57 protein-coding genes, 1 pseudogene and 1 riboswitch (1 of these 59 running past the window's edge) are annotated in these 57,671 nt (G+C 39.2%); of the genes and pseudogenes, 30 read left to right on the forward strand and 28 right to left on the reverse strand.

Annotation, left to right across the window (positions count from 1 at the left end; translation table 11 throughout):
* The 8 genes and pseudogenes from ACTJJQ_RS09035 to ACTJJQ_RS09070 all read left to right on the forward strand — a co-directional run.
* The coding region (locus ACTJJQ_RS09035) for a pre-toxin TG domain-containing protein (RefSeq protein ID WP_440600127.1) at positions 1–898 on the forward strand (898 nt) is incomplete at its 5' end.
* A gap of 4 nt (positions 899–902) precedes the next feature.
* A complete protein-coding gene (locus ACTJJQ_RS09040) occupies positions 903–1,286 on the forward strand; it encodes an immunity 22 family protein (protein WP_135010081.1) in 384 nt (127 codons plus the stop codon).
* 73 nt (positions 1,287–1,359) lie between these two features.
* Entirely contained in the window at positions 1,360–1,764 is a 405-nt protein-coding gene (locus ACTJJQ_RS09045) for a hypothetical protein (protein ID WP_135010079.1), read from the forward strand.
* A 124-nt stretch (positions 1,765–1,888) separates the two neighbouring features.
* A pseudogene (locus ACTJJQ_RS09050) lies at positions 1,889–2,878 on the forward strand (pre-toxin TG domain-containing protein); the annotation flags it as partial.
* A 30-nt stretch (positions 2,879–2,908) separates the two neighbouring features.
* Positions 2,909–3,271 (forward strand): hypothetical protein, encoded by a 363-nt coding sequence (locus tag ACTJJQ_RS09055; protein ID WP_375805778.1) that lies wholly within the window; start codon positions 2,909–2,911, stop codon positions 3,269–3,271.
* Between the two features lie 157 nt (positions 3,272–3,428).
* Positions 3,429–3,848, forward strand: coding sequence for a hypothetical protein (locus ACTJJQ_RS09060; RefSeq protein WP_317328349.1), 420 nt, complete (start codon positions 3,429–3,431; stop codon positions 3,846–3,848).
* A gap of 334 nt (positions 3,849–4,182) precedes the next feature.
* Positions 4,183–4,659, forward strand: a complete 477-nt coding sequence (locus ACTJJQ_RS09065) for a YxiF family protein (RefSeq protein WP_065461421.1) — start codon at positions 4,183–4,185, stop codon at positions 4,657–4,659.
* A gap of 289 nt (positions 4,660–4,948) precedes the next feature.
* Complete coding sequence (locus ACTJJQ_RS09070; RefSeq protein ID WP_317328347.1) at positions 4,949–6,142, forward strand: MFS transporter; 1,194 nt, start codon at positions 4,949–4,951, stop codon at positions 6,140–6,142.
* 47 nt (positions 6,143–6,189) lie between these two features.
* Here the strand turns inward: ACTJJQ_RS09070 and ACTJJQ_RS09075 are convergent, their stop codons facing one another.
* From ACTJJQ_RS09075 to ACTJJQ_RS09085, 3 genes are all read right to left on the reverse strand, one after another.
* Positions 6,190–7,092, reverse strand: coding sequence for a quinate/shikimate dehydrogenase (locus ACTJJQ_RS09075; protein WP_317328346.1), 903 nt, complete (start codon positions 7,090–7,092; stop codon positions 6,190–6,192).
* An 18-nt stretch (positions 7,093–7,110) separates the two neighbouring features.
* Positions 7,111–8,292, reverse strand: coding sequence for an MFS transporter (locus tag ACTJJQ_RS09080; protein ID WP_024720467.1), 1,182 nt, complete (start codon positions 8,290–8,292; stop codon positions 7,111–7,113).
* 649 nt (positions 8,293–8,941) lie between these two features.
* Entirely contained in the window at positions 8,942–9,958 is a 1,017-nt protein-coding gene (locus tag ACTJJQ_RS09085; protein WP_281201135.1) for a LacI family DNA-binding transcriptional regulator, read from the reverse strand.
* A gap of 276 nt (positions 9,959–10,234) precedes the next feature.
* Positions 10,235–10,314, forward strand: a riboswitch (glycine riboswitch).
* Between the two features lie 162 nt (positions 10,315–10,476).
* Between ACTJJQ_RS09085 and ACTJJQ_RS09090 the strand changes: the two genes are divergently transcribed.
* Both ACTJJQ_RS09090 and ACTJJQ_RS09095 read left to right on the forward strand, forming a co-directional pair.
* A complete protein-coding gene (locus ACTJJQ_RS09090) occupies positions 10,477–11,823 on the forward strand; it encodes an amino acid permease (protein WP_326114769.1) in 1,347 nt (448 codons plus the stop codon).
* Positions 11,824–11,913: 90 nt separating this feature from the next.
* Positions 11,914–12,777: a hypothetical protein gene (locus ACTJJQ_RS09095; protein ID WP_440600128.1), complete on the forward strand. Its 864-nt coding sequence runs from the start codon at positions 11,914–11,916 to the stop codon at positions 12,775–12,777.
* A 79-nt stretch (positions 12,778–12,856) separates the two neighbouring features.
* Here the strand turns inward: ACTJJQ_RS09095 and ACTJJQ_RS09100 are convergent, their stop codons facing one another.
* On the reverse strand, positions 12,857–13,537 hold the full coding sequence (locus ACTJJQ_RS09100; protein WP_440600129.1) for a DUF3169 family protein: 681 nt from the start codon (positions 13,535–13,537) through the stop codon (positions 12,857–12,859).
* Entirely contained in the window at positions 13,534–13,740 is a 207-nt protein-coding gene (locus ACTJJQ_RS09105; RefSeq protein WP_025208285.1) for a helix-turn-helix transcriptional regulator, read from the reverse strand. The genes ACTJJQ_RS09100 and ACTJJQ_RS09105 overlap by 4 nt, the downstream gene beginning before the upstream one ends.
* Before the next feature lie 170 nt (positions 13,741–13,910).
* Between ACTJJQ_RS09105 and ACTJJQ_RS09110 the strand changes: the two genes are divergently transcribed.
* Entirely contained in the window at positions 13,911–14,534 is a 624-nt protein-coding gene (locus ACTJJQ_RS09110) for an NUDIX hydrolase (protein ID WP_341018057.1), read from the forward strand.
* A gap of 10 nt (positions 14,535–14,544) precedes the next feature.
* Here ACTJJQ_RS09110 and ACTJJQ_RS09115 read toward each other — a convergent pair whose 3' ends face one another.
* On the reverse strand, positions 14,545–15,033 hold the full coding sequence (locus ACTJJQ_RS09115; protein WP_440600130.1) for a DUF4188 domain-containing protein: 489 nt from the start codon (positions 15,031–15,033) through the stop codon (positions 14,545–14,547).
* Positions 15,034–15,037: 4 nt separating this feature from the next.
* Entirely contained in the window at positions 15,038–15,589 is a 552-nt protein-coding gene (locus ACTJJQ_RS09120; RefSeq protein ID WP_440600131.1) for a PadR family transcriptional regulator, read from the reverse strand.
* Between the two features lie 182 nt (positions 15,590–15,771).
* Between ACTJJQ_RS09120 and ACTJJQ_RS09125 the strand changes: the two genes are divergently transcribed.
* The 5 genes from ACTJJQ_RS09125 to ACTJJQ_RS09145 all read left to right on the forward strand — a co-directional run bounded on the left by ACTJJQ_RS09125 (position 15,772) and on the right by ACTJJQ_RS09145 (position 22,260).
* Complete coding sequence (locus tag ACTJJQ_RS09125) at positions 15,772–16,665, forward strand: hypothetical protein (RefSeq protein WP_440600132.1); 894 nt, start codon at positions 15,772–15,774, stop codon at positions 16,663–16,665.
* A 100-nt stretch (positions 16,666–16,765) separates the two neighbouring features.
* Positions 16,766–17,719 carry a hypothetical protein gene (locus ACTJJQ_RS09130; RefSeq protein WP_440600133.1) on the forward strand — a complete coding sequence of 318 codons (954 nt, stop codon included), beginning with the start codon at positions 16,766–16,768 and terminating at the stop codon, positions 17,717–17,719.
* A 330-nt stretch (positions 17,720–18,049) separates the two neighbouring features.
* Positions 18,050–19,909: a beta-glucoside-specific PTS transporter subunit IIABC gene (locus ACTJJQ_RS09135; protein WP_060832785.1), complete on the forward strand. Its 1,860-nt coding sequence runs from the start codon at positions 18,050–18,052 to the stop codon at positions 19,907–19,909.
* 4 nt (positions 19,910–19,913) lie between these two features.
* On the forward strand, positions 19,914–21,380 hold the full coding sequence (locus ACTJJQ_RS09140) for a glycoside hydrolase family 1 protein (protein WP_008347383.1): 1,467 nt from the start codon (positions 19,914–19,916) through the stop codon (positions 21,378–21,380).
* A gap of 31 nt (positions 21,381–21,411) precedes the next feature.
* Complete coding sequence (locus ACTJJQ_RS09145) at positions 21,412–22,260, forward strand: PRD domain-containing protein (RefSeq protein WP_008347382.1); 849 nt, start codon at positions 21,412–21,414, stop codon at positions 22,258–22,260.
* Between the two features lie 87 nt (positions 22,261–22,347).
* Here ACTJJQ_RS09145 and ACTJJQ_RS09150 read toward each other — a convergent pair whose 3' ends face one another.
* Positions 22,348–23,526, reverse strand: coding sequence for an aspartate phosphatase (locus tag ACTJJQ_RS09150; RefSeq protein ID WP_024720457.1), 1,179 nt, complete (start codon positions 23,524–23,526; stop codon positions 22,348–22,350).
* A gap of 414 nt (positions 23,527–23,940) precedes the next feature.
* On the opposite strand from ACTJJQ_RS09150, the gene ACTJJQ_RS09155 reads away from it, so the two are divergent.
* A complete protein-coding gene (locus tag ACTJJQ_RS09155) occupies positions 23,941–24,153 on the forward strand; it encodes a hypothetical protein (protein ID WP_017359929.1) in 213 nt (70 codons plus the stop codon).
* Between the two features lie 31 nt (positions 24,154–24,184).
* On the opposite strand, the gene ACTJJQ_RS09160 is transcribed toward ACTJJQ_RS09155, so the two are convergent.
* The 4 genes from ACTJJQ_RS09160 to ACTJJQ_RS09175 form a co-directional block, all read right to left on the reverse strand.
* On the reverse strand, positions 24,185–24,946 hold the full coding sequence (locus ACTJJQ_RS09160; protein ID WP_440600134.1) for an ABC transporter ATP-binding protein: 762 nt from the start codon (positions 24,944–24,946) through the stop codon (positions 24,185–24,187).
* Positions 24,947–24,959: 13 nt separating this feature from the next.
* Positions 24,960–27,287, reverse strand: a complete 2,328-nt coding sequence (locus tag ACTJJQ_RS09165; RefSeq protein ID WP_440600135.1) for an FtsX-like permease family protein — start codon at positions 27,285–27,287, stop codon at positions 24,960–24,962.
* A complete protein-coding gene (locus ACTJJQ_RS09170; protein ID WP_217967666.1) occupies positions 27,284–28,537 on the reverse strand; it encodes an MFS transporter in 1,254 nt (417 codons plus the stop codon). The genes ACTJJQ_RS09165 and ACTJJQ_RS09170 overlap by 4 nt, the downstream gene beginning before the upstream one ends.
* 69 nt (positions 28,538–28,606) lie before the next feature.
* The gene (locus ACTJJQ_RS09175) at positions 28,607–29,257 is read right to left on the reverse strand and encodes a TetR/AcrR family transcriptional regulator (RefSeq protein ID WP_008347371.1); all 651 of its coding nucleotides are present in this window, start codon (positions 29,255–29,257) and stop codon (positions 28,607–28,609) included.
* A gap of 160 nt (positions 29,258–29,417) precedes the next feature.
* Between ACTJJQ_RS09175 and ACTJJQ_RS09180 the strand changes: the two genes are divergently transcribed.
* From ACTJJQ_RS09180 to ACTJJQ_RS09210, 7 genes are all read left to right on the forward strand, one after another.
* A complete protein-coding gene (locus tag ACTJJQ_RS09180; RefSeq protein WP_440600136.1) occupies positions 29,418–30,530 on the forward strand; it encodes a CdaR family transcriptional regulator in 1,113 nt (370 codons plus the stop codon).
* A gap of 117 nt (positions 30,531–30,647) precedes the next feature.
* Positions 30,648–31,919, forward strand: coding sequence for a GntP family permease (locus tag ACTJJQ_RS09185; RefSeq protein WP_039962847.1), 1,272 nt, complete (start codon positions 30,648–30,650; stop codon positions 31,917–31,919).
* Positions 31,920–31,948: 29 nt separating this feature from the next.
* Positions 31,949–33,088, forward strand: coding sequence for a glycerate kinase (locus tag ACTJJQ_RS09190; protein WP_440600137.1), 1,140 nt, complete (start codon positions 31,949–31,951; stop codon positions 33,086–33,088).
* Between the two features lie 93 nt (positions 33,089–33,181).
* Complete coding sequence (locus tag ACTJJQ_RS09195; RefSeq protein WP_017359922.1) at positions 33,182–33,520, forward strand: zinc ribbon domain-containing protein YjdM; 339 nt, start codon at positions 33,182–33,184, stop codon at positions 33,518–33,520.
* Between the two features lie 328 nt (positions 33,521–33,848).
* Positions 33,849–34,778 carry an ABC transporter ATP-binding protein gene (locus ACTJJQ_RS09200; protein WP_025208271.1) on the forward strand — a complete coding sequence of 310 codons (930 nt, stop codon included), beginning with the start codon at positions 33,849–33,851 and terminating at the stop codon, positions 34,776–34,778.
* Complete coding sequence (locus ACTJJQ_RS09205) at positions 34,775–35,725, forward strand: ABC transporter permease subunit (RefSeq protein ID WP_061420727.1); 951 nt, start codon at positions 34,775–34,777, stop codon at positions 35,723–35,725. The genes ACTJJQ_RS09200 and ACTJJQ_RS09205 overlap by 4 nt, the downstream gene beginning before the upstream one ends.
* A 26-nt stretch (positions 35,726–35,751) precedes the next feature.
* A complete protein-coding gene (locus ACTJJQ_RS09210) occupies positions 35,752–36,180 on the forward strand; it encodes a DUF4064 domain-containing protein (RefSeq protein WP_440600138.1) in 429 nt (142 codons plus the stop codon).
* A 43-nt stretch (positions 36,181–36,223) separates the two neighbouring features.
* Here ACTJJQ_RS09210 and ACTJJQ_RS09215 read toward each other — a convergent pair whose 3' ends face one another.
* The 13 genes from ACTJJQ_RS09215 to ACTJJQ_RS09275 all read right to left on the reverse strand — a co-directional run bounded on the left by ACTJJQ_RS09215 (position 36,224) and on the right by ACTJJQ_RS09275 (position 50,276).
* Positions 36,224–37,552, reverse strand: coding sequence for a CitMHS family transporter (locus ACTJJQ_RS09215; RefSeq protein WP_058337133.1), 1,329 nt, complete (start codon positions 37,550–37,552; stop codon positions 36,224–36,226).
* Positions 37,553–37,809: 257 nt separating this feature from the next.
* On the reverse strand, positions 37,810–38,106 hold the full coding sequence (locus tag ACTJJQ_RS09220) for a hypothetical protein (RefSeq protein WP_025208270.1): 297 nt from the start codon (positions 38,104–38,106) through the stop codon (positions 37,810–37,812).
* Between the two features lie 9 nt (positions 38,107–38,115).
* Entirely contained in the window at positions 38,116–38,649 is a 534-nt protein-coding gene (locus ACTJJQ_RS09225; protein ID WP_025208269.1) for a stage II sporulation protein M, read from the reverse strand.
* Positions 38,646–39,353, reverse strand: a complete 708-nt coding sequence (locus tag ACTJJQ_RS09230) for an ABC transporter ATP-binding protein (protein ID WP_025208268.1) — start codon at positions 39,351–39,353, stop codon at positions 38,646–38,648. Before ACTJJQ_RS09230 ends, ACTJJQ_RS09225 begins: the two co-directional genes overlap by 4 nt.
* A complete protein-coding gene (locus ACTJJQ_RS09235; RefSeq protein WP_272511273.1) occupies positions 39,350–41,047 on the reverse strand; it encodes a hypothetical protein in 1,698 nt (565 codons plus the stop codon). Before ACTJJQ_RS09235 ends, ACTJJQ_RS09230 begins: the two co-directional genes overlap by 4 nt.
* Before the next feature lie 66 nt (positions 41,048–41,113).
* Positions 41,114–41,458, reverse strand: coding sequence for an uberolysin/carnocyclin family circular bacteriocin (locus ACTJJQ_RS09240; RefSeq protein WP_025208266.1), 345 nt, complete (start codon positions 41,456–41,458; stop codon positions 41,114–41,116).
* Positions 41,459–41,481: 23 nt separating this feature from the next.
* Positions 41,482–42,135 (reverse strand): YIP1 family protein, encoded by a 654-nt coding sequence (locus ACTJJQ_RS09245; RefSeq protein ID WP_025208265.1) that lies wholly within the window; start codon positions 42,133–42,135, stop codon positions 41,482–41,484.
* Between the two features lie 154 nt (positions 42,136–42,289).
* Positions 42,290–44,371, reverse strand: coding sequence for a beta-galactosidase (locus ACTJJQ_RS09250; protein WP_061420720.1), 2,082 nt, complete (start codon positions 44,369–44,371; stop codon positions 42,290–42,292).
* A 23-nt stretch (positions 44,372–44,394) separates the two neighbouring features.
* Positions 44,395–45,603 carry a glycoside hydrolase family 53 protein gene (locus tag ACTJJQ_RS09255; protein WP_217967671.1) on the reverse strand — a complete coding sequence of 403 codons (1,209 nt, stop codon included), beginning with the start codon at positions 45,601–45,603 and terminating at the stop codon, positions 44,395–44,397.
* 11 nt (positions 45,604–45,614) lie between these two features.
* Positions 45,615–46,457, reverse strand: a complete 843-nt coding sequence (locus ACTJJQ_RS09260; protein WP_007497274.1) for a sugar ABC transporter permease — start codon at positions 46,455–46,457, stop codon at positions 45,615–45,617.
* Position 46,458: 1 nt separating this feature from the next.
* Positions 46,459–47,697 carry a carbohydrate ABC transporter permease gene (locus ACTJJQ_RS09265; RefSeq protein ID WP_007497272.1) on the reverse strand — a complete coding sequence of 413 codons (1,239 nt, stop codon included), beginning with the start codon at positions 47,695–47,697 and terminating at the stop codon, positions 46,459–46,461.
* 145 nt (positions 47,698–47,842) lie between these two features.
* The gene (locus tag ACTJJQ_RS09270; RefSeq protein ID WP_251210611.1) at positions 47,843–49,108 is read right to left on the reverse strand and encodes an extracellular solute-binding protein; all 1,266 of its coding nucleotides are present in this window, start codon (positions 49,106–49,108) and stop codon (positions 47,843–47,845) included.
* A gap of 172 nt (positions 49,109–49,280) precedes the next feature.
* Entirely contained in the window at positions 49,281–50,276 is a 996-nt protein-coding gene (locus ACTJJQ_RS09275; protein WP_440600139.1) for a LacI family DNA-binding transcriptional regulator, read from the reverse strand.
* 171 nt (positions 50,277–50,447) lie between these two features.
* Here ACTJJQ_RS09275 and ACTJJQ_RS09280 point away from each other — a divergent pair, with 171 nt between their 5' ends.
* Positions 50,448–51,347, forward strand: a complete 900-nt coding sequence (locus tag ACTJJQ_RS09280) for a LysR family transcriptional regulator (RefSeq protein WP_025208260.1) — start codon at positions 50,448–50,450, stop codon at positions 51,345–51,347.
* Positions 51,348–51,363: 16 nt separating this feature from the next.
* Here the strand turns inward: ACTJJQ_RS09280 and ACTJJQ_RS09285 are convergent, their stop codons facing one another.
* The 3 genes from ACTJJQ_RS09285 to ACTJJQ_RS09295 all read right to left on the reverse strand — a co-directional run bounded on the left by ACTJJQ_RS09285 (position 51,364) and on the right by ACTJJQ_RS09295 (position 55,030).
* Positions 51,364–53,040 (reverse strand): hypothetical protein, encoded by a 1,677-nt coding sequence (locus ACTJJQ_RS09285; RefSeq protein WP_440600140.1) that lies wholly within the window; start codon positions 53,038–53,040, stop codon positions 51,364–51,366.
* An 82-nt stretch (positions 53,041–53,122) separates the two neighbouring features.
* The gene (locus tag ACTJJQ_RS09290; RefSeq protein WP_024720438.1) at positions 53,123–53,533 is read right to left on the reverse strand and encodes a hypothetical protein; all 411 of its coding nucleotides are present in this window, start codon (positions 53,531–53,533) and stop codon (positions 53,123–53,125) included.
* Positions 53,534–53,545: 12 nt separating this feature from the next.
* Entirely contained in the window at positions 53,546–55,030 is a 1,485-nt protein-coding gene (locus tag ACTJJQ_RS09295) for a lipase family protein (RefSeq protein WP_146271819.1), read from the reverse strand.
* 115 nt (positions 55,031–55,145) lie between these two features.
* Here ACTJJQ_RS09295 and ACTJJQ_RS09300 point away from each other — a divergent pair, with 115 nt between their 5' ends.
* The 5 genes from ACTJJQ_RS09300 to ACTJJQ_RS09320 form a co-directional block, all read left to right on the forward strand.
* Positions 55,146–55,646 (forward strand): DUF1433 domain-containing protein, encoded by a 501-nt coding sequence (locus ACTJJQ_RS09300; protein WP_058213427.1) that lies wholly within the window; start codon positions 55,146–55,148, stop codon positions 55,644–55,646.
* Between the two features lie 86 nt (positions 55,647–55,732).
* Positions 55,733–56,215, forward strand: a complete 483-nt coding sequence (locus ACTJJQ_RS09305; protein ID WP_146271821.1) for a DUF1433 domain-containing protein — start codon at positions 55,733–55,735, stop codon at positions 56,213–56,215.
* Between the two features lie 81 nt (positions 56,216–56,296).
* Entirely contained in the window at positions 56,297–56,776 is a 480-nt protein-coding gene (locus tag ACTJJQ_RS09310) for a DUF1433 domain-containing protein (RefSeq protein ID WP_146271823.1), read from the forward strand.
* Positions 56,777–56,820: 44 nt separating this feature from the next.
* Positions 56,821–57,303, forward strand: coding sequence for a DUF1433 domain-containing protein (locus tag ACTJJQ_RS09315; protein ID WP_440600141.1), 483 nt, complete (start codon positions 56,821–56,823; stop codon positions 57,301–57,303).
* Positions 57,304–57,396: 93 nt separating this feature from the next.
* A protein-coding gene (locus ACTJJQ_RS09320; protein WP_440600142.1) for a nucleoside hydrolase crosses the window boundary here: on the forward strand, positions 57,397–57,671 show its beginning. 661 nt of this gene lie beyond the right edge of the window; 275 of the gene's 936 nt are visible here — the first part of the coding sequence; its start codon is at positions 57,397–57,399; its stop codon lies beyond the right edge, outside the window.

The following is a 57,671-nucleotide window of genomic DNA, read 5'->3' on the forward strand; positions in this document are numbered from 1 at the left end:
TGAAAAAGCCCTTGATTACGGTGGGAATATCGTTAATGAGCTGACAGGCGTGAACGATGCAAAACGTGCCGCAACAGGCGTCGATCCGATCACAGGTGAAGAACTCACCGCAGGACAGCGAGTCGCCGCAGGCGGCATGGCAGCAGCAGGATACATCCCGATTGTCGGCTGGGCAGGACGTATTTTCAAAGGCGGAAAAGCCGTCTATAAAACGACTCAAGCCACGTCCGCCGCAGTCAGAGCAGTCGACATCTATAAGACGTCACAAAAGTCCTTTGATGCTTTAAAAACATCGCAAAAAGGCTTATACGGTCTTACTGCGACCAACGGCTTCAGCGAAGCGATTACGGGTCGAGATATGTTTGGAAATAAGATCTCGAAAGAACAGCAGGAAGCGAGTATGAATGCGGCGCTTGCAATGCTTTTACCGTTTGGATCGAAAGGTTTTCAGGGGAAAATGGGGGTAAAGGGTGCTGGCAAGAGCACTGATATCCCTTCTGTTAGAAATAAAGAATTTAATAAGTGGTTTGATAAATTATCTGTCGATGAATTTGAGAAAGCGTGGAATGTTCCTGCTTTGAGAAGTAAAATTGAGGATAGAATCAGACAACCAGGAGGCTACCACGAGTGGCATCTTGTAGCAAGAACACCTCAATTTAAAAAGTGGGATGTGAGTATGGATCGCATAAAAGAATTGAGGACGCTAACTAAAGATGTTGAATTTGTCAATCCTCCTGGACGGCATGGAGGACGGGGCTCTACTAAAGCACATAATGAAATATTAAAAATTATTGATAATGCTCCTGATTATGAAAGTTTTGTTAGAGAGTTAAATGAATGGGCGAGTAAACGAATGAAAAATGGAGTTCAGGATTTACCGGAAGGGCTAAGGAGGTAATACAATGAAAAATGATGTTTCTTTGTGGTTGGGAAACTTTAGTGATTTTGATGAGGTGGAAAATTACACAAAAGTTATGTATAACGATGATGGTGATAGCATTCCATCTGTTTTTGAGAAAGAATTTAAACTGGGTTACTATGATAGGAGTTTAATTGAAAAGGATTGGATTCCAGAAGCTGAAGATGATTTAAAAGAACTTCTGGTTGATTTCTCATATGATGATCAATTGATAAAACAATTTAATGATATCCAATTAAACTCTAAGTATAATACCATTATTTTAATTTATAATTATAATTATGAGAAAGACGGTTTGGCTGTTAATTCAGTAAATAAAGGTGAGTACACACTACAGTTTATTGGTACAGCAGAATACGTAGATTGATTAATATAAAGCACTTACTTGCTCAGATGGCAATGGATGCTTTTTGACGTTCTTTCTCTAGGGGGAAAAGCTCATGATTGTATACATTGGACCAGTTGAAGAATCAGTTGAAAACCCAGAAGAAGAATTTATTAAAAATATTTTCTTTGAAAAAGAAGCGGATTATTGGAAACAAGGAAGTGGAGATTCTTGTTTTGAGATAGAAGGAGAAGATGAATGGCTTATTTTCTTTTATGATGAGCCATATGGATTCTTTATCATGAGACATCCTAATTATTTAGTCCCTTTGAAAAAGGATGTTGAAATAGAAACAATAGAGCATTTGGTTGGTGGAGAACCAATGAAGGTACCATCATGCAGTTATGTAACTCGAGAAGAAGCATATAGAATTGTTCACCACTTTTTAAGTACAAAAACTATGCCTGATTTTGTTGAATGGGTTGATTTATATGACATCGATTTTGAATATGATTTTTAAAACTAGAGTGTCCATCTTTATGGGCACTTTTTTATTTGCATTGCAGAGGCCGAGAAAAAGCCGACAAAAGGGGGATTTTTTTTCCTGAGTGGATCATCGTATGATAGAGACAAGCAAAACGAACGCATTGAGCACTATTGAGAAGCAAACTTCTGAATATCTAAGAATCAAAAAAGATCAAGAAGAAGCTCGCAAAATTGCAAAGGAACAAGAAGCACTCGCCAACCGTCCGTGGTATGAAAAAGCTCTTGATTACGGAGGAAATATTATCAATGAATTGACAGGTGTGAACGATGCAAAAACGTGCGCAACAGGTTTCGGTCCGATCACAGGTGAAGAACTCACCGCAGGCGGCATGGCAGCAGCAGGATATATCCCAATCGTCGGTTGGGCAGGACGCATTTTCAAAGGCGGAAAAGCCGTCTATAAAACGACTCAAGCCACGTCCGCCGCAGTCAGAGCGGTCGACATTTACAAGACATCACAGAAATCTTTTGACGCCCTGAAAACATCTCAAAAAGGATTATATGGACTCACCGCCACAAACGGATTCAGCGAAGCGATTACGGGTCGAGACATGTTTGGAAAAAAAGTCTCGAAAGAACAGCAGGAAGCAAGTATGAATGCGGCGCTGGGGATGCTTTTGCCGTTTGGGGCGAAAGGATTTCATGGGAAGATGGGTGTAAAGAGTTCAGGTATACCTAATATTTCAAAAAGGCATGATGAAATTGCTCATAAAAGTTATTATGGTAGAAAAGATTTTAGAATAAAGATAAATAGTGCAGTATACTCTCATCATGATAATAAGCATTTAAAGGCTAGAACTGCTGAAGAAGCGAAACGTTTTAGCGAAACCGGAAGACGAAATGCTCAATACCTACCTGAAATAAATAATAAAGTGATAGAAAAAGAAGCTCTTCAAAGAGGGCATATCATTGATAATGGCAATAATAATTTTTACTTCATTTATGATACTGGTAAAGTTGTTGGTTATGATAATGGAAAATCTACTAGTTGGATTAGAGGAGAACTAACGAGTGGTAATGTGTATCACGGTCATCCAATAGTTGGTGATAGATTAAATAAGTATTTAAACAAATTAGGAATAAAATAACTATAAAATTAACAAAGAGGTCGGATAAAGATGAGAAAGCATGTGAAACTTAATATTCCGGAAGTAAACATCCATCCCTTGAGGATAACTGAAGGTTGGAATGTCCGTTATAATCATTTTTGGGAAATTGACCCTAGAAAGTTAGAAACAGAAGATGAAAGATGGTTTATGTTCACTGAAAGTTTGTTACAGCTTTATCATGAGAAATCATCAATAACATTGGACTTAGGTTGGTATCCCGATTTATCTTCAGATGGCAACTATCTTGTTCTAATAGTTAAAAATACAGATTGGGACAATCCTATTCAGGAGTTTAGCTCTGATGACTATAGCAAAGTGATAGATTTTATAGAATTTCATTTAAAAGAAATTACATCTAACTGGTGGAAATAAAACTGTATGTATTTCTACGAGTTTAATAAAGCTAGTACTCCTCTGTTTTGCCGTTTCTAAGAGCAGTACATGCTTGATGGTGGTGGTCTGATAATGAATAAAAACCAAACAATGCTTAAAAAGAAAAATATGTGGAACCATAATTGGAGCATTAAAAATGTATATAGAACTGGATAAGCTTTTATCCGCTGATACAACGGTAGACTCTTGGTACGATGAAGGGTATATACTAGTAAGTGAGATACTCTCGTTTTTTAGCCTAAACGATTGGGAAGAACTATCAAAACAGGTACTCCATAAACCAATAGAGTGGCAGCGGAAAATTGCGTACTGTCTCGATAATGAGTGCAATGAATATGAGCTTCATATTTTATTGGATTTGCTGAATACTAATGATGTTGAATTATTTGAGATTTGTATTGATACATTACGAAGTTATCCTATTGAAGAGGGTACAAAAATAGTACTGAAACATCCTCAGATTACAGAACGTATAAATCAAATGTTGACTACTACTGCAAACCTACCAGCAAAGACAATTCTTCAAGACTTCATTTCAAAAATACATTCAAATTAGTCTGTTATTGCTGAAATTTAATGATGAAATAAGATCTTGAATGGTTTTAAACTGATCAAGATTATTTAATTTACACTGATGAAAAATGGCACATTGTAAAAAGAGTAAGTAGGAATGTATTTATTCGGGATTTTAAACAACATAAGATTCATTATTACGTACATTTAATTATACAAAGTCCCCATTTATATTGATTTCCTAGATTTATATCCGGAAATTTTGAAAAAAAGCATAGTTATCTAGAAATCAGTTCATTACACCATGTAGCCTGGTGGAATTTTCAAGGGGGAGATGTCTAGAGAGCAATGTTTATACGCCTTGTGGAGGTGCTCCTATGAATAATAAAGGAAAAACAAAAATCGAAACCTTAAAAAGAAAAAGCAGAAGAAAGCACTTAATAAACGAATTAAGCTATATGACACTTCCAGAACCCCCTTTTTTGGAGGTCGAAGAGAATCAATTTTTTTGTCAGAAGGTATTTACTTTCCTGCAATCAAGGGAACATAAAAGTCAAATACATGGAGACAACTATCTAGAGCATATTGAAAAGTCTACACAAATGTTAAATGAAATGGTCGGGAGGATAAAAGAGACTCCTAAACAAGGGAGATTGCTTTTTTTCCGAGATCATGAAATTGAAGCGCTTTTAGTGAATGTGGATGAAGTGTTTCATCATTTAAATCAACTTCTTGAGCAAACCAAATTTTTAAGTGGATACGGAGATTTCATTTTAATAGCAGAGGATTTTCATTTTGGATTATGCATAGAGCGTACAGAATATTTTTATGAGTTTAGTTTTTGGGGAATGTGAGTTTAGATCAAGCTTCATTTCAAAAAATGACAGGGATTTTTCTCTATAACCATTTCCCTCAAATTTAAGCAATTCACTATCATTACCTTTCACATTCATATAAAATAAGAGCTAGTGAAAATTTGAAGAGATGCTTGATAAATGAAGGGCATGTAAGCTGTGAGCCGCATGAAATGATGAGTTGTTTCAAGTACGTGAAGGTTGCAAAGCTGTTTCTCCTCACGCATGAATCTTGTAAGCGTAACCATTATTTGTCACTTCATTGCAATGTGTTGAGGGGTGTGTCAGCATGAGGAATCCGTATTTGAGAACGGCTTCTAGTCTTTATATCAATTATTTTTTATTAGGTATGGTCAATATTATTTTGGCTTCTAATATGCCATTTTTGATCAAACAATTAGATACAAATAGTGCGGGGATAAGTTATATGATATCTGCACTCGGTATTGGCAGGGTGCTCACGTATGGTCTATCGGGCGTACTGTCAGATCGTTTTGGACGAAAGCCGGTCATTTTGGTTTCCGGGGTGCTGATGGCGGTGTTCCTCATCGGAATCCCATTGTCTCCGAATTATCAAATCGCGTTTGCGTTTGCGATTTTGGCAGGGGTGGCGAATTCGGCGATGGATGCAGGGACGTATCCGGCTTTAATGGAAGCTTTTCCTCAAAACTCGGGATCTGCAAATGTGATGGTGAAGGCGTTTATTTCGATTGGGGCGACCATTCTGCCGCTCGCTATTTTCTTTTTAGCAGAGCATGATCTGTTTTATGGATTTGCGTTTTTTGTACCTGCTTTTATCTATTTAGTGAATGTGATGATGCTGTGGACATTGCCATTTCCGAATCATCGCAAGGTGGAGCAAGTTCAGGTGACGGAGCATGATGGACTTCCGCGCTTCTCATCAGAGCCTACGTTTTGGAGAGAAGGAGTCGCACTGATTGTGATCAGTTTTACATCAAATGGTCTGTACGCCTTGCCGCAAATTTGGCTGCCTACGTACGGTGAGGAAATATTGGGAATGGCTTCTGGCAGTGCTGTGAAGCTGCTTAGTTACTATAGCATGGGCGGTTTGCTGTCTGTCTTATTGCTCGCATTTCTTTTGCGCCGCATTGTTCGTCCGGTCACCGTGCTGCTACTCTATCCGATTATTACATTAGCCTCTATCTGTGTGCTATTGGTCGTGAAGTCTCCAGTCATCGGGACCGTCAATGCATTTGTATTGGGCTTTTCAACAGCGGGTGTCTTTCAGCTGACGTTAACCGTAATGGCTGAGTTCTTCTGGAAAAACAAAGGGACGATGACAGGAATTATCTCAACAGCAGGCGGAGTGTCCGCTATTGTGATTCCAGTCGTCACTGGTTTGATCGAAACCCACTCGACCATTTTGCAAATCTTTATATTTGATGCGGGTGTGGCTGTTGTGGCGATCATCGGCGCAGTGTATATCCTTTATCGATATCGCCGTGTGATGATACTCGAATAAAAAAAGACGACTTCCAAAGCGGAGGTCGTCTTTTTTCTGTGTTTCGTTTAGAAACGGTCATTTTCAAACAGAATTTGTTTGACTTGTTCAACTGGCATATCCTCGCCAGTAAAGAGTTTGTACGCAAGGGCACCTTGCCATAGCATCATGCCAAGACCGTTAATCGTTTTGACACCAGCTTCTTGTGCTTGAGCAAGAAGTTTTGTTTTTTGCGGGTTGTAGACGACATCTGTCACGATTAAGTCTTTGCGTAATACATCAAGGGTATCGTCAATAATGCTGAGCTCATCTAATGGTTTCATGCCAAGGCTTGTCCCGTTTGCTAAGATCGCACTTTCAGCTACTTCACGACGGAAAGCGTCTTTGTCTTCAAGTGGGAAAATATTCGCTTTGACACCGAATGATTTCATTTCGTTGTTGATGTAATTTACATTTTCCTCTGCTTGAACAAAGTATTGATCATTACGAGCAAAAATACTAATTTCACGAATACCTGATTGTGCAAGCTGAATGGCGATCGGTGTTGCAGCGCCGCCAGATCCAACGAGTGTAACCTTTTGTCCAGCTAATTCAACGCCGTGTTCAATTAAGTTTCTTACGTAACCAAGACCATCTGTGTTGTAACCAACCAGCTTGCCATCTTTGTTCACAACTGTGTTGCTTGCGCGAGTATATTTTGCAGAATCATCTAGTTCATCTAAGTAATCGAGTACTTTCATTTTGTTCGGCATGGATACGTTAAATCCAGCTGCACCCATTGCTTTCATCCCGTTTACTGCTGCTTCTAGTTCATCATTTCCTACCTCAAAAGCAAGGTAAGCATAGTTGATTCCTGTTAGTGTATAGCCAAGGTTGTGCATCCGTGGTGACAGGCTGTGTCCGATTGGTGTTGCAAGAAGACCGACTAATTTTGTTTTTCCATCAATATTACGTTCGTGTATGTTTGTCATGATTGACATCTCCTTTAATTATCTAAACAATTTTTTCATGCGTCGTAAAACAAAGACTGCTAACAATACGCTGATGACCGCAATGATCATATCGAAAAATAAAGTCATTTTAATATCGTACGTGCTGACGAGTCCGCTTGTAATCAGCGGAACAAGGATAAACGCTGAGCTTGCCGCAATGTTGACATATGATGAAGCCGTTGCTTTGTTTGTAGGGAATAATTTCATCATAATACTCATCGCCAACTGGAAAATGCCGGCTGTAAATAATCCTAAGAAAAAGGTACTAACAATGACAATGCCGTACGTTTCGATTTGAAATAATGAAAGCATGGCAAGGAATGCCCCGATTGGGTAAATAATGGCGACCATAATCGGTGAAATGAATTTATCTAATACGATTGAAAGCAATAGAACAGATACGAGTGCACCAATACTAAAATAAGAAAGAAGCTGTGTCGCTTGTCCTGAGCCAAGCCCAATCAATTTCAACCCGAGCTGTGGAAGCCAAGTTTGCCATACGACAAATAATGCAGTAGACGTGAATCCCATAAGTACAACAGCTAAACCTTCACCAAACATTTTCGGTTCTTCCTTCATTTGCTCTTGAACGGGAAGATCGTTTTGAGAAGCCGTTTGCTTATGATTTGGGAACGGCATAAAGATCAAGTAAATGCCTACAAGTAAATAAAGAAGTCCTAGCCCAAAGAATGCCCAGCCCCAGAAGATGTCATGTGCAATAAGGAATGCCAAGATAAATGGAAGAACAGTCGCACCAATTGATACAGACGCCTTCACTAATACAGAAGCTGAACTTGCTTTTTTAGGAAATGATTCTGTCAAAGCAGGATATGTTCCTGAATCAAGCAATGAGTTTGCAATCCCTGCGGAAATGGCGAAAATGAAAGCCAATGTATAATTGGTCGTTATTGGAATCCCAATTAAGAATAATAAGTAGAGAAAGTTACCTGTAATAATGACAGGTTTTCGCCCCCAGCTGTCTGCCAGCCGGCCAGAGAAAAAGAGAGCAATTAATTTACCGATCCCGATTGCTGAAACAAGCAAGCTGATTTTTGGAATATCTACATGGTAGCGTTCAGATAAGCTTTCCATGTTTGATGCCACAATAATATTGATCATGCCTAGCATGAAATAGTTTAAGTACATGCCAAGTGATGATTTAATGTATGGATTTTTCATGTTCCCACTCCTATATTTGAAACCCTGTTCGGGCCAAATTCTTGTTACCCTTTGTTATTTCCTTAAACGTAAATAATATTAAGTCCATCACAACACCCCTTGTGTGATAGATGAAAAAAATAATGAATATTCATCTGTTCTTCAAATAAGTACATCGTTCTACTAAATGATTAAAAATAATAACAGTTATCATAAGTTGATGGACTTCCTCGATTTGATCAGAATCAAAAGATCCATCTTTAACTGTAGTTGATATGATAAATAACGATATGTTCACAAAAGGTATAACGATATACTAAAAGAAGCAACGAGATAAATATACTCCTGTGTATAAAATGTGTCAAGTTTATGACTTTGCGATTTAAAAAAAGAAAAATGTAATAAAGAAATAGTTGACTTGCTCAATAAAAAGAGGAGAATCGCTTTGCAATTCTCCTTTCAGCGTGTAGACAAACCCTCGCATTCTTTGTCAGTCCTGTGCGCTGGTACTCACGAATGTCAAATTCGCTCCGTGCCAGTGCTCGTCCTTCCTAGACTGCAAAGGTTTTCTATCACGCTGAAAAGAAGACAAAGGGCTAAAATAAAGTTCATTTTAGCCCTTTGTCAACAATCTGAAAGGAGAATCGCTTTGCAATTCTCCTTTTCATGATCATGTCGAGGTTTCTCGAATATGAAGTTGAGGCTTTAATATTAACCGCTGCAGTTCTTCATCTTGCTCGTTCATTTTATGATACAAAAGGTTGGCTGCTTTGACTCCAATAGATCGTGGAAATGATGAGACTGTGGTGAGCGGCGGGTGATACATCTCCGCTTCAGGGATGTTATCGAACCCAACTACATCAATGTCTTCACCAGGCTTGATGTCACGCGCTGCCAATTCTTGAATCACCCCAAACGCCACTAAATCACTGAAGCAAAAAATAGCAGTAGGTGGTTCGGGAAGGTCAATCACTTGGGCAAGGGCTTCTTTCCCGCCTTCACGGGTAGGCATCATATCGATAATAAGAGATTCATCCATCGTCAGGTCCTCATCATCATGGGCTCTTTTGAACCCTTTCATCCGTTCAATCCAAGTCGAGGAGGATTTGACTCCGCCTAAGAAAGCGATGCGGCGATGTCCTTTTTGAAGAAGATGACGGACCGCCATCCAAGTACCTTGTTCATAATCAACGCCGACATAATCACAATGGACATCTGCTAATTCACGGTTTGCCAATACTTTTGGTGTGCGAATGTTGTTTAATTGTTTCACCGTTCGTGTCGAACTTTTCGATGCTGGATTTAAGATGATTCCACCCACTCGGTGCTCTACCATTGTGGAGATGAGCCGCTCCTGCTTATCCACACTATCAAAGGTTGTCCCAAGTAAAACGGTATAGCCAAGTGACTCAAGGGTGGTTTGCACACCGATTAAAAATTCAGAAATAAAGGTGTTTGAAATATCCGTGACAATCACACCTACAATATTTGAACTTTTCGACCGCATGTTGGCAGCGACGCGATCGTACACGTATCCCAAATCTTCCATGGATTGCAGCACTTTTTTCCGGGTGGCTTCAGAGATCCTAGGGTTGTTGCGAACAACGAGTGAGGCCGTTGAAGTCGATACACCGGCATGCCGAGCGACTTCTTGTAATGTCACACGCTGTTTGTTCATTTTTTTCATTTGTCTTCACCAACTTCATTGGATTGCCTAACTATGGTTCATCATCAAGATGGATGTCTCCACCAAACGAGCCGAACATTCTTTGTTTCATTATACCTTAATCAAGGGGTGTTGATGAAGTGATGTCATATCAGCTTCAGATAAGGAGGAAACAACATCTTGAAAGATTACCATTGACAGCTTTCTTTTAGAGGCGTAAAATATAAAATTATTCAGAAATAGCAACATTTAAAGTAAATATCGAAGGCTATGATTGCTGTGGGTCACACTATGGCAGGAGCAGCTTCTGGAGAGACCGCATGTATGTGCGGCGCCGAAGGGTTCACAATCTCAGGCAAAAGGACAGAAGAGTACGAAATATTGTATTTGTGATGCATGGATCATACTGTGTATTGCTTTTCTCTATTTTGCTATTCTTTTATGACCGTGAGATTGGAGCGCATCCAATCTCTTTTTTTATGGACTTTTAGAGAGTTCATTATTTCAGTATAGGATCGTGTCGTAGGAGGGTGTTGAAATTGGCACAACAAGAGTTAAAGCGAGATTTATCAAACCGTCATGTTCAATTAATTGCCATTGGCGGAACGATTGGAACTGGGCTGTTTTTAGGGTCTGGAAAAGCCATTCAATTGGCAGGACCATCGATCATTTTTGCGTACTTAATTGTCGGAATGGCCATCTTTTTTGTCATGAGGGCACTTGGAGAATTGCTCTTATCTAAGGCGGGCTATCAGTCTTTAACGGATATAGCAGAGGATTATCTTGGACCATGGGCTTCCTTTGTGACAGGATGGACGTATTGGTTTTGCTGGATTATGACAGCGATGGCGGATGTTATTGCGGTCGGGGTGTATGTGCAGTACTGGTTTGATATTCCGCAGTGGATTCCTGCTATTATTTGTTTATTGATTTTGCTAGGATTTAATTTATTAACGGTGAAGCTTTTTGGAGAAATGGAATTTTGGTTTGCACTTATTAAAGTGATTACGATATTACTGTTGATTGGCGTTGGAATTGTCCTGTTAATCATTGGTTTTCAAACAGATGCAGGGCCCGTGACGGTAACGAATCTGTGGTCACACGGAGGATTATTTCCAAATGGTGTGACAGGCTTCTTATTGTCATTCCAGATGGTGATTTTTGCGTATGTGGGCGTGGAACTTGTCGGTGTGTCAGCAGCAGAAACAGCGAATCCGCAAAAAAATATCCCGTCTGCGATTAATAAAATTCCATTAAGAATTCTCTTTTTCTATGTAGGTGCGATTTTTGTATTACTATGCATCAACCCATGGACAGAACTCAGTGCATCAGAAAGTCCTTTTGTGAAAACCTTTGGGCTCATTGGGATACCAGTAGCGGCGGGACTCATCAACTTTGTCGTCCTGACATCTGCGGCGTCTGCTTGTAATAGCGGTATGTTCTCAACGAGCCGAATTTTGTATAATCTCAGTCATCAAAAACAAGGACCGGCATCTTTTGGCCGACTAAATAAGCATGCTGTTCCAAGTAATGCCCTGTTTGTGTCGACGATTGTGGTGTCAGTAGGGGCTCTTTTAAGCAAGCTGATTCCTGAACAAGCCTTTGGTATTGTGACTACGATCAGTGCCATTTGTTTCATTTGGGTATGGAGTATTATTTTAATATGCCATCTGAAATATAAGAAGACACGTCCTGAACTGCATAAGGCGTCTACCTTTAAAGCGCCATTTACACCTTTTGTGAATATAGCGGTTCTTGTGCTCTTTGCTTCCATTCTTGTCATCATGCTTTTCGCTGATGCTACACGTCCAGCGCTGTTATTGACACCCGTATGGTTTGGGTTCTTATTTTTGATTTATGCAAGAAAGAAACGCCGTGCTGTTTAATGGAAAAGCCGTAATAGGCTTTTTTTTTTGAATCCTTTTTTCTTATGAATCGTAATAATCTTAGAAATATTTAGGGAGAGGAGGATAAGATTGGGTATAATATTATTTGGTGTTATTTTTATACTTCTATTAATACCTGTAATAATAACAAGTTTATTTTATATGGAAAGGTATTATAAAATCATTTTGAAGTTTTTCCGTGGTGTAAATTGGAGAGGAATTAACTTTAAAGGTAACTTAAAATGGGTTGATTTAAAAAAATTAATAAAGAGAGCTGTGATAAAATCTCTCTTTATTAATAGTTTGCGGAAACTTACTGTTTGGGGGATCCTTTTTTCGTTTTTCCTTCTTCTATTTGTTCAGCATTTTAAATTTGAAAAGTTATATTTTTATGTTGGATTATTATTTCTGATTCTTGTCGCTTTCCTTTTAGCATATAAAAATGATAAGCAAGAGGTCAATGTTGCACAATACGGTACTAAGCTAAGTATAATGATATTGTATCCTCTTGTTCTTTTATTAAAGTTTTTAGAGAATGTGTCTAACGTTAACATGATAGCAATAATAGTTTTTTTTACGGCTTTATATTCTTATTTATTTCTAAAAAGTGTAATGGACATTTTTAAATCTACTTTTATGCATTTAGCAAATTTCATTTTTATTTATGTCTTTTTTAATTTTATCATTGGTGCTGTTTTCGGGTCTTTTTACATTTATAATGATCACTTCGAATATCATTATAGTGGTGAGTATAAGGGTGATGGCACTCTTTTAATCTTATATAAAGGATTAGAACCCTTTTATAATTACCCGATCATCCAAGTTGACGAGGGGAATATTGCATATATTCCAATGTTTGAATTTATTATAGGCAACATCTTTAATATTATTCTTGTTGGTATATTTATTTCATATTTTGTAAATAAATTATCAACTAAAAATGAAAGAAGTTGATCAACTCATTCATTTCAAATTGAATACTCCGCCATTTACTCAAAGCACAGCCTTTTTAAATGGCTGTGCTTTTGCTTATTTAACGATTTCGAATCTTCAACATATAGTATGCATTCAGAATGATCAGAACAAGTCCAATGATGATGATGGAGAAGAGCTGAGAGTGATTGGCGCCAAGAGAATAGACAATCAAAATAAACATGGCACCGGTCAATAAAATATTCATCATTTGAAAAGTGTGAAAAAGCCCATCGAGCATCACATGCTTTTCGCCTTCGTCAGAAATGGCGAGCAGTTTTTTGCCATAATCTTTATCGGATGGACTAGGTAGATGACGATTAGGATAGACGAGCTTTAGGACAGAGATCGATGCATAAGAAAGAATGACGGTGATCAAAAATAAGGCAGCATTTGCGAGAATCAGCCAGAGTGGTTGCTCGGTTACGATGGAAATACCAATTGCAATAATCGATAAAATGGTACTCACCGTATTAGCTAACGTTACATCAGTAAAGGTTCGGTACTGTTTTACCTCGAGTTCATCCTCCTCATCACCAGATACTGAAAGAGAGACTCTTTTCTTCATGCGCGAAATGCCTGAAAAACAATAAATGATGAATAGAACTGTCAAGCCAGTGATGACAAGAGTCGCTTCAAATGCTGTCTGCAGAAGTGTCATCTCAAATTCGGATGCCAGCAAACAGTAAGCACCGAGAAAACCAAGGAGAGCACCTAAGAGCATTTTGTATACAGTTTTCATGTGAGTTCATCCTCCTCGAATAGAAAAATTTGTTCAATGGGTTCTTGAAAAATACGTGAAAGCCTCATAGCAAGTAAGAGAGACGGCATTAATTCATCTCGTTCCATTAAGCTGATCGTCTGGCGGGAAACCTTTGCCCGTTTCGCAAGCTCCGTTTGGTTTAAACCATCACGTGCTCGCAACTCTTTTAGCCGATTTTTCATTCTGTCACCTCAACTCTGATCAAAATGTTATCTTGATTGTAAAGTATTATATTCATTTTGACAAGTATAATTGTCAAAATAATAAAAATAATTGTCAGAAAGATCGCCTTTATTCAAAAGGGAATCAATGATACGCTAAAGAAAAGAGAAACAGAAAATAGGTGATGCCCATGTTCATTGATCAATTAAAAAGTGATTTACATCAATCACAGCCGCTATTTATCGGAGAAGAGACAGCGTTCAAAGCGGCAGTCCTTGTCCCTTTGGTGCAAGTCAACGGGGAATGGCATGTTTTATTTGAAGTGCGATCACTGACGATGAGAAAACAGCCTGGCGATATTAGCTTCCCAGGAGGCAAACTCGACGGCGGCGAAACCGCACAAGAAGCTGCACTGCGGGAAACATATGAAGAACTAGGGATTCCGCCCGAATCCGTCAAGGTGTTAGGACAGCTCAGTCCTTATATTGCCTCTCCATCCTTTGTGGTATATCCATTTGTCGGTATCATTGATGAACAGCAGGTCAAACATTCCTTTAATCAAGAAGAAGTAGAGGAGACCTTTACTGTGCCTCTATCATGGCTCAGCCAATACGAACCATACTTACACCATGTATCGGTGCAGCCAACACCAGGAGAGGACTTTCCTTATGAAAAAATCATGAATGGTGAAAAATACAGCTGGGGGAGTCGTTCGATTGAGGAGTGGTTTTATGATTACGATCGTTACACCATTTGGGGATTAACTGCCCGCATATTAAAACATTTTGTGATGGTTGCAAAAACAAATTCCTAGAGAACCAGCTCTAGGAATTTGTTGTAGAAAGGCGTTCTTTTGCGGTTTCTTTTCCTTTCCCTTTTCCAATTAGGATGGGTGCTTTAGCTTGGCTCAATCCATATGAAGGCATGTTCACGTAGATAGATTCATATGAGCCGGCTTGAATTTGATACGTTTCATGATAAATTCCGACCGCGTCATTATTTCGTGCTCTTTGGTTAAATCCGTTCCAAGCAGCCAAATGCTTCTCCATCTTGGCGTAGGCAAGGAGATCCTCTGTTGATTTCCAATATTGGATCATGGTGGTGGTGCGTAAACCGAAGTAATTTTCTGTCCCGAGAAAACCAAGTTCTTCTTGATGTGTATAAAGTTCTTTGATCATCCCCGGCATCGCCTTAAATACTGGCAGCCATTGATGGACAGCCCAGCGTTTATTGATTCTCATTCCGATAATGAACACAACAATCGGCTCAGAATTGTCTGTTGTATACCTGCCAGCACGTATATTTTTTTTCATTTGTTCACCCTTCTTTCTTCATCGATTCACAGGTCTCCACGCACCAATCAATTCCAGCCTGCGCCACTTTCTTTCCGTAATCTAACGTATACAGCCAATACTTCGCATCAGCTTCATCTGGATACAGCTCTTGAATGTTTTGTTCAATCGCAACATATGTCTCATAACGGATACGGAGCTGCCTCTCATAATCCTGTAAAAGCACCAATTTTTTCTCAAACGAAAGATATTGACCAAAAAATAACTTTAATAACACCTCATTTCGTTCTGATGGTACTTGATCGAGCGGCTGCGCCAGCCATTGCCTCAACGTGTCCAGCCCTTTTTCAGTCAGATGATACTCCCGCTTGTCTGAGCGCCCAGTTGTAGAAGCGGGTGAAACCTTCGCAAGCCCTTCCTCGACTATTAACTTTAAAGCTGGATAAATTTGTCCATAACTAACTTTCCAAAAGTGATGCAAGCTCCTATCAATTAATTGCTTCACTTCATACCCAGACTTACAATCTGTCGTTAAAATCCCCAAAATCGCATACGTCGTATCATTGTATTTTTTCATTGATCAACACACCTATCTAAAAGATATATCATTTAGATATATAATAAACGATGTATAACTGCAGATACAAGAGGTATGAGAAAAAAATAAATGCTAGAAAGGAGGTGAAGAGATCACTGATTGGTTAATCAATAAGATGAATCCTTCATATAGAGTGAACGATCATAGTTTGGAGGGGACATATGAGTAAATCAAAAATCTGGATCATGACTATTCTGGCGGTACTACTGATTGGTGGAGGCGGCTGGATAGCCTATCAAGCAATCGCAAAAAAGAGTGGTTTGAATCATCCCTACGCCTTTGCATATAAGACTCATGATCGTGTGAACTGGTTCAAGGTAACGGAAAGAAACGGAAAAGTAACAGGTCATCTGAATGAAACCATTTTAGAGGAAAATCCGAAAAGGCATTATGATCCCAATCTATTTATCAACAAATATCAATTAACTGGGAAAACAATTGAAAACGGTTACGAATTTTATGTGAAGCAAGGGAAAGAAACGGTCACATATGAAGTTCACCTTGCCGAAAAGGATCTTTCTGTGAAAAAACAAGGTGAAAAGCACAGCATCACATACAAAGCAGTTGATCAAAAAAACCTACGTGCTGTTCAACAGGACATTCATACTCGATATGAGAAACTGATGGATGACACGGAAAATAGATTTCATGATTATGTACGAAACTTCATTAAGAAAGTAACAGGCGCTTATGGTTATCTGTATACGGCAGAGGATGGTTCGTACCAACTATTTCTAAAAGTAAAACGAATGTATATGCAGTCTGAATGGGCAGGTTCTTTTCTAATGAGAAAGGCCCCAGGAGATGGTGGTGAACCTTATAAAGAAACGAAACATACAGCTGGTGGAGTTTCAGATGGGATGATGTTTGATTTGAGTACTTATCCTGCAATTGAAAAGGGTTTTATTTTAGGGGAAACTGACCGAGACGCAACATACATTAAATTTCCTTTTAAAATGGCAGGCGGGACAATAGAATTTAAAGCGGTCACGAAAGAGGAATATCAAGAACAAACAGAAGCATTCAAAAAGAAGGCGAAAGAATGGCAAAAGTAGATCGTTTTGGAACAGATGAATGTTGTGAATGGCATTTCAGGGCGATCAGAATAAATAGGGATCATGAAGGTTTTCAAAACATATATGAGTGGAGGTACGTATGAGTAAATTGAAAATGTGGGTCGTGTCTATCCTGGCAGTACTCATCTTAGGTGGAGGCGGCTGGACAGCATATCAAGCAATCGCAAAAAAGAATTCATTGAATCATGCCTATGCATTTGCGTATAAAACGAAGGATAGAATGAGCTGGTTTGAGATATCTGAGAATAAAGGCAAAGTAACGGGGCATTTGAATGAAAAGTATATAGAAGAAATATGGTGGGATCCCAAAATATATAAAAAACAATATGTAGTGTCCGGGAGTTCAAAGGAAAACGGTTATGAATTTCGAGTCAAACAAGGCAAAGAAACAATCATATACGAAGTTCAAATGTCTGGGAAAGACCTATCTGTAAAAAAACAAGGTGATAAGAAAAGCAGGATATATAAAGCAACCAATCGAAAAAAGCTAGATTCGTATCACAAACAAATTCAAGATCGACATGAACATCTAGTTGATACATCAGAAACTAGATTTTATGAAAATATGAGACACTTCAGGGATAAAGTAGCGAAGGTATATGGTTTTCTATATACGGCAGAGGACAAACAACTATTTTTACAAATGGACAGCATGCATATTGAGAATGGATGGCTCGGCTCTTTTCTAATAACAACTGTTTCTGAAGATGGTTGTAAGCCCTATAAAGAAATGAAATTAGAAGTCGGAGGCTTTACGGATGGTGGAGGATTTTTAGACATGAGCTATGATCCTATAATTGAACAAGGTGTACTGATAGGTTCGACTGATCGAGATGCAAAATCAATCAAACTGCCAATTAAAAAGACCAACGGTACAATAGAGTTAAGAGCTTTCACGCGTCAGGAATATAAAAAACTCCCTAAACCATATATCATGACAGGCGATTCGGTAGAGTTAAAAGCTGTCACGAAAAAGGAATATGAAAAACAAGCGAAAGCATTTAAAAAGAAAGCAGAAGAAAAGAGAAAATAGGCATCTTAAACCAGATGAGTGAATCAACTTATCTGGTTTTTTATGGAGAAACATTTTATTGATTGATGATAGAAGGAACAAAAGAGTTGCTTTAAGTAAATAAAGAAAAGTATTTTGGGTATATAGACCTTAATAAATTTCAGAAAAATAAATGTTGACGCTTTCATATAATCAATATATACTAAAAACAAATCCAATATAAATAAATTAGACATGTGACTGGTCATGCAGGCAGGATCTAAAAACGATGAATTTCTTTAATTTGTCGTTTTAGATCCTTTTTTTATTGCCAAAATATAGGTCCCATGTATGAGAAAAGGAGGAGAAAAAATGGATTACACACAAGTCGCCAAAGACGTTTTACAGCATGTAGGTGGTAAAGAAAACATTGCGCACCTTGAGCACTGCTCAACAAGACTTCGCTTCACACTAATTGATCAGAAAAAAGCAGATGTACAGGCATTAGAAAAAACACCAGGTGTCATAGCAGTTAGAATGTCAGGACAATGCCAAGTAGTCATTGGGAATGACGTAATTGAAGTGTATCAAAAGGTAACAAATTTAATGGGCGGCAGCTCGTCTGGGCAAGGCGTGCCATCCAATCAGCCAAAAGAAAAAAGAAAAGCAGGCACAGTTCTATTAGATTTCATTGTGGGTGTCTTCCAGCCGCTTGTTCCGGCTATCGCAGGCGGAGGGATTTTAAAATCATTTCTTCTCCTTTTCTCTTTATTAGGCTGGGTTGATGCAAAAGGCCAAACCTATCAAATACTGAACATGGTGGGTGACGCACCACTATACTTCCTGCCATTACTAGTCGCTGTCACAACGGCAAATAAACTAAAGGTAAACCCACTGGTCGCATTATCAGCAGTCGGTGCACTCCTTCTTCCGAACATGACAGCCATGCTTACTGAAGGTGCACAATTAATGTCATTCGACGTAAAAAATATAGCTTATGCGTATCAAGTGTTTCCAGCAATCCTTTCTGTATTGCTTTACGCTCAAATGGAAAAATTCTTCACACGATTTTCACCAAAACCAATTCGGATTTTCTTTGTCCCAATGATGTCATTAGTCATTACTGTACCCGTTACGTTACTGTTATTAGGACCACTTGGTTTTACAGCAGGACAAGGGTTTTCATCCGTTATTCTTGCGATGTTTAATACGGTAGGCTGGGTAGCTGTCGCAATTTTAGCAGCGGTACTCCCGTTTATGGTTGCATCAGGCATGCACAAAGCAATGGTCCCTTATGCAGTGACAACGATGGGGAACCTCGGGAAAGAAGCACTTTATTTACCAGCATCACTTGCGCATAATATTGCGGAAAGTGGAGCATGTTTCGCAGTGGCACTACGCACGAAAGACAAGGTACTCAGATCAACAGCCATTTCGGCAGGAATTTCAGCATTTTTTGGCATCACAGAACCTGCTTTGTATGGTGTGACACTTCAAAATAAACGCGTACTTGGAAGTGTCATGATTGGTTCGTTTGTTGGCGGGATCTTCATTGGATTAGTTGGTATACAAGCTTTTGTACTTGTTGGTCCTGGATTAGCAAGTATGTCGATGTTTATATCAGATGAGCTTCCACGAAATCTAATGTTTGCTGTCATTGGAGCTGTCATTTCCTTCGTTGTTGCTTTTATCGCTGCTTTTGTATTAGGTAAGGATAAAAAAGTAGAAGAAAAGACAAATGATCAAGAAGCATTTGCTGAACAAATTGGAGCAGGGGAAACTTTCAAAAGCCCTGTGATTGGTCAAATGATCTCACTATCTGAAGTAAAAGATGATATTTTCTCTTCAAAGGTCATGGGAGACGGAATTGCCATTGTTCCTTCAGAAGGAGCGTTATATGCACCAGTAGATGGTGAGGTCACCTTGCTGTTCGAAACAAACCATGCACTTGGTATGAAAACGGACAAAGGGGTGGAAGTATTATTCCACATTGGCATTGATACTGTACAGTTGGAAGGACAGTATTTTTATCCAAAAGTGCAGGCAGGAGATCGTGTACAAGCAGGAGATTTACTCATTGAATTTGATGTAGAAAAAATCATGGAAGCAGGATACGATCCAGTTACGCTTGCTGTCATCACGAATACAGATCAATATGATATTAAGGTACAGCCATTACAAGAGGTCAATCGCCAAGATACATTGATGGTTATCACCCAATTAGGAGGCTAAACATATGACGACAATAAAAGGTTTTCCAAAAGGATTTTTATGGGGCGGCGCCATTGCCGCCAACCAAGCAGAAGGCGCTTGGAATGTAGATGGAAAGGGCCCATCTGTTGCTGATATTGCGATGTACCGGTCTAATTTGAGTGTAGAAGATTATGAAGGGCATCTAGCTGTTACTTCTGAAAATATAGATCGAGCGATGAAAGACCCAGATGATAAAAAGTATCCAAAACGCAGAGGTGTTGATTTCTATCATCACTATAAAGAGGATTTGGCTCTATTTGCTGAAATGGGCTTTAAAACTCTTCGCATCTCTATTGCATGGAGCCGTATCTTCCCAACTGGAGAAGAGAACGAACCAAATGAAAAAGGACTCCAATTTTACGATCGTTTATTTGCAGAAATGAAAAAACACAACATAGAACCGATTGTGACACTGTCACATTATGAAATGCCGTTAGCACTGAGCGTGAAATATAATGGCTGGGTTGAAAGAAAAGTCGTTGATCTCTTTGTTAAGTTCGCCAATGTATGTTTTGAACGCTATAAACATGATGTGAAATATTGGCTGACCTTTAATGAAATAGATAGTATTCACCGCCACTCTTTTATTACAGCAGGAATTATTCCTGATCGCTGCCCAGAAGGGAAAGAGGAAGAGACGGTTTATCAAGCACTCCATCATCAATTCATTGCCTCTGCACTCGTAACAGCAGATTGTCATCGCATCATACCAGGCAGTCAAGTAGGGTGTATGCTGACAAAATTAACAACGTATCCGCACACTTGTCATCCGAATGATGTGGAGCGGGCATTGAAACAAAACTTAGAAAACTATTTCTATGCAGATGTTCAGGTATTTGGTGAATACCCTCCGCTTATCAAGCGCATGCTTGAGAGAAAAAACATTCATATCCAAATGGAATCAGATGATCTTTCTATTTTAAAAGAAAATACAGTAGATTTTATCTCGTTCAGCTACTATATGTCTTTAACTGAATCAGCTGATGAAGGATTAGAAAAAACGGATGGAAATACCATCCGTGGGGTCAAAAATCCTTACCTTCCATCTACTGATTGGGGATGGCAAATTGATCCGGTTGGTCTGAAAATTTCTTTAATAGAATTATATGATCGTTATCAAAAACCACTGATCATTGTAGAAAACGGCATGGGTGCAAAAGATGTTGTTGAAAGTGATGGATCAATTCACGATGATTATCGTATTAACTATTTCAAAGAGCATTTCCGCCAAATGAGAGAAGCGGTGGAAGAAGGCGTTGACCTCTTCGGATATACGAGCTGGGGCTCAATTGATATTATTAGTGCAGGTACATCACAGATGTCAAAACGATACGGGTTTATTCATGTAGATCAAGATGACGATGGAAACGGTACATTAAAACGTTCTCGTAAAGACTCATTTTATTGGTACAAAAAGGTCATTGAAACAAATGGTGAATCGCTTGATTGAAAAACCACAATCATGAAAACAGGTGATGACGATGTTTAAAATCAAAAAAGTTTTAAACTCGAGTGTGGTTCTGGCTGAAGATCAGAACCAACAGGAGATGGTTCTATTCGGCCGGGGGATTGGTTATGGACAAAAACCAGGTCAAATGATTGAAGAAAAGAAGGCAGATCAAGTGTTTATGTCTGTCGATAACATGAGAGCGAAGGAATTTCTCCAACTGTTAGATTCAATGCCGCAAGAGTTTATCGATTTAACTCAGCATATTGTTCAATATGCTGAAAAACGCTTAAACTCAAGTCTGAATTCTGGTGTCTATTTTACCTTGATGGACCATTTGAATTTTGCAGTAGAACGGCACAAGAAGAATATTAATATTACAAATCGAGTATACTGGGAAATCAAAAACTACTATACCGAAGAATTTGAAGTAGGTAATTATGCGCTTGAGTTAGTCAACAATACATTGGGCATACAATTACCAAAGGAAGAAGCGGCCAATATCGCCTTCCATTTAATTAATGCGTTAGGTGAAGAGTCCGATTCCAAAGATGGCATGAAGTATGCCAAGATGATCGGAAGTATTGTGAATCTCGTCCGCTATACGTTGAATATGAAAATGGATCAAGAGAATATTCATTACAGCCGATTTATTACACATGTGAAATTCTTTGTTGAAAGATTTTACGCAAATAAATTATTATCAGATCAAGAAAATGAGTTGTTTGAACAAATTGCACACTTGTATCCTCAAGCGATGGATGTGGCTTTCAAAATCAAAGATTATATTAAACAGGTGCATAGTATTGTTATTCCAAATGACGAACTTACGTATCTGGCGGTACATATTCACCGCCTCATTTCTTATCAAGAACTGAAATAAATGTGGACCACTTGCCTTGTAATGAGGCAAGTGGTTATTTGTATTGTATCGGTTTATGTTCCGATAGGTCGTTCTGTTGGGCCAAGATCATTTAACGAATTGTAAGACACCGTTTGTCCGAAAACAACGATGGCTAAAGCGAAAATGAGTAAACTCACTTTTTTCATCATAATTCCTCCAATTAAGTGTAGTGTGTTCCAATTGATAGGCATCCTTCAAAAAGAGGTATGCTTGGTGAATTGAACCTAGCTCTTCAAAGTGTTTGGCAGCTAGTGCACTTAATTCACGGGCACCTTCAACATCCTTTAATTCTTTCAGAATACTGATGTCATCGAAACAGGTTTGAGCTTTTTTTGATATGTCTTCAGTGAAATATAGGTGATAGAGAAAATTCATTTTTGCTGTATAGATGGGGTTTCTGTCTATTTCTTGTTTTTGTTTGACTAATTCAAAATAATAGAGAGCTTGCGACTTTTCATCAATGGAGAGTAGCTCTTTTAGTAACATAAACATGGAGTGTTCGAAATAACAAGATGAAAGGTAGTCATCATCACTAAGAGCCTTTTCTAGGGCATCAATACATTTTTTTGATTCTCCAACTTCGGCATATAGAATACTGATATTGTGATAAAGCTGTGATGCTAGAAAATGATCGTTTAATTGATTTGAGATGTGTAATGCTTTTGTGTAGTAATTCTCAGCTCTTTTGAAATCGCCAATATCCATGAAGTTGGTGGCTGCGATCACAAAAGCTGCTGCCAGTCTTCTTTCATAGCCATCATGACCTTTGAAAATATCGATAGCATTCTGAATATAATGAAGTGAAATCAGGCTTTGGCGAAGCATCATATATAGGTTTGCGACCTTCGTATGGAATTCTGCTACTTCTATTTCATCAGGAATGTTTTGTAGTTTTTTCTCAGCAATTTTAAACAGTCCGATGGCTGATGCATAGTCTCTGTTATATGAAGCGTAAAGGGCTTTATATAGGTAAAAATAATATTCAATTAAGTCGTTTGTTTTAGAAGGGTATTCTAGCACTGTCGGTTCATTCAGTTTTTTACCTCTTCGTTCATATAACATGAGCTTAAACTTGCCTTCTAGCAATGAATAGTAGGTCAAGACCTCCTGATTCTCTTCCATCTCTTGAAGTAATTCCTTTAATTCTGTGTATATTGTCTTTGCATTGTGTACATCATGCTTACGAATGGCAATTCGCCAATCATTTAAACGATTCCCCACCTGTTCAGCTGAAATGATTTTCATGGAAATTTCACCTCTTTAACATCCTTTCGCCTGTTTCAATAAAAAACGATATCACAATTTTTGGTAAAATATAATCGTTTCTGGGAGGTGATTGACAGGAGGTAATAAAAAGGACCTTATGTCATGAGATGTACGTTATTGTAATGATGATTGATTGTTTATTCAAATGAGTAAAATCTTTTTTTGGAAGTCCAAAAACGTGATAGATACTATTAGTTTTAAGTTTATGGTCGAAAATACCATCCGAATATATGAAATAAAGCTATTTTAGCTATGAGAGAAGAACAATGAAAGGTCGATCTAGAAGGGAAAATCAGTTATGATGTTGCTAGATGATTTTGGGAAAGAAACTGGAAGTTACTGAGAAAGGTGAATATCCGAGACAAGTGTTGACCTTTCAGAAAGGATGTTGAAATGAAAAAAAGATTTCAAATGTTAAACTGGCAAATGACAATTGTGATGACGACGCTTTTACTTGTTTTAGTCACTCTTTATATCTCAAAGAGATACTTTTATAGCAAAGAAATTGAGTTGCTGACAGAATCTTGTCAACAAGAAGATGGCAAAATCATACTAGAAACAAATAGTTTGACTATGGATTACTCCTTTGAGTGTAAGAAAAAATAAAACAGGCAGCTTTCTGCCTGTTTGACACCAATTAAAACCCTAAGTTTTGTAACCACTTGTTTAACAAGGCCTCTCGTTTCTCAGCGGTAAAGCGATCGTATTTTCCAAAATTTAAATGGGCTGAAATTTCACCGTCATTCATAAACAAAATTCTTTCAGAGCAAAGGGCCACTTTTGGATCATGGGTGACGAGAAGCAGAGTTGTTCCTTCAGAATTGATTTGTGAAAAAATATCCATGACTTCCTTTGTGGTGCTTGAATTAAGAGCACCTGTGGGCTCATCGGCAAAAAGAATGTTTGGTTCATTCATAAGAGCTCGACAGATAGAGGCTCTTTGGAGCTGTCCTCCTGATACTTCTGATAAATATCTATCAGCTAAATGATCAATATCAAGTTTCTCCATTAAATATTTCGCTCGTTCATTGATTTCTTTTCTCGGCATTTTCTTCGCTAAGTAAGCTGCAGCAATGATGTTATCAAATAGAGTGAGGTTTTTTAGTAAGTGGCTGTGTTGAAAGACGAATCCCATCTCTGATAAGCGTAAAGCTGTTAACTGTTTGTCTGTCATTTCTGATAGCAGTTGACCTTTATATTTGATTTCTCCTCTGGAGGATGTCTCTATACCGCTAAGTTGATAAAGCAAAGAGGTTTTTCCGCACCCTGAAGGTCCCATAATGGTGACAAATTCTCCACGTTTAATGGTTAAGTGAATATTACTAAGAATAGTCTGTTTTTGTCCTTTTAATGAATCAATTTGTAAAGACAATTGCTTCGCTTCAATTAATTGTTCCATGTGAAACATCTCCTTATGAAAGAGTATGACGACTGATTTTACTAGAAAAAAAGGACTTCAATAACCACGAGATGACAGTTAAATTCACTATAAACAGCAGGAGAGGATACACGATCCAAACCCATTTCGGGGCTAACCACTGAAGGCTTGATGCTCCTAATGATGCTCCGCCTGCACTCATCAATGCCGGACCAATAGTATGAACAGCGATTGCTCCAATGAAGGCGCCAATAGAGAGAACGACGATAAAACTTGTTAAGTATTGATAGGTTACATCTTTTTGAGAAAAACCAATCGTTCTTAACAAGTGAGTACGATTTAAATCTTTCGCCCTTAACATGTGCAGAAACATCATTAACATTAGGCTGGCTGTTCCAAAAGCTGCGATGGTTGAAAATAATGCAATCACTTTTACTAGAGATGCGGTGATTCCTATTGTTTGATGCACATATTCTTTCATATCTGTCACTTTTGCAGGAGACATATTTGTTTCAAGTGCTGCTTTTTTCTCTGCCATATCTATTCCTTGTTTTAATTGTATTTGAATGGTTTTCCAAAGGGATGAATGAGGAAAAGGCTGAGATAATGCTTTAGCTGTTTTCCCTCCGTTGGTGACGTCTTGATAAATGCCGGTAACCATTTTTTGAACTTGCTGTCCATTTGTGGCGAGAGTGACTTTTTCGCCTATCTTTTTCTGAAGTGAGTCAGCACTCAACACCGATAAAGCAATCTCTTCCTCCTTCAACGGTTCCCTTCCTTGTAAATAGGTGAGAGGGAATGCTGATAGATCACCTGTTTCTAAATAGAGCGTTTCTAATGTATTCTCCATTGTTTTGGCTTGTAGAGAAGTTGTTTCATAGACGGCAGATGTTTGAATGTCTTGGTCTACGCTAATCATAGACTCTATTTTATTTGTACTTTTCTCTAAATGATTTCCCTGCCGAATATCAATTCGAAGGTCACTTTTTCCTGAGCCAAGATATGTGACGAAATCGGGTGATTGTAATGTGTACCATAACTGAATCGGCATTAACATTAAAAATGTACAAAGCGCAATAATACAGGTAATTGTTGAATACATCTTTATTCGCGAGAACAGATCTTTCAAACCAAACCAAAAATTGACTGGGAGGAATCTGTTTTTCTGGAGGTGCATAGGAATTTGTTTTTTACGGCTTGGTGAGCTTATGCCGCCTTGAATGGCTTGAGCAGCTGATATTTGACCAAATCTCCTTAGGACAGCATAGCTGAATGAGATGACGATCATTGCCGTCAAAATTGACACCAAAAGCGGGATCACCTGATGAATAAAAGAGAGGCGATTCCCCATATATTGCTGAATATTGGCTGTAAACAAATCACCAAACATGAGTGTCATTAAATATCCTGCTATACACCCTATACAGGCAAGCACAGCATACTTCCCAACGTATAATTGTTTGATTTTTGATAAAGGAATTCCTAGTACTTTTAAGATTCCAATTTCACGTTCATCCTCTTCTATAGCAGCGGTCATAGCGAGACGAAGAGAGAGGAGGGAAATGCTAATGAGCAGAAAGCAGACAAGAAGGAGAATGGCGATCACCAGACCATCTGTTAGGGCATTCAGCATGCGAAGCAGGGGTAATGTGACAGCAGGCCCCTGTTGTGGCAGCTCAGATGATTGATAGAGTGATTGAAAAGCATCTGCTTGACCAGCATCATGCAATAAAAATTCAATTAAGTACTCCTTTTTTTGAAACACTTGATTCAGTGCCGCCCAGTCCGCATCATGCAGAAGAAACCTCTTTGAACTGACAAGACTTGGATTCATTTGGGCATCTCGTAAGAACGTTTTGATTTGAAAAGAGAATTGATGAGAGCCTTTTGAAATGAGTAACCTTTCGCCAATCTTTAAATGATATTTTTGTTGAAAATAAATAGGGACTGCTACTTCTCCTTTATTTACAGTGAGCTTTTCATTTCGTTCGTTTAAAAGGAAATCAAAATAGCGATTTTGCTTTACAAATAAATGATCCATCACACCCGCTTGAGCAGGCTCCTGCCCGAACTTGATGCTGACGTGTTCGATCGGAATCATTGGAACAATTTGATGTGCCTTCACCATCGACTGTTTACTTGAAAATATATCGACCGCTTTTTCATCTAAGCTGCCATCGTGCATTTGGACAAAGTCTGGTGCTTTGGCTGATTGGAGTAGATCAGAAATGGAACCATTCAGCTGGGCCGTCATTTGCGCAGCGCTTGTTGCTAAAAATGATGTCATCATGATGCAAAGGGTTAAGCCGATTGAAATGAGACGGTGGCGGGTTAGGTCTTTCTTGATAAACGTCAATCTCATGAGGCTGATTCTCCTTCATGTCGAAGCATATTTTTTGTAAGGAAGGCAAGTGCAAACATCAAGGCACTCACGATTAACACGGTCACATACATGCTAGCGGAAAAAGTGTTGAACAAGAACCCATACATCATTTGACCGAGCGGTGCAGCACATTGAGAGACCATTGTTAGATTGGCCATGACTTTTCCTAATTGAGCATTGGGTGTTTTCTTTTGCACATGTGAGATGACAACGATCGAAATCATGGTGAGCAGCATGGCAATTGGGAGACACCCTGCTAAAAAGAGAAAATAGGCTGGAAATGTACCAAATTGAAGAGCCATCTTGGATGTTGAAAAAGCAACAGGCAGCAAAATGACTGCGATGACGAGCAGCCAGCGATACAAAGTAGGAATCCGCCAATGTTTCGCTACAAGCCCAACTAGCAGGGCGCCTGCGATGACGGCAAACTCAATGATGCCCATTCCTATTCCATACATGATGTCACTGCTTTTCATTGTGACCCTTAAAATAATGGGACCTCCAACGATAAAAAATGGTGTGAGGATGAAATTTAGCAGCGCTGCAAGCAGCATGGCTCTTTTTAAAAATGGCTGGCTTCCGATATAGGAAAAGCCTTGTTTCATATCTTTCAAGAGTACTTTGGTCATCGGTTCTGCGAGTGGGCTAGGTGAGAAAGAGATATTTAACCGTAACAGCATGCATGCTGATAGAAAAAATACAATGCTGCTAGCGCCTATGATGATCTGGCTCCCAATGAGTCCGTATAAAACGCCGCCAATGATAGGAGCGACAACACCTGAAAGGGCCTGCACGCCATTCACGATGCCATTCGCTTGTTCTAATTTGTCTTCTTTCACTAGCTGAGGAATACTGGACATCACAGCAGGAGCATAAAACGTACTCATGACACCAAGGAGAATCATGACGGCTCCAATCATATAAAGTGAATCATGACCTGAAAATAACCAGAAATAAAAAGCCAGAATCATAATGCCAGTAAGAACATCAAATAAAATCATCAAATTTCTTCTGTTAAATCGGTCAGCAATTGCTCCTGCTAATGGCGAAAGGAGGAGCGGGATATTGGATAAAGCGAAAAGCAGAGCATATAAATCAACACGATGTGTCATATCCAAGACATGTAAAGATAGAACAAAACGAATCAAGGAAGACCCGAAAACGGAAATAATTTGCCCGAGAACGAGATAGATAAAATGGGTGGAGCCATTTTTGGCTGATAACGACATGAAAATCACTCTCCTTTTAGACCGACCGTCAGTCTATAATGTATGCAGGATTGGTATTGAAGTGACCAATCACTGATTATTGTCTTCCGGTTCTCCAGTTAAACGTTGGAGAAGGAAGGAGAAACTTCCCTTTTCTGCATGTAATGAGGCTTCAAGGATTGCGATAAATGCTAGAGCCCGTTGTATGCTTTCCGCTGTGGTCCATTGGAAAAGTCCTTCATCAAAGATAACCTGTGCAGAAGCGAGGAGAAATTCGACAGTTTCTTGCGGGTAATCTGTTTGAAATATCCCTTCTTCTACCCCTTGCTGAATGACTTCTGCTAAAACGGGTGATAGCTCTGTAATGGCTTTGATCAAGCTTTTTTGATGCATCTCTGCATTAGCAGGCTGATGAAATTGTTCGATCATGCCTTCTTTATGGCTGCCCTGTTTAGGAGATTGTGCCATGATGATGCGAAATAATTTATCAACCACTGAGATATCTGGATCAGCGGCAATACGCTTTGCCTCGATGATATCTGCTTTTATGATCCGGTCAATGATTGCATCCATCACTTCTTCTTTGGAAGTAAAGTAATAATAGAATGTGCCTTTTGCAATGCCAACGGCTTTGAGGATGTCAATAATTGTGGTTTGCTGATAGCCTTTGGTTGAAAAAAGCTTCTCTGCTGCATTTAAGATGTCATTTTTGCGTTCCTCAGGATGTTTAACGGTTCTCATAAAACCATCCTTTCTTTTGACTAGACTGTCGGTCGGTCCCTTGATTTGATTAAACACTTTTTGGCGTATCTTTGTCAACGGCTGTTTTTTTAAGCTTTGCATTTATTGTGCAATGACACTATGATACATTGAATGAAAACCCCTTCAGGAGAGATGCTGAATGCAATTTTTAACCAGTGAATTGGCTCAAGAGATGGTTGAACGTACGATGCATATTTTACATCAAAACATCAATGTCATGAATGCAGATGGTGTCATTATTGGGTCTGGTGAACGAAAAAGGATTGGACAAAAACATGATGGAGCACGTCTAGTGCTGTCAAGCGGAGACAGTGTGGAGATTGATCAGGAGACATCCCGCCGCTTAAAAGGCGTGAGACCTGGAATCAATCTGCCTATTTGCTTTCGCGAACAAGTCGTTGGTGTCATTGGGATTACGGGTGAGCCAGGGGACATTCGTCATCATGCCGAGCTGGTGAAAATGGCAGCTGAACTCGTATTAGAGCAGTCTTTTCTACTTGAACGCTTCCAGTGGCGGCAGCGAATAGAGAGTGAAATTGTGAATCAGCTCATCTCCGAGTCTGACATGGGTGATCATCAGCTGAAGCACCGTGCTGACTGGCTTGGAATGGATTTAGACAAGAGGCGAATGGCTATTGTTTTTCAGCCGATTTCATCGTCTGAGGACACTGTACACAAAATGATGCATGCCATTCAATACGATAAGAATGCGGATGATTTACTAGGCATGACCTTCCGTCATGAATTGATCCTGTTAAGACAGCCGATATGTGACCATCAATTCAAGCATGTGATCGAACAGCTACAACAAACAATGGCAGGTGCAGTTGATGGACAAGTGCTCGTGGGTGTAGGAACTGTCGCTGAGGATATGAGTCAATTACCGTTGTCCTTTCAGCATGCGAGAGAGGCCCTGCGGTTAGGAAAGGTGCTCCATCCAGAGGGAAGCATATATGTCTTTGAATCTTATCAGCTTGAAAGCTTGTTTATAAAAGCGAGAGCCGCCAAAGAGGGCAAACGGTGGAGTGATTTTTATCATCCGCTGATACAAGAAACGGAGCTCGTTCAAACGTTAAAGGTTTACATTGAAGAGGGCGGGGATTTACAAAGAATCGTTGATCGTCTATTTATTCACCGTAATACACTACGATATCGTTTAGATAAAATCCAGGCATTGACCGGAAAAGATCCTCGTCATGTGAAACAGTTGATGGAGCTGTACATAGCACAATTGGACAATCAACTGTCTTAATTGTGCATTTGCACAACTGGATGAAGAAATAAATAAAAGAAGTTCATCTGGATTCACAACTCGATCCCAATGGGTAAACGCTTACAATTAAGAAAAGACAATCAGGAGGGATGGAGTATGGGTGGAGATGTGACAGTGAGTACATTGGGCGCATTGACTGCGCTTGTAATCGCTATTGTTCTTATTCTAAAAAAAGTATCACCTGCTTATGGCATGCTGGCAGGTGCATTTATTGGCGGTTTGGTTGGCGGTGTAGATGTTGTGCAGACCGTGAACGTCATGATGGAAGGCGCAAAGGACATGATTCCGGCTGTTCTCCGAATCATGGCGGCAGGTGTACTGGCAGGGGTTTTAATTGAGTCGGGTGCTGCGTTATCTATTGCGGAGGCCATCGTGAAAAAGCTTGGAGAGGCGAGGGCACTTTTAGCACTCGCACTTGCAACAATGATTTTAACAACGGTGGGTGTTTTTGTAGATGTAGCAGTCATTACAGTAGCACCGATCGCACTTGCCATTGCCAAGCGTGCAAAACTTTCTAAAACGGGGATTTTACTTGCGATGATTGGAGGAGGGAAGGCGGGGAATATCATGTCACCGAATCCGAATGCCATTGCAGCCTCTGATGCTTTTGGTGTACCGCTTACTTCCCTGATGGCGGCAGGTGTCATACCGGCTATTTTCGGGATAGCCGTCACATATGTATTAGCCAAAAAGCTTGCGAATAAAGGGACACCAGTTCTGGAAGAGGGAGCAGACCAAGGCGAGGTTCAAGTACCTGGTTTTCTACAAGCGCTTGTCGGCCCACTTGTGACCATTCTCTTGTTAGCCTTGAGACCGTTGTTTCAAATAAATATTGATCCAATGATTGCCTTACCAATAGGAGGAATTGTTGGCGCTCTTTTCATGAAAAAAGGGAAGTTTCTCAATGATTATGCGATGTCAGGGCTGCATAAAATGTCAGGTGTAGCGATCATGTTACTAGGTACAGGCACATTAGCTGGAATTGTATCGAATTCTTCCATGAAAGAGGTATTTATTCAGGCGCTTGACGCTTCGGGATTACCTCCTTACTTGCTTGCACCAACGTCTGGAATTTTTATGTCGGCGGCCACAGCTTCGACAACTGCAGGGACGGCAGTTGCAAGTGGTGTATTTAGCGGAACTCTTATTGGTCTTGGTGTATCTGCCCTTTCAGGCGCAGCTATGATTCACGCTGGCGCAACTGTGCTAGACCATATGCCGCACGGAAGCTTTTTCCATGCAACGGCAGGAAGTGTTCAAATGGATATAAAAGAACGGTTGAAATTAATGCCCTTTGAATCGTTAATTGGTTTGACATTAACCGTTGTATCGACCATTATCTTTGGTATTTTCCAGCTGTTCGGCTGAGGACTTAATGAGAAACGAGGGGTTTTTGGATGAAAATTGTGATCGCACCAGATTCATTTAAAGAAAGTTTATCTGCTTATGAGACAGCATGTGCCATTGAACGAGGATTTCGCTCTATTTTGCCACATGCAAAATATATGAAAATCCCAATGGCAGATGGAGGAGAAGGCACAGTTCAATCGTTAGTGGATGCGACAGGCGGAACCATTGTCCAGCAAGTGGTCACAGGTCCGCTTGGCAAACCTGTGGATGCCTTTTTTGGTATGTTGGGAGATGGGCAGACAGCTGTCATAGAGATGGCAGCAGCATCAGGATTACATCTTGTCCCGCCAGAAAAACGGAACCCCTTATTCACGACGTCTAGAGGGACAGGAGAATTAATGCTTGCAGCGCTGGATAAAGGAGCGAAGCATTTAATCATTGGGCTTGGCGGAAGCGCAACAAATGATGGTGGCGTTGGCATGATGCAAGGTTTAGGTGCTTCTTTTCTCGATGAAGCAGGCCAAGACCTCACGCCGGGCGGTGGATCACTGAATCAATTAGCTTCTATTGATCTATCTCGACTGGATCCAAGATTGCGATCAGTCCGTCTGGAAGTGGCGTGTGATGTGGATAATCCTTTAACGGGTGAAAGAGGAGCGTCTGCTGTGTTCGGTCCTCAAAAGGGAGCAGATACAGAAATGGTTCAACTGTTGGACAAGAATTTATCTCATTTTGCACAAGTGGCTAAGCAGCATCTTCATGTCTCCTTTGGTGAGGCGGCAGGTGCAGGAGCGGCAGGAGGAATGGGCGCGAGTTTATTAGGCTTTTTACAGGCTGATCTGCAAAAGGGAATCGATATTGTACTGAAAGCCGTACATTTTGCTGACGTACTAAAGGACGCTGACCTAGTCATTACAGGGGAAGGTCGGATTGATCAGCAGACCATTTACGGCAAAACGCCAATCGGTGTAGCCAAAGCTGCGAAACAATATGGACTCCCTGTCATTGGCATCGCTGGGTCCCTCTCAAAAGACAGTGCAGTCGTACATGATCATGGCATTGATGCACTTTTTAGTATTGTCCCTGGCGTCACGACTCTGGCTGAAGCCATGCATGATGCTAGTGTGCATGTAGAGAGAACAGCAAGGAATATTGCGGCTGTCATGACATTTGGAAGAGATAAGTAAATGATGAAAATTGTTTCCTTTTCTATCACATTCCTTTCTATAGAAATGTGGTAAAATGGTTCTAAATGAAAAAGAAAGTTGGAGGAAACACAAATGTCTAATCTACCGAATTGTCCATCGTGCAGTTCAACCTATACATACGAGGATGGCAGCATGCTTATTTGTCCAGAATGTGCGCATGAATGGTCGCTAGAACAAGAACAAGCGGCAGAGGAACAGCTTGTTGTCAAAGATGCGAATGGAAATCTATTAAGTGATGGTGACACGGTCACTGTGATTAAAGATTTAAAAGTCAAAGGTTCTTCTTCGGTTTTAAAAATAGGGACGAAGGTCAAAGGGATTCGTTTAGTCGAAGGCGATCATAACATTGATTGTAAAATTCCTAGCTTTGGCGCGATGAAGTTAAAATCGGAGTTTGTGAAGAAAGTATAATATATGAAAAGAGGCTGTCGATCATCAGCCTCTTTTTTATTTCGATATTTATAGGTGAAAGGTATAATCTTAAACATCATTTCATACATATGTACCTATTGAAAATCATTCTTTTTTTAAAAAATCAAGCCTCTTTTCTTATAAAAATTCACGCTTTTCTTAACTCTACCTTAAAAAAGGCAGATGATTCTCTAAATTTTGCCTAATCCCCTTCACAACTTTTGGGCATTGCTGTACCATATGGAAGTGTTCTTCTATTTTTGACGGATCATGGTGTTTATCAGGAAATAGATGATAGATGATACTTAGACAAAGAAGGAGAGGTAACGTGACGAACGTTTTAGAACTGCAACATGTATCTAGGCATATTCGCGGGAAAAAGATTGTTCAAGACTTGAGTTTCTCTGTCCAAGCGGGCGAAGTCTTTGGCTTCTTAGGACCGAATGGCGCAGGAAAAACGACAACCATTCGCATGATGGTCGGTCTTTCTCCCATTACATCCGGTGACATTCTGATTAATGGTCATAGTATTCAAACCTCATATCAGCATGCCATCCAAGATGTCGGTGCAATTATTGAAAATCCAGAAATGTATAATCATTTAACGGCAAGACAAAACCTTGTTCATTTTGCCAGAATGAATGGAAAAGTGGATGAAGGTCGAATTGATGAACTGCTAGAACTAGTTAGTTTGCAGCATGTGAAACATAAGCGTGTCCGTACGTTTTCATTAGGAATGAAGCAGCGTTTGGGGATTGCTCAGGCATTGATACATAAACCGAAACTGCTAATCTTAGATGAGCCGACCAATGGACTAGATCCAGAGGGAATTCGTATGATACGAGATTACTTGAGAAGGCTGGCAAAGGAAGAAGGACTTGCTGTCATTGTTTCAAGTCACCTCATGTCAGAAATGGAATTGATGTGTGATCGTTTTGCTATTATCCAAAAAGGAAAGCTGATTGCGATTGAGGATCAGCGTGCAGAGACGAAGCAGGATGATTTGGTCAATTATCGAATGAAAGTAGCATCAAGTGAGCTTGAAGAAGCTCAAAAGCTCATTGAAGCATTTGAGGAAGGCATCACAGTTAGAGAAGAGGAGCAGTACTTATTCTTCTCCATCCTAGAAGAGAAAATGCCACAATTGATTCGTCATTTGAGTGAGGCTTCTATTCATTTGTACGAAATCAAAATAGAAAAACAAACCTTAGAAGATAAGTTCTTAAGCTTAACAGGTAAAAAGGAGGCAGACGTATGATTCGCCTCATTCAAAACGAGTGGATGAAAATCAGTTATCGTGTGGGTACTTGGATTATGGTTGGGCTTCTTGTTTTAGGTATGATTGCGACGTTGATTTTTGCTGTTAAGACAAATGACGGAGATCAAGCATCCGGTGATTGGAAAACTGAGTTACAAGAAATCAATAAAGCAAAGAAGCAAGAATTGAAAGAGGATAATATAAGATTTTATAAGAGATCCCTTGAAACCGAAATAGCGATCAATGAGTATCGAATCAAACATGATCTACCTCCAGCCGATCAATTCGGTAAAAATGCATGGACTTATGTGAAAACAAATGCTAATTTGCTTCAGCTGGTCGGTGTATTTGTGATTATTATTGCAGCCACAATTGTCTCGGCTGAATATAAGCATGGTACAATTAAATTATTACTGATTCGTCCGCCATCCAGGTTGAAGGTTCTTTTGTCTAAATACTTTACCGTTCAACTATATTCACTTTTCCTGATCGCTGTCCTATTTATCTTATCCTTTATCTTAGGTGCGATATTCTTTGGACTAAACAATGATTATGTGTATTTGGCTTATCAAAATGGTGAAGTCATTGAGCGGTCTCAGTTTGCAAATATGGTCTCTTATTATTTGGCGCATTGTGCTATGTTTGTTGTATTAGGGACACTTTCTTTTGCCATCTCAACGGTGTTTAGAAGTGAGGCCATTTCCATAGCGATTAGTGTATTAGCCTATGTTGTCGGAGCATCCATCACAAGCATTTTGATGTTCTTCTTTGATTGGGCGAAATACTTATTGTTTGCCAACGATCCTGTACAGTATTTCGCAGAAACACCTACTTATATCGAAGGCATGTCCCTAGGTTTCTCACTAACGGTCCTAGTCATTTACTGGGCCATCTTCTTGGCGGTTGCTTTAATCGTCTTCCAAAAGCGAGAAGTAAAAACAGGTTAATTTAACTTTTTAGGAGGTTTCTATCAATGATTAAGCGTAAAGGTGAAAAAATTATGGGGATTATCAGTATTGTCCTCAACGTAATTGGTGTTGGTTTTGGGGCGTTGATGCTTTCTGTGGACCCAGCAGTTTATGAAGAATTGAATGAAGTGTTAAAAGAGGAAGGCAGCGCCTTGCCAGTTGAAACACTTGAGGCATCGGTTCATGCCTTTGGCGTTCAGTTTATGGTTGTTTCCGCAATTGCGGCTGTCTTAGCCCTTGTTGGTGTGATTGTTTTGAAAACAGACCGCCGTGCCGTGCTTTCTGGTATTCTTTTCTTGGTTTCGGCTGTGACTCTTTTAATTGGAACTGTTGGTCTTGCTTTCGTTCCGATGATCTTGTTGCTAATTGTTGGATTGATGTCAATCATTAGAAAACCGAAAACAGACATTCACACGAGTGAATATCCTTCATAATTCAAAGAAAAAGACATGCGCTGGTTTGCGCATGTCTTTCTTTTTATATGATGCCAATCAGTTTGGCGATGATGAGTAAAACGATACTGAACCCCCACATCCAAAAGAAGGAGTAGCGGATATGTTTCCCCATATCGACCCCTGCAAGACCGATGGCAAGCCATACAGCAGGTGCAAGGGGGCTGACAAAGGTGCCGATGATATTTCCAATCATCATGGCGTATGCCGCAGATGTCCCTGACACACCAACCTCTGATGTAATCGATTCGACAATCGGCAAGAGTGCATAATAATAGGCATCCGTACTTGTCAGCATATCAAGCGGAACCCCAAATATCCCCACAATGATATGTAAAAATGGCAGTAAGAAAGCTGGCAAAATGTGAATACTGTCCACTGCAATCGCCTTCAGCATGCCCGTTCCTTCAAGAATTCCTAAAAAAGAACCTGCGGAGAAAATTACAGCTGCCATCATTAGTGCACTTGGAGCATGCGCCTTAATTCGCTCCATTTGTACATTCACATTCGGATAGTTCACCAAAAGTGCTAGTGAAAGACCAATCATAAACATATAACTAGCAGGAATCACGTTCAGCACGAGCAGGACAACAACAGCTAAAAATAGAATGAGGTTGACCCACATTAAGTGATAACGCTTTAAAGACGCATCGCCTGTTTCGCTGATCGATTGAATGGCACGATCCCAATCGGCGCCTTCTAATTGGACAGCAGCTATTTCATTTGCCGCGATTTTCACCCGAATTCGTTTTTCTTCTCTTTTTCCTAAAATGAATGCCATTCCTAATACGAGCACGACCCCGATCAGCTGAATGGGAATAAGCGGTACCCACAGTTCAGATGGGTCCATATTTAGGACACTAGCTGCCCGTCCTGTGGGGCCAGCCCATGGAATCATATTGGTTAATCCAGCACTCGTCCCGATTAACAATAGCAATAAATAAGGACTCATATGTAATTTTTTATAAAGCGGAAGCAGTGCAGGTACAGTTAATAAAAAGGTTGTAGCGCCTGCTCCGTCTAAGTGTGCGATGACTCCAATCAAGGCAGTTCCCATCGCAACTGTGACAACATTCCCTTTTGTCAGCTTGATTAACGCTTTAATTACAGGTTCAAAGAACCCTGTATCTTGTAAAATGCCAAAAAATAAAATGGCGAAGATAAACATGGTCGCCACTGGCAAAACTTTGATAATCCCTTGTTCAAAGAAAGTTTGAATGTCATTGATACCAAATCCCGCGATGAGCGCCCCTATTAAAGGCACCATGACCATGGCGACAATTGGACTTGCTTTCCCCCAAATCAGCAAAACAACAATCGTTAAAATAATCAACAATCCAACAAACGTTAACATAAGCCCCTCCCCCTACAATAAACCGTTTACATTTGTTTGTTTTTTTACCAATGCAATCCCACATTTGCATTGAAAAAAAGAGTATCAAAAATATGAGTATTAGGCAACCGCTTTCATACCTATACAATGGTAAAAAAGGATGGTGAATCCAATCATGGCGCGGTGTTCAACATGTCAAAAAATTTAGAAAAAAATCCACTTAAAATGGTAAAATAAAAAACGTCTGTTTCGGACGTTTTTTATTAACAGTTGATAATTTACTTGATCCAGAAAAATGTCACTATAATTAATAGTAATAAATATAATGCAGAGCAACCTCTATAAATTCCTTTATTAAATTGTAGGGGAGGAGATATAAAAGTCACTAAAATGGTTGGACCAAACAAAGTGATTAAAAAAAATCTATAATCAAAAAAGAAAGTACAGATTGATAAGAGTATTGAAAAATAAAATACAAATATAAAAGAACTATTAATTGTGTTTTTAGAATCTCCCTTGTTTTCCTCTAAATGATCATCTAGTAATTTATCTATCTTTTTTTTATTAATAAACATAAGGACCTCCTATTGAATTTTTTTTAGTAAAAAGGGCGTTAATAATGCTTCTGTTAAAGCAGCAAGTAATGTCAACAGACATATCACCATAGTAAAAAATAAAATATCCGAAAAGAAATGTTTCTTTGGGGAATGTAGCCCTCTTATTTTTAAGTAGACAAAGTCTAACAATTTGAAACCAAGTGAACCTGATAATATCATGGCAGGAATTTCAAAGATACCATGAGGAATTAAAGCAGTTAATATATATAACAAATTGTTACCATGATCGGTAATACTTTGTAAAGAGGATAAGCCTACTAAAAATCCATTTAATAATAATAAGATAGATGTCAAAATACCAAATGTAAACATTGAGAAAATGAGAAATAAATTTGCAGCAAAGTTATGTTTGAAATATCCCAGAACTGTAACTTCATCAACAGTTTCTGGACTAAGACTAGGTAGAATATTGTTAAAAATAACCCCAAGAACTATACCTGCTATGTATAAAATACTTGCTATATAAAGTATACGTTTATTTCTGATTATTATTCCTGTCATTTTAGTAAAGTATCCATATCTTTTATAATTAAATCTTCAAAGTGCTGAATGTTTGTAAGGTGATCATATTCTTTAACAAGAGCACCGTTAATTAAAATACCAACTCTATCACATAGTTGTTGAGCGATATTAACAAGGTGTGTAGACATGATCACAGTATTACCTTGTTCAGCATAACGTTTAAGAAAGTTTTTCATCATCTTTGTAGTGGGAGGATCGAACGCACCTAATGGTTCGTCTAATATTAAAACTTCAGGTTCATGAATTATGGCTCCAGCAACAGATAATTTATGTTTCATACCAAATGAAAATGTAGAAATCATATCATTCTCATTTTGTTTTAAGTTAAATTGATCTAACAAAACTTCAATTCTATTATCCTTCATTTCAGTGGGTACGTCTTGTAAGTCAGCAATAAATTCCAGGTACTCTCTAGGGGTTAAATAATGATAGATAAAAGGAGAATCAGGAACATAACCTATATACTTAAGATAGGAAGATCTCTCAGAATATATAGTTTTCTCCTTGATAGTAATATTACCTTCGTATGGTTTCATAATCCCGAGAATACATTTTAAAAGTGTTGATTTTCCAGCACCATTCGGTCCTAGTAATCCATATACCTTACCTTGCTCTATTTTTAAATTTATAGATTTTAAAATTTGTTTATCTTTATATTTGAAAGATAGATTCTCAATTTTCATGTTTTCATCTCCCAATGTTTCGTTCCTATTCTTTTAATCCAAAAATAATAAAATAGAGAAATTCCAATGAAAAATAGACATGTTCCAGTCACAATAAGTAAAAAGAATATACTCCTATCAATAATTTCAAAAGTAACGAGAGCACCTGAGACCCCATACAATTGAAGGTAAAATGCTAGTAGTACCCCAAGAATAGTATGTTCAAAAAATGAGGCTTTAACAGACGAACCAATATCCTCTAAATTTTCCCAGTCTAAACGAGGATAGAGGAAAGTACCTATCACTTGGCCAGAACCTATAATAAGACTAATTGAATTAATCATGATATACAAAATAATTTGAGTCATAGTATCTAAGTTGAATAATAATAATATAACTAAAAATAATGAATTCATTATAATAAGAATTATAGATAAATGCAGTATTGATTTTCCTGCAATCAACTTGAAGATAGAAGCGCCTGAATTCTTATAAATATATAGATTTTCGCGCTCTGCATCTGCTGAAGTTATCCCAAGCAAGCCTTCTCCTAATAAAGAAGTGTTGTAAGTTACGGCAAATAAAATTGGATAAATAACAAAAAGTTCCGAGAAGTCAAACCACTTTTGATTTAAACTAATTCCTACCAATACACCTAATTCTATTGCAATCATATTTACAGATAGCACTAAGCGTCTCTTGATAGTAAAATTAGCTCTTAATAGAGCAGTAAGATCCTTTTTTAAAATTGCGATATTTTGCCGGGGAAAGAAATTTATTAAATAATTTAAAAAAGGTAATTTGATTGGTTTTATTCTCGGCAAAAGATTATTAGGTGTTGCTTCCTTTATAAGCAACACTTTCAAAACTATTAGATAGGAAATAGAGAGTAAAAGAAATCCTAGTGCAATTAAACCTAAAGAACATATGATAAATAAATAGATATCACTTTTTGTTGAAAGTAGGTACCAGTTAGTAGGAAGCCATGTGTTTGTTAATATCGTCTCTAATCTAAATACAGATATGAAATTTTCAATAGCTTCAAGAAGATCTTTTTCATAAAAGTAGTTAAGTCCGATCCAACCAAAAAAAGTAGTTGAAAGAGCAGATAAGAGTGCAATTCCTATAAAAGATAACAGACTAATTAACCTAGAATTCAAGATTTTGTATAAAAATTTAGAATAAGTGATATATGTGAGTAATGAGTAAATGCATGTAAGGCCAAAGATAAATATAAATAGTGGTAAAAATGATAAAAAAAGGTATAATTTATTACTTGTATAAAAATTTATGAAAAAAAGTACAGGGAATACTATTATTGTTAATTTGAATAAAACATTTAGAAAAATTGTTGTGAAAAATCTCGATAATAGAACTTTTTTGGGATCTGTCTTTAAAGTATGTAAAAGAAGGAAATCTTCAGGGTATACATATCGATGTAAAATATCAGTTGATGATTTTAAAATATTCAAAACAAAAAAAAGAATAATAAAATTTGTACCTAATGATAAGATATGGACTGGTACATTAGGAAAAAGAGTAGTTGAAGCCTTATATAGAATAAAAAGGTAGACTAAAAAAAAGGGTGTAAAAACAAAAATAAGTCTATTTGATTTTAGTAAATTTTCGCTTGATGGGAAAAAGTAAATCAAACGGTTTAAAGTACGTCTATATGTAAGTTTAAAGTTTGCCATAAAAACTTTTTTGTTGAGCATTATATTCCTCCTAGACGAAAAGAAGGAGGAGTATAATTATACTCCTCAATTTCTTCACTTTGGATTTTACCATTCTGCAGCGTATTTTTTGCCGTGTTTTGTAGCCAATTTTTTCGCAGTAGCTACCATAGCAGCAGTGACAAGGCCAGTTCCACCCAAAACAACAGCTAATAGACTAAGTATTGTTAGGACATCGCCAGTAGTCATGATAACACCTATAGCAGCATAAGCGGTCTTGCGACTAATTCCTAAATTTGTTGCAAGGTCTAATGCAAATTGATTACCTGAATTGAAATCAATAGAAGCTAAACTTGCAATACCTTCTGAAGAACCCATAAGGAAAGTAGCGATGGCAAAAAGAGAAACTATACTTGTAACACTCGCAATTTTAAAAAGATTGCTATTTTTCATATTTGAATTCACCTCCTTTCAGTTTACAAAAATAAGCTAGTTGAAAAAAGAGAAATAATACCTAAAGACATTGTTATACAAACGATTATGACAGTTTTTATATAGGAAATTTTGTGTATTTCTTTAATTGCAATACACCCTAGAATGGTAGACCACCAAAAAAAGGGGTCGATGATAATATTCAATATAATATCAATTGGCTTTTGAGAATTTGGATAAATAACTGAAAATGCAAAATCACTACCTAAAAAGAAAGAAAAGATAATGAGAATTATAAATTTGATAGCAACCGGTATGATAGAATAAATAAAACTTGGGAAAAACTCTTTAGCAGTAGCAACACCACCAAATAATATCCCAATGATATGTATTATAAAGAAGCTTACAAGAACCATTGCTGTAAATTGAACAATCCCTAATGCTAGTGTAATCATCATAATGAGTATGCTCATATCAGCAGTATAATCAATCCCATTTGTTTTAAAAGAATGATTAATTAATGTAGAGATTGTGGGGAAAATAGCTAAATAAAACCCTAAAAACAGACTTAACACAGCCAGGAAAACAAACCAAGAATGACGATAATTTTTTTCACTAGAGTATTTGATTAAGAGAAAGTTCTTAGGAGAAAAGACGAAATGATGTATTAGAGTAATAAAGTTGTGTTTATTATCCATAAATGCTCCTTGATTCAAAAAGTGTTTTTTTGCTAATTCTCACAAATAATGTATCATGTTTTGCCATATTATTTCAAGTTAGAATTTTGTTTATAAGTTGAATTTAAGCTGAATTTAAGGTTGGTTCTTGCATAAAAAGAAAAAAAGAATGTCTTTAAAGACATTCTTTTTTTCTTTTTAATATAAAATATTCATAGGCATCTAGTATTATTTTTCCTGTTAAATTTGAAGAGTGGAATGCATCTTCATAAGTGATTTGATCTTCTAACAAAATTACCTTTTTACTATCTGTAAAATTCATCATAAACACAAAGTCCTGCGATCCATCTGTTCGTTTCTGGACACTGACTCCCTCTGGAATTGAAGAGGAGAGGATCGGCTTTATCCCTATTCCTGTGATGAGATCTTCGTAAAAATCATCATAAAACGCTTGCTCATTTTCAGAAGCCATATAGTATGCTTTCCCTTTGCCAAATGGACGGACAGTAAGGGCGGGCTGTCCTTCATAGCAGCCATTCTCAAAATGCCCTAACACAGAGGCTGATTCTGGGTGAATGGATTCGCAATATTGTCCGACATGGTAGGTGCGTCCATTTCCTGTGGTCATTAAAACGTGTTCATCTGGCATCAATGTGTTGATTTCCTCTGCCCAAACCCCAAGTACATGGCGGAGAGGGCCAGGGAAACCACCGAGGAAACAGAGGTCGTTTTCATCGACCATGCCGCTCCAGTATGTTGCCACAAAAATGCCGCCCTCTTTGACAAATGCTTCGATCTTTTCTGCCACGCCTGGTTTGATCATGTAGAGCATTGGTCCAACAAGCACTCGATAGGATGAGAAATCCTTTTCCATCCCGACAATATCAACAGGGATGCCCTTTTTCCAGAAACTGCGATAGTGAGTTTGGCAAGCCTCTACATAGCGTTTGTTGGTATTATTTAAGCCTTGCGCATCATCAATTGCCCAATGGTTTTCCCAATCATATATGATGGCGACTTCTGGTTGAACGGATGTACCCGCAATCGGCTGAAGCTGCTCCAGCTGTTTTCCTAAATCAGCGACTTCTTGAAACACACGCGTGTGTTCATGTCCTGAATGATCCACAACAGCGCCGTGGAATTTTTCAGAGGCGCCCCGGCCTTGTCTCCACTGGAAATAAAGGACGGAGTCGGACCCGTGGGCAATCGCCTGCATGGCAGAGAGGTGTGCCATTCCTTTATGCTTCACCTTATTCACTTCATGCCAGTTCACGAGGCTTGGTGTGCTTTCCATCACAAGAAACGGCTGACCGCCCTTTAATGAACGATACAAATCGTGAACGAAGGCGACGTTTGACGCTAATTCTGCAGTGGTTTCTCTGCCGCTATGCCATGCTGGATAGCTATCCCATGAGATCACGTCGACTTCTTTTGCAAATTGATGATAATCCAGTCCAAGGAATGGACGCATATGCGGATAGTCGCCCATAAAATTGGTGGTTACTGGCACATGAGGTGTTAATTCTCTCAGAGGTTCAATTTCATTTTGATAAAAATTGATCGTTTGCGCTGTGACAAAACGCTTCCAGTCTAGGTTCATGCCGTGAATCATGTGCTCTCCGTGCGGTGCAGGTGACTCGATTTGTGACCAATCACTATATGTGTGGCTCCAAAATCCCGTCCACCATGCTTGATTCAAAGCTTCAAGGTCATGGTTGTATTTGTCTTTCAAATAGTCTCTAAATGCTTCTTGGCAAAGATCACAATGACATTCGCCGCCGTATTCATTTGAAATGTGCCACATGATCAGCGCTGGATGGTCCTTGTAGCGTTCAGCAAGCAAACGATTGAGTGTATTCGTTTTTTCTCGATAAACCGGTGAGGTGAAGCAATGATTATGGCGAAGTCCGTGTAAGTTGCGCTGGCGGTTTGCTTCAACGCGTAAGACTTCTGGATATGTTTGCGAGAGCCAAGCAGGTCTTGCTCCGCTTGGCGTGGCGAGAATGGCGTGAGCCCCCTGCGCTGCCAAGCGGTCCATGATATCATCCAGCCAGGCAAAATCATATTCCCCTTCTTTTGGCTCGAGCTTGCTCCAAGCGAAAATGTTGATAGAGAATGTTTGACAGTGTGCAAGCTTCATTAATCGAAAATCTTCGTCAATGATCTCCGGCATATGAAGCCATTGATCAGGATTATAGTCGCCACCATGCAAAAAGCCTTTCACATTTGGGTGAACGAGTGGGTAACGCTTTCCCATTTTGTCACGTCCTATCTGTTTAATTACGGTGTCATTTGTTTAAATACATCAAGAGAAGGCAGGGCTTTTCCGTTGAAATCAAACATGGCCTGATTTTCCCAAGCATTCCCGACTGTGCCGGTTGTTTGAATATAAGCGAGCCCGTATTGACTAGACCACGGAGCACCTTTTGCTGGAATCCAAAGCGGCTCCCAATAAAAGAACCCTTTCCCGCGATTGTTTTTTACTTGTGAAATTTTTTCTGATAGATCTCGTATAAAAGATGCCTGCCCTTGTGGTGATGCTGGATAACCGGCCGTATTGACTGAATCTTGGTTAAATGAGTTATCGAGGTTGTCACCATTTGCTGTTGTAAAGCCGTAGGCGGTTTCTACCACGATGACATCTTTGTTATAGCGGGCGCTAATATCATTCATGTTGTTAGTAAGACCGCTAAATCCCCCGTCCCAATACGGGTAGTAAGATAAACCGATCGTATCGAAGGAAACGCCTCGTTTGGTGATTTCATCAAACCACCAGCGAGATGCACCATTGTCCCCCCCATGTGCAAGATGAAGCATGACTTTGATGTTTGAATCGACAGAGCGGACAGCATTTGTTCCCGCTTTTAGCAAAGCAGCGAGCCGGTCAAATTCACCGCCGCTTTCACCCCAGCTCTTTCCGTTCGGCCAAAGCATACCTGAATTCAATTCATTCCCGACCTGTACCATATTTGGCAAGGCATTTTGTGCTTTCATCGCTTTAAGTACATCGCTTGTGTAAGTGCCAACCGCTTTTTCTAAATCGCTTTGGGAGAGATTGGTCCAAGCTTTCGGTTTGAACTGTTTACCGGGATCGGTCCAGAAATCACTGTAGTGAAAATCAAGCAGCACTTTCATGTTTTGTGCTTTTGCACGTTTCGATAGAGCAATGGCGGTATTTAAATCGTTAGTCCCGCCGTTATAGGCACGGCCTTGGTTGTCGTATGGATGGTTCCAGAGTCTGATGCGCACATAGTTGACACCTTTCTCTTTTAATAGCTTGAGCGGATCAACCTGCTGCCAGTTTTGGTTGTAGTATTTGCCGCCGCTTCGCTCCACTTCTGCGAGCATGGAGATATCGGCTCCTTTGATGAAATCACCTTGCAATCCATTGATCGGTTTCACCGAAATCGTATCAGCCTTTGCTTCAGGCAGAATACCTAACCCCATCAGAAAGAAAACGACAACAGTGACAAGCAACCATTTCTTCATCAAATCTCCCCTTATCCTTTTGTCCCGCCTTGTGTGAGGCCGGATACAAATTGTTTTTGTAAAACAAGAAACAATAAAGCAACTGGAATCGCAATGAGTAAAGCCCCGGCTGCAAAGGTCGTGTAGCTGGCACCCATTTTGTCTGATACAAGATTGTATAGACCGATTGGGAGCGTATACATTTCGGGTGAGCGGACAATGACACTGGAGATGATGAAATCACCCAGCGGTCCTGTAAATGAGTTGATGGCAACAACGGCTAAAATCGGCTTGGCAAGCGGCATAATAATTTGGATGAAAATCCGGAAATGCCCTGCGCCATCCATTCTGGCTGATTCATCGAGATCCTTTGGAATCGCATCAAGATAACCTTTCATTAAATACGTATTCATCGGGATTTGTCCGCCTGCATAAATCAAAATCAATGCGAGGTGGCTGTTAATGAGTCCAAGCATTTGAGCCAATACAAAAATGGCAATTAGCGCTGAAAATTGAGGAATCATTTGCAGCAGCAAAAAGAGCATCAGTCCATTCTTGCGTCCTTTGAATCGGAACCTAGAAAAGGCATAACCTGTAAAGCTAACAAGGATCAACGTTAAGAGCATAGTCGCAATACTGATTTTCATTGAGTTCCAATACCATTTTGCATAAAGTGCTCCCTGACCGAAGAAGAGTTCTGTAAAGTGGCTGAACGTTGGATTCTTCGGAAACATGCTTGTGCTCATCAGGCTATTCCCAGGATTAAAGGAAGCGCCGATCGTCCAAAGGAGTGGATATAGAATACATACGGAGGCGATGAAAAGGATGAAATAAGTGATACTCAGACGAATGAGCTTATTTTGTTTTGATCCCATATCACATCATGTCCTCCTCTTTAAATGAATTCGTTCTCTTAAACTGCCAAAGTGCAATGGCAATGACGAAGATCGAAAGTAAGATCGTAACAGCGGCAGCGAGTGCATATTGAGAAGATTGCATCGTCAGTTTGTAAATCCAAGACACCAAGATGTCTGTGCCCCCCGCTGTGGATCCAGCAACAGGCGGTCCTCCGCCATTAAATAAGTAGATGATATTAAAGTTGTTAAAGTTAAACGTATATTGCGTGATTAATATAGGTGCAATTGAATAGAGGACAAGCGGTAATGTAATGGAACGGAATTTCTGAAAGAAATTTGCCCCATCAATGGTTGCAGCCTCGTATAAATCTTCAGGAATGGCCTGCAAAACGCCAGTTGTCATAATGAACACAAAAGGAAAACCAAGCCAAGTCTGCATCGCAATAAGAGCGATTTTGCTCCAAAATGGATCTGTCAGCCATGGTTTTGGATCAATTCCAATCGATGCAAAAAGGGTATTGTTGATCGCACCAAACGTGTCGTTAAACAATCCAGCAAACACCAAAATGGTCACAAATCCTGGAACAGCCCACGGCAGAATCAAAATCGTTCTGAAAAACCGTTTTCCTTTTAAATCTTTTTGATTGAGCAGAACCGCTAGGAAAATGCCGACAGCACATTGAAGGGTCGATGCAGCCAACGTCCATACGACCGTCCAGCCTAGTACATCAATGAATGTGTCTCTCCAAATATCGATTGAAAAGATATTTTGAAAGTTTTTGATGCCTACCCAATCAATGAGATTGGCAGGAGGCGAGTGGTATAAATCATAGTTTGTAAAGGCCAGCGCAAAGCTGAACATAATAGGAAAGACAACAGAGAATAGAAGTAAAAAGAAAGCAGGAGTGCTCATTAAGTAAGGAAAGCCTTGGTCGATGAGCTGATGGTATTGAGCACGGATGGAATGAAGCGGAACCCCTTGATCACGTTTCTTTCCGTTCATAAATGCATCTCGTATCATGAGTACATAAAAACCGATGCCAAATCCAGCTGTTAAAAGTGCAATAATTCCTTTTGCTAAAAGGAAAACAGAGTTGTCACGAGGCAGCATCGTACCAAGTGTGAACAGCCCCCAGAAGCCAATATTGAATAAATCATAAAACACTACTAGAAAAGAAACGCCAAACAGGAAAAAGAGTGCCCCTTTGCCATACTGTTTGTTGTATATTTGCCCCATCCCGGGTATAAGAGAGAACATTAGCGCCCGTCTCCGGTGTGTCTTTGATTCCACTATGTGTGTGCGGTCTAGTTCAAGGTTACCCGTCACGTTTAACACCTACTTCATATGAAATTAGATCAAGTGCAGGCAGCATGATAGATGAACAGCTACCTGCGCTTGATGTTTATTTGGAGTGATTCGCTTTAATTTGCGAGTCGATTTGTTTGACCGCATCATCAAATGCCTTTTTCACATCGGTACGGCCAGTCGCAATCAGCCCTAATGCGCTGTCAATCGGTTTCCACACCTCTGCCATCTCTGGATTGTTCGGTGTCAGCGTGGCATATTTCGTTTGCTTTGAAACAGCATCCGCATTAGCGTTTTCAGTAATGACTGGGTCTTTCATCAGCTTTTTCACTGGTGGAATTTCCTCTGTGACTTCAAAGCGCTTTTTCGAATTTTTTTCGTTCGTGACAAACTCAACAAATTTCTCGGCAAGTTCTTTATTTTTAGAATAAGAGGAGACGTTGTAGCTCTTTACACCTAAGAACGAGCTCATATGTTTTCCGTTAGGGAGTGTTGGCAGTTCCGTCACGCCATAGTCGATACCCGCTTCTTTATAAGGACCAAATGACCATGGACCAGAAATCACAGCCGCTGCCTTTTTCTCAGTGAATAAGGAATTGAGGACATTGATTCCTTGCTCACCAATGATGCCTTTCGGGAAGAGTCCTTCGCTAAAGAATGTCTGAATGTATTTTCCGCCTTCGATGGCACCATCGTTATTAAGACCAATATCATTGACGTCATAAGAACCATCGTTTTTCTGTTTGAAAATATAGCCACCTGAACCGCCTAATACACTTTCTGCGTAATAAATTTCATCCCACTTCGCAACAAAACCGTATTTCCCGTCCTTTGTCAGCTTTTTCGAAAGGTCATACCAGCCATCGAGTGTCGTTGGTGCCTTTTTGACAAGGTCTTTGTTATAGAAAAGCACAGTGGTTTCAACGGATTTTGGCAGGCCATACAGCTTGCCATCTATCGTTTGTGATTGAATCGATTCGTCTGTGAAGGAATTGATCACTTTTTCATCTGGTTTGATTTCTTGTAACAATCCCTCTGTGACAGCTGATCCAATTTGGTCGTGAGGCATGGTGATGACATCTGGACCAGTGCCGGCTGCGCCATCAAGACGAAGCGCTTCAATTTGGTCGGCATATGCTTTTTCGACTACTTTGACTTTCACGTCGTTTTGTTTTTCAAACTCTTTGACGGCGTCTTGAATCCCATCAGACTTTTTGACATCCTCCCACACTAGCAAGGTCTTTGTACCTGTAGATGCTGGCTGTGAACCGCTTGAATTGTCATCTCCTGGTCCGCATGCTGACAGCAGCAGCACAGCAGTACCAACGACTGCCGATAATGTCGCCCATTTTCCCTTTTTCATTCGTAATCCCCTCTCGTTCTTTTTTCACAGATGATAAGAAAACGCTTTCTTAATGTGAGAATATCAACTTGAGTAAAAAAAGTAAACACATTTTATTAAATTTATTAAGTAAAATTTTTTACTGAAATAAAGAGAAAAGAAGCCCACCATATACGGCAGGCCTTCCAGCTGTTTATATCGTGCTTTTCCGAAAGACAGGTTCTGAGGCAATCAGCACGGTTTTTGGTAATGTTCTGCCATCAACAAGTCTTTCTAAAAGTAAATCGACAGCTGTTTCGCAAAGTAAAGAGGTATGGATGTGATAAGTTGTGAGCGGTGGTGACACATATTGAGAGACGTTAATATCGTTGATACTAAAGACACTCACTCGATTTGGTAAAGAAAAACCGCGTTCATTTAATGCTTGTAAACAGCCTATCGCAAGAGGATCACTTGCGACACAAAAAGCGGTTGGCAGGTGATCGCCGAGCTCGTCGATCGCCTTCATCATCAATGAATAGCCTTCATCTACAGAGAAGTGGTGACCGATATAGACCAATTGTTCATCCAGTTTGTTGTGTGCTGTCATGTACTGGCGGAAGGTCGTTTCACGAATATCTGGAATACGCCTATTTGTATTGAGATCAAGATCTGTCCCGCCAATAAATCCGATGGATGTGTGCTGTTTTTCGATAAAAGAATCGATAATCTTTTCTACAATTCGTTTCAGGTTTGGTTTCACAGAATCAAAGCGGTCTTCATCTGGTGATGTATCAATAAAGACGATATGTTTTGTGATCGCATATAATTGATCAAGCTCAGTTTTTTTAAATCGACCGATGGCGATGATGCCTTCTGTAGAAGGATCAATCGATTGAAGACCATCAGATGGGTTGTAAGCGGTAACATTTAAGCTTCTGGTATTGGTGAGTTCCTCAATGCCTAGACGAATGGATTTGAAATAAATATCTTCAAGCTCTTCTTTTTCGGTCATCCAATAGAGAAAGGCAATTTTTTTTAGTGAATGTTTGAATGTCTTTTTTTGATAGGACAAAGCTTCTGCTGCCGCGTATACTCTCTCACGTGTTTGATCCGTAACCGATAGATTGGGATCTTGGTTCAGTACGCGAGACACGGTGGCGATGGATAATCCGGCTTTTTCCGCAATGTCCTTTATTTTAGCTGCCAAGTCAGCACCTCCTATAGAAAATATCTCCTTTCAGTATAGAGTCTTTAAAAAAATTAGTAAATATTTTTATTAAATTGATTGGTTTAGGCTGTTCTTTACGAGTTGGAAAGGAATTAGTAAGATATATGTATTGAAGATGTAGGATTAAGATTTCTGATAGGAGAGGGACAGATGTATTATGATGCACTGAAGACATTTGTGACAGTGGTAGAAGAGAAAAACTTTACAAAAGCAGCTCAGAAGCTACGGATTTCTCAACCGAGTGTCAGTCTTCACATTAAGAACTTGGAGCAGGAATTTCAGACGGTTCTGCTCAATCGTTCGCCAAAGCAATTAACGGTGACGCCAACTGGGGATATGCTGTACCATCGATCAAAACAAATCATTCGTTTATATGAACAGGCGAAGCAGGATATTTATGAGCATCATCATCTGGCACGAGGAAAGCTCACGATTGGAGCGAGTTTTACCATTGGGGAGTATGTGCTGCCGCAAATTTTGGCACAATTTCATCAGCTCTATCCGCATGTTGATATTGAGGTAGTCATTGATAATACAGAGGCGATCGCTAGACATGTTCGGTTGTTCCATGTCGACATCGGACTGATCGAAGGACAAACCAATGACAAAGAACTCTCTGTAGAAACGTTCCTAGAGGATGAACTGTATATCGTTGCCCCATTAGACCATCCGTTTGCAAAGAAAAAGGATGTCACCATTGATCAATTACAAAATGAAACATGGATCACAAGAGAAGAAGGATCTGGGACAGGAGAATACTTACAGCACGTCCTGAAATCAAATGGACTGAAAGCGCGGACCTTTGTGACGTTTAGCAGCAATCAAGCGATAAAAGAAGCTGTCATTCATGGAATGGGGCTATCTGTTTTATCTAAATATGTCCTCCAGCGGGGCAGCATTGGCGGGGAATTGGCTGTCATTTCTGTGAGGGGAATGGACTTTAAACGGACATTTTCCTATGTCGAATCCCCGATGACAGGTGGGAATAAAAATAAGGAATTGCTTGTTGAGTTGTTGAGAAAAGAGAAAAAAGACGCTTCTCCGCAGTAGGGAGAAACGTCTTTTTTTATAACCCTTTGATGTTGATTTCATCGACTGGGAGGAAAATCTCACCTGTATCTGTATACTTCATGTTGACTTGATCGCCTTCTTTTAAATAAATAAGAAGAGGCTCTTTTTCAGATGACATGGTGTAGTTTTTCCCATCGTCTAGTAAGAAGGTGACGGTTGTATAATCACCGGTCTTTTCCTTATACACCCTCTTCACTTTGCCTGTTGACTCTTTCTTTTCTTGCTTTGATGAACTATTGACGGTACCGCCGCCTTTTTGAAGAGCAGTTTTATAGGCTCTTAGTGCTTCATTTGGTGTAGAAGCGTATGCGGCGATTTCAGGATTGGCTGCCGAAACAATAAAGTAGTTTTGCAGGAATCCGTTTGAATCGAGAACAGGTGTAAGCCAGCTGGCTTCCCCGTAGAAATTATAAAGAATCGGCATGCGGCCCTTCCATTTCTTCTCGATAAATCGTTTCTCAATAATTTGCAAAGCTCCCTGTGAATCCATGTAGGATTCTTCAAGATTACCCGTATAATACGTGGCTTTTCCTGTTCGGGCATTTGTTAGTGCATACCCGAGCATGGAATCAACGCCCTCTTTTGGACTGGTGAAATCTGTGAAGTAATACATATCCCCATTTGAATCAAACACCGGACTTACATTGGCTTCAGTCCCCTCATCAGAAGGCAGCTTCACATCTGATTTTCCAAACATACTGTTCCAGAAACCATGTACATAGTTGCCGAAGTAACTATTTTGCAGACTGACAGCCTCTGGTGACACAGCGCCATCAATAAAGGCTGGTACTTTGTCTAAGGAATATTTCTTCGTTGCACCCGTTTTGGCATCCACAACAACCACACCTGAAGCTTTAAACCCGTTTCGTGCAGAGATGAAATCCCCAAATGTTTGGATGTAATAAGGCTTGCCATCATCATTGATCTCGAGCTGCGAGTCTCCATAGAAAATCAAATCTGGGTACTGAAGACGGATATGCCGCTCAATTTCCTTATTGAAATAGGAAGAAGGCGTATAGACCATCTCGGTTTTCACAAACTTTGGATTGGCAGATGAGTCGGTCGCACTTAATGTAAAGTAACCCGGTGTGCTACCAGAACGAATCCATTTAAAGAAATCGGAGAACTCGACGGGTGCGATATACACATACTCACCATTGACCTTCTGAATTTGCAAGCTGCCAAGCTCGTAGTAACTCGTGTTTGGCACCTGTCCGAACGATTTCTTCATCTTATTGCGAGCAAATTGCGGTGGTACACTCGCAGGTGTTTCTGTCTCATCGAACGCTTTGATTTCGACTTTTTGCTCCATTTTAGACACGTCGAATTTCTCATTTGCATTGAATAGAAAAGCGGTTGCCATATAAACACCGAGCAGCAATAAAATGAGAAATAATACGCCTTTGATCTTCCGCTCCAATCCCACTGATAAAAAGGCACCTGCTGCTGTCACAACAAGTCCAATGAGCCACAGTGATGATGGGTTGCGGTCTAAATTGGTGATGTAGTAGAAGCCGAAAATCCCGATGATAAAGAGCAGTGCCAGTCCCGCAATCCACATAAGCGGCACCTGTTGTTCAGTCCCTTTCTTTCTAACGATTAACCTGAGTGGTGTGAGCAAAAGGGTCAGGACAAGACCGATCACAACCGAAAATAACAACATATATCCCACAAACAGATCTCCTTTCAAATCAATCACTCTTTTAGTATATACGAGTGAGACGGGGAAAAGATTCACCGGATGGAAGGTTCATTTAAATGCCGATCGAATCAATGGCTGATTGAACATCTTCTTTCAGCTCAAAAAATGTGAGTCTTTTTTCGATTTTTTCGATTAAGGCGTCAATGGCTTCACCTGACATATGGGTTTGGATGTTCCTTTGATGTTTGTACACGTTAATCAGAAGGTCATCAATCAGATCTACTATTTTTTTGGCTTCTTGACGATCCTCTGCAAATTCATTTTGAAGTTGATGCCGGATGGCTCTAATCAGCGCTGTTTTCTGTTCTTCTTTGATCTTTGCCTTCAAAGCAGCCAGCTCTGCTGGTGTCATATCTTCCGTGTTAAAGTTTGCTTGAGAGAAGATGGAGCTAGATGTATGCGTATCTGTCACTCTCTGCAAAAAACGATCTGCGTCTGTTGGTTGTTTCTTTGAAAATTCCATTTGTCGTACTCCTTAAGAAATCCCCATATTCTTGGCAAGGGTTGTATCTGCATCGTGGTATTGTTTTCCTAGCTGGCTCATATCATCTGATATTGAATCCATCCACCTTTTCATATCCATCGCATGATCAATCGCTGCATCATATTTTTTGACCGAATAGAACTCATTTTCAAGACCCTCTGTTTTTAAGTGGCGAATCACAGCATCCACATCTGAAGCCGTCAGCTGGTCATACGAACCAAAACCGACAATTTGTTTGTATCTTGAACGGACGCGTTCCACCGATTGATCCACTTTGTCATCGAGTTTCTCAATTTTACGAATGATTTGCTGCATATGGTGCTCGGCATATGTGGAGAATGTACGACCTGTGTTCATAAGAACATGCGACTTGATTAAAATCGCTACCACACTTTGCGGGTGAACATTTGATTGGCTCAATTGATGTAACATGGCGGCAGTGAGAGAAGGGTTTTTTCTCAACATATCATCAATGGTTTGAACGGAGCCATCTGACGAAAAGGAATACCGGTCTAAGCCATGGCTGCCGGCGAGGGCTTCAAGAAATAAATTCGCATCAAGTGAAGGATTCACACTCATTGCCCGATTGAGGAGATTTTTCATAAATTGGACGGCTTTTGAGGAGTCCTCAGTGTAATCGACGCCTTCAGGTAAAGCGGCATCATACATCACTTTCACACGACCGATTTCTGTCGTATGACGATTTAAGAGAGATAGCCCGTCATTGAGATTGATATATTCTGTTAATCTACTACGGTAATCACCTTTTAATGCTTTGGCTTGCAGACCATCCGATAGATTTGGGTAAATATTCGGATTCTCAAAGGTGACCCCGCCTTGAATAAAATCATTTTTGACAAGAACATAAGAAGCATTTGACCCGCCAAGTGAATGCCCTGTCACATACATCTTCGCATTCGGCATTTTCTTATGGATCTCTTTCGCATACCTGTCCGCCTGCACCATTTGATTCTCTGCGCCGTGTTCAAAGGGGATATTTTTAATCAAATACTTCGTATCTGAAATCAACCAATCTTGCACAATCTCATTTGTATAGGTCGTTGTCCCTGTCGTCATCTTCGTCGTGACTTCCTTTGACGTCTCTGACTGGCTAAAAGGAGGCAGCTTTGTCAAAATGGTAGAAAGAAGATCATCTGACTCTTTTTTTCCATGTTTTTTAATGGTATCTTTATATTGGCCTGCCCCAATCGGTTCTGACCCGCGGTAGGCGATGACGGCGTTTTTGATTTTTGTGAGGTCTTTTCCTCCATCGGAGCGCTCAAAATCTTCTTCTGATACAAGGGTTAGTGAGTTAAGACCTTTTTTTGTTTCTTGGTGGTCAACAACATACATTATTTTACCATTTTTCAAGTGTATATCTTTAGAATTTTCATAGTTGAAGATATCATAAGATGCTGATGATATTTCATTATATTCTTTATCGCTAAGTTGATTAATTGCATAATTTTTGGTCAACATTTACACTCCTGTAATAATTATCATGTATATTATAAGATATTGTATGATAAATATCTATAAAAAAAGGTATAAAAACCTATCGATTGAATATTTAAAAGGTGGGATAATTTTTGTGAAAAATACATTTAAGGTTGTACTGATTGTTTTGATTACTATCGTTTTTATTCTAGTATTATCACTTGTTTTTCAAAAAGATAAAGAAAAAAAATTGAATGAATCAGAAGGTGAAACAATCGTGAAAGAGAAGAACGATTTAAAACAAGCAAAAGAATTCGCAGAAGAAATGAAACCGAAAGTAGAGGAACGTTTACATAAAATAGATATTCACAACTTTATTAAAACCATTACGTTCGATAAGGGAGTAAATGTTAATCCAATGGGTTATATAATAATTAGAGGATATATTAATGGTAACCCAGAAAAGTATGACTTCTCTGCATCATTAGAATATCGATCTAAGGAAGTAGGTACCATGACTTTTTCTCCTGAATTATCTTATCGATTTAAAGACTGGGATAAATTCAAAGATGAACCTGAACTAAAGGAAAACTATCTTAAAAGACTCTCCGAAAAAGAACGTGAACAGTATCTTAAAGATATTGGAGAAAAATAATAAAGCAGGTAATCACCTACCTGTTTTTTATTTTGTCAATTTCATTAGTCGATGGATTAAAAATCCATTAAGGAGTTTTGCTTTTTATGAGAAATACAATGAAGTTTTCTATTATAATTGTGGCCGTCATCATTTCAGTAACTGTTTTTATTGTAGAGTACATTAATAAGAGTCTGTCAGATGAAGTAGTGGAAGAGAAAAGTGATCAGGAAAAAGCAGAAGATTTTGCAAAGAAGATGAAACCTAAGGTTGAAGAGCACTTACACAAAAGAGATATTCATCACTTTATCAAAACCATAACGTTTGAAAAAGATGTGACCATCAATCCTATGGGGGATATTATAATCGATGGCTATATAAATAATGAACCGGAGAAGTTCGGATTTTCAGCTTCTTTACAATATAGAGCTAAAAAAATAGGTTCAATGAGTTATGATCCTGAGTTGTCATATCGTTTTAAAGATTGGGACAAATTTAAAGATGAACCAGAATTAAAGGAAAACTATCTTAAACGACTCTCTGAAAAAGAACGAGAGCAATATCTCAAGGACATTGGAGAAAAAGAGTAGAACAGGTACTAGCCTACCTGTTTTTATTTTGTCAAATTCAATAGTCAGCTGATTAAAGTTCATCAAGGAGTTTTGCTTTTTATGAAAAATATCATGAAATTTTCTATCATAATTGTGGTCGCCGTCATCTCCGTAACTGTGTTTGTTGTAGAGTACATTCATCAGAGTTTTTCAGATGAAGTAGTGCAAGAGAAAAGCGATCAAGAAAAGGCCGAAGAATTCGCAGAAAAGATGAAACCAAAAATTGAAGAATATTTACATGAAAAAGATATTCACAATTTTATTAAAACCATCACATTTAAAAAAAATGTATCTATAAGCCCTATGGGTTATGTCACAGTTGATGGATATATAAATAATGATGCAGAAAAATATCATTTTTCTGCATCATTAATATACAAATCTAATGAAATAGGTTCGATGAGTCATTCTCCTGATTTATCATATCGCTTTAAAGACTGGGATAAATATAAAGATGAGCCTGAAATAAAGGAAAACTATCTTAAAAGACTCTCTGAAAAAGAACGTGAACAGTACCTCAAGGATATTGGGGATAAATAACAAAAAGTTAATTTTTCATTATTAAGAAGGTGGCAACGGTAGACATGAAAAACACAATAAAACTTGTATCTGTTTTGGTCGTTATCATCATTGTCTCAGTGACTTCGTTAATCACTCAGCACAATAAGCAAAGTAAAACAAATGATGTGGTAAAAGAAAAGAGCGATCAAGAAAAAGCAGAAGAGCTCGCAGAAAAAATGAAGCCTAAAATAGAAGAATGTTTACGCAAAGAAGACATCCATCACTTTATTAAGACCATAACGTTTAAGAAGAGGGTAACTATTAATCCTATGGGCTACATCGTAATTAGAGGATATATAAATGATGAGCCAGAAAAGTACGAGTTCTCCGCTTCATTAAAGTATAGAACAAAAGAAATCGGTTCAATGAGTTATTCAGCAGAACTAGGAGATCGTTTTGAGAACTGGGAAGATTTTGATCCTCAAGTGAAAGAAGACTATCTGAATAGTTTATCTAAAAAAGAACGCGAACAATATTTGAAAGACATTGGAGAAAAAGTGAAATAACAAGTCGACAAAGCCGATTGATTCCCTAAATCAATTTGAAAATATGCTATCATTCCCCTAACAACACTTACAAACAAGGGAGAGCTTTCAAACATGGCAAATAAAAAGAAATTGATCTTGGATGTAGACACTGGAATTGATGATGCGATTGGTATTTTGCTTGCAGTGAAAAGTAAGCGGTTTGATATGTTGGGGATCACAACGGTGTGCGGGAATGTGTCTGTTGAAGCGGCGACGTTGAATACGTGTAAAGTGCTTGAGCTGGTTGAGGCAGAGGAAATCCCTGTCATCAAAGGTGCAGTAACGCCTCTTTTGAGAGCCCCTCATTATGAACATCGGGTGCATGGGGAGGATGGAATTGGCGGCGC

This window comes from Bacillus sp. 22483 (assembly GCF_052044605.1).
Taxonomy (GTDB): Bacteria; Bacillota; Bacilli; order Bacillales; family Bacillaceae; genus Bacillus; species Bacillus altitudinis.

Bases quoted from the DNA above. Each gene is read 5' to 3' on its own strand.
- ACTJJQ_RS09040 (WP_135010081.1), top strand. From the start codon at position 903: ATGAAAAATGATGTTTCTTTGTGGTTGGGAAACTTTAGTGATTTTGAT.
- ACTJJQ_RS09045 (WP_135010079.1), top strand. From the start codon at position 1,360: ATGATTGTATACATTGGACCAGTTGAAGAATCAGTTGAAAACCCAGAA.
- ACTJJQ_RS09055 (WP_375805778.1), top strand. From the start codon at position 2,909: ATGAGAAAGCATGTGAAACTTAATATTCCGGAAGTAAACATCCATCCC.
- ACTJJQ_RS09060 (WP_317328349.1), top strand. From the start codon at position 3,429: ATGTATATAGAACTGGATAAGCTTTTATCCGCTGATACAACGGTAGAC.
- ACTJJQ_RS09065 (WP_065461421.1), top strand. From the start codon at position 4,183: ATGAATAATAAAGGAAAAACAAAAATCGAAACCTTAAAAAGAAAAAGC.
- ACTJJQ_RS09070 (WP_317328347.1), top strand. From the start codon at position 4,949: ATGAGGAATCCGTATTTGAGAACGGCTTCTAGTCTTTATATCAATTAT.
- ACTJJQ_RS09075 (WP_317328346.1), bottom strand. From the start codon at position 7,092: ATGACAAACATACACGAACGTAATATTGATGGAAAAACAAAATTAGTC.
- ACTJJQ_RS09080 (WP_024720467.1), bottom strand. From the start codon at position 8,292: ATGAAAAATCCATACATTAAATCATCACTTGGCATGTACTTAAACTAT.
- ACTJJQ_RS09085 (WP_281201135.1), bottom strand. From the start codon at position 9,958: ATGAAAAAAATGAACAAACAGCGTGTGACATTACAAGAAGTCGCTCGG.
- ACTJJQ_RS09100 (WP_440600129.1), bottom strand. From the start codon at position 13,537: ATGAAAACTGTATACAAAATGCTCTTAGGTGCTCTCCTTGGTTTTCTC.
- ACTJJQ_RS09105 (WP_025208285.1), bottom strand. From the start codon at position 13,740: ATGAAAAATCGGCTAAAAGAGTTGCGAGCACGTGATGGTTTAAACCAA.
- ACTJJQ_RS09110 (WP_341018057.1), top strand. From the start codon at position 13,911: ATGTTCATTGATCAATTAAAAAGTGATTTACATCAATCACAGCCGCTA.
- ACTJJQ_RS09115 (WP_440600130.1), bottom strand. From the start codon at position 15,033: ATGAAAAAAAATATACGTGCTGGCAGGTATACAACAGACAATTCTGAG.
- ACTJJQ_RS09120 (WP_440600131.1), bottom strand. From the start codon at position 15,589: ATGAAAAAATACAATGATACGACGTATGCGATTTTGGGGATTTTAACG.
- ACTJJQ_RS09125 (WP_440600132.1), top strand. From the start codon at position 15,772: ATGAGTAAATCAAAAATCTGGATCATGACTATTCTGGCGGTACTACTG.
- ACTJJQ_RS09130 (WP_440600133.1), top strand. From the start codon at position 16,766: ATGAGTAAATTGAAAATGTGGGTCGTGTCTATCCTGGCAGTACTCATC.
- ACTJJQ_RS09135 (WP_060832785.1), top strand. From the start codon at position 18,050: ATGGATTACACACAAGTCGCCAAAGACGTTTTACAGCATGTAGGTGGT.
- ACTJJQ_RS09140 (WP_008347383.1), top strand. From the start codon at position 19,914: ATGACGACAATAAAAGGTTTTCCAAAAGGATTTTTATGGGGCGGCGCC.
- ACTJJQ_RS09145 (WP_008347382.1), top strand. From the start codon at position 21,412: ATGTTTAAAATCAAAAAAGTTTTAAACTCGAGTGTGGTTCTGGCTGAA.
- ACTJJQ_RS09150 (WP_024720457.1), bottom strand. From the start codon at position 23,526: ATGAAAATCATTTCAGCTGAACAGGTGGGGAATCGTTTAAATGATTGG.
- ACTJJQ_RS09155 (WP_017359929.1), top strand. From the start codon at position 23,941: ATGAAAAAAAGATTTCAAATGTTAAACTGGCAAATGACAATTGTGATG.
- ACTJJQ_RS09160 (WP_440600134.1), bottom strand. From the start codon at position 24,946: ATGGAACAATTAATTGAAGCGAAGCAATTGTCTTTACAAATTGATTCA.
- ACTJJQ_RS09165 (WP_440600135.1), bottom strand. From the start codon at position 27,287: ATGAGATTGACGTTTATCAAGAAAGACCTAACCCGCCACCGTCTCATT.
- ACTJJQ_RS09170 (WP_217967666.1), bottom strand. From the start codon at position 28,537: ATGTCGTTATCAGCCAAAAATGGCTCCACCCATTTTATCTATCTCGTT.
- ACTJJQ_RS09175 (WP_008347371.1), bottom strand. From the start codon at position 29,257: ATGAGAACCGTTAAACATCCTGAGGAACGCAAAAATGACATCTTAAAT.
- ACTJJQ_RS09180 (WP_440600136.1), top strand. From the start codon at position 29,418: ATGCAATTTTTAACCAGTGAATTGGCTCAAGAGATGGTTGAACGTACG.
- ACTJJQ_RS09185 (WP_039962847.1), top strand. From the start codon at position 30,648: ATGGGTGGAGATGTGACAGTGAGTACATTGGGCGCATTGACTGCGCTT.
- ACTJJQ_RS09190 (WP_440600137.1), top strand. From the start codon at position 31,949: ATGAAAATTGTGATCGCACCAGATTCATTTAAAGAAAGTTTATCTGCT.
- ACTJJQ_RS09195 (WP_017359922.1), top strand. From the start codon at position 33,182: ATGTCTAATCTACCGAATTGTCCATCGTGCAGTTCAACCTATACATAC.
- ACTJJQ_RS09205 (WP_061420727.1), top strand. From the start codon at position 34,775: ATGATTCGCCTCATTCAAAACGAGTGGATGAAAATCAGTTATCGTGTG.
- ACTJJQ_RS09210 (WP_440600138.1), top strand. From the start codon at position 35,752: ATGATTAAGCGTAAAGGTGAAAAAATTATGGGGATTATCAGTATTGTC.
- ACTJJQ_RS09215 (WP_058337133.1), bottom strand. From the start codon at position 37,552: ATGTTAACGTTTGTTGGATTGTTGATTATTTTAACGATTGTTGTTTTG.
- ACTJJQ_RS09220 (WP_025208270.1), bottom strand. From the start codon at position 38,106: ATGTTTATTAATAAAAAAAAGATAGATAAATTACTAGATGATCATTTA.
- ACTJJQ_RS09225 (WP_025208269.1), bottom strand. From the start codon at position 38,649: ATGACAGGAATAATAATCAGAAATAAACGTATACTTTATATAGCAAGT.
- ACTJJQ_RS09230 (WP_025208268.1), bottom strand. From the start codon at position 39,353: ATGAAAATTGAGAATCTATCTTTCAAATATAAAGATAAACAAATTTTA.
- ACTJJQ_RS09235 (WP_272511273.1), bottom strand. From the start codon at position 41,047: ATGCTCAACAAAAAAGTTTTTATGGCAAACTTTAAACTTACATATAGA.
- ACTJJQ_RS09240 (WP_025208266.1), bottom strand. From the start codon at position 41,458: ATGAAAAATAGCAATCTTTTTAAAATTGCGAGTGTTACAAGTATAGTT.
- ACTJJQ_RS09245 (WP_025208265.1), bottom strand. From the start codon at position 42,135: ATGGATAATAAACACAACTTTATTACTCTAATACATCATTTCGTCTTT.
- ACTJJQ_RS09250 (WP_061420720.1), bottom strand. From the start codon at position 44,371: ATGGGAAAGCGTTACCCACTCGTTCACCCAAATGTGAAAGGCTTTTTG.
- ACTJJQ_RS09255 (WP_217967671.1), bottom strand. From the start codon at position 45,603: ATGAAGAAATGGTTGCTTGTCACTGTTGTCGTTTTCTTTCTGATGGGG.
- ACTJJQ_RS09260 (WP_007497274.1), bottom strand. From the start codon at position 46,457: ATGGGATCAAAACAAAATAAGCTCATTCGTCTGAGTATCACTTATTTC.
- ACTJJQ_RS09265 (WP_007497272.1), bottom strand. From the start codon at position 47,697: ATGTTCTCTCTTATACCCGGGATGGGGCAAATATACAACAAACAGTAT.
- ACTJJQ_RS09270 (WP_251210611.1), bottom strand. From the start codon at position 49,108: ATGAAAAAGGGAAAATGGGCGACATTATCGGCAGTCGTTGGTACTGCT.
- ACTJJQ_RS09280 (WP_025208260.1), top strand. From the start codon at position 50,448: ATGTATTATGATGCACTGAAGACATTTGTGACAGTGGTAGAAGAGAAA.
- ACTJJQ_RS09290 (WP_024720438.1), bottom strand. From the start codon at position 53,533: ATGGAATTTTCAAAGAAACAACCAACAGACGCAGATCGTTTTTTGCAG.
- ACTJJQ_RS09305 (WP_146271821.1), top strand. From the start codon at position 55,733: ATGAGAAATACAATGAAGTTTTCTATTATAATTGTGGCCGTCATCATT.
- ACTJJQ_RS09310 (WP_146271823.1), top strand. From the start codon at position 56,297: ATGAAAAATATCATGAAATTTTCTATCATAATTGTGGTCGCCGTCATC.
- ACTJJQ_RS09315 (WP_440600141.1), top strand. From the start codon at position 56,821: ATGAAAAACACAATAAAACTTGTATCTGTTTTGGTCGTTATCATCATT.